This is a genomic window from Mucilaginibacter sp. L3T2-6, assembly GCF_030519355.1.
Lineage (GTDB): Bacteria > Bacteroidota > Bacteroidia > Sphingobacteriales > Sphingobacteriaceae > Mucilaginibacter.
Genome location: NZ_JAUMKC010000001.1, coordinates 1 through 55466, shown reverse-complemented (window position 1 = coordinate 55466; position 55466 = coordinate 1). Strand labels below are relative to the sequence as shown.

General features: G+C 44.3%; 69 protein-coding genes and 1 pseudogene (1 of these 70 running past the window's edge). 13 read left to right on the top strand and 57 right to left on the bottom strand.

Annotated features, from left to right (window positions below; all coding sequences use genetic code 11):
- On the bottom strand, positions 1 to 1111 hold the 5' portion of the coding sequence (gene dnaK / locus Q3W13_RS00350) for a molecular chaperone DnaK (protein WP_302860432.1). Its footprint begins 803 nt before the window's first position; 1111 of the gene's 1914 nt are visible here — the first part of the coding sequence; it begins with the start codon at positions 1109 to 1111; its stop codon lies off the left edge, out of view.
- 393 nt (positions 1112 to 1504) lie between these two features.
- Between dnaK and Q3W13_RS00345 the strand changes: the two genes are divergently transcribed.
- Complete coding sequence (locus tag Q3W13_RS00345) at positions 1505 to 2014, top strand: GNAT family N-acetyltransferase (protein WP_302860431.1); 510 nt, start codon at positions 1505 to 1507, stop codon at positions 2012 to 2014.
- A gap of 66 nt (positions 2015 to 2080) precedes the next feature.
- Here Q3W13_RS00345 and rplQ read toward each other — a convergent pair whose 3' ends face one another.
- From rplQ to Q3W13_RS00175, 34 genes and pseudogenes are all read right to left on the bottom strand, one after another.
- Entirely contained in the window at positions 2081 to 2686 is a 606-nt protein-coding gene (gene rplQ / locus Q3W13_RS00340) for a 50S ribosomal protein L17 (RefSeq protein WP_302860429.1), read from the bottom strand.
- Between the two features lie 190 nt (positions 2687 to 2876).
- The gene (locus Q3W13_RS00335; RefSeq protein WP_302860427.1) at positions 2877 to 3869 is read right to left on the bottom strand and encodes a DNA-directed RNA polymerase subunit alpha; all 993 of its coding nucleotides are present in this window, start codon (positions 3867 to 3869) and stop codon (positions 2877 to 2879) included.
- A 94-nt stretch (positions 3870 to 3963) separates the two neighbouring features.
- Complete coding sequence (gene rpsD / locus Q3W13_RS00330; RefSeq protein WP_302860426.1) at positions 3964 to 4572, bottom strand: 30S ribosomal protein S4; 609 nt, start codon at positions 4570 to 4572, stop codon at positions 3964 to 3966.
- Between the two features lie 67 nt (positions 4573 to 4639).
- Positions 4640 to 5029: a 30S ribosomal protein S11 gene (gene rpsK / locus Q3W13_RS00325; RefSeq protein ID WP_112574505.1), complete on the bottom strand. Its 390-nt coding sequence runs from the start codon at positions 5027 to 5029 to the stop codon at positions 4640 to 4642.
- A gap of 135 nt (positions 5030 to 5164) precedes the next feature.
- The gene (gene rpsM, locus Q3W13_RS00320; RefSeq protein ID WP_302860423.1) at positions 5165 to 5542 is read right to left on the bottom strand and encodes a 30S ribosomal protein S13; all 378 of its coding nucleotides are present in this window, start codon (positions 5540 to 5542) and stop codon (positions 5165 to 5167) included.
- Between the two features lie 74 nt (positions 5543 to 5616).
- Complete coding sequence (ykgO, locus tag Q3W13_RS00315; RefSeq protein ID WP_022833269.1) at positions 5617 to 5733, bottom strand: type B 50S ribosomal protein L36; 117 nt, start codon at positions 5731 to 5733, stop codon at positions 5617 to 5619.
- Positions 5734 to 5741: 8 nt separating this feature from the next.
- Positions 5742 to 5960: a translation initiation factor IF-1 gene (gene infA, locus Q3W13_RS00310; RefSeq protein ID WP_022833270.1), complete on the bottom strand. Its 219-nt coding sequence runs from the start codon at positions 5958 to 5960 to the stop codon at positions 5742 to 5744.
- A 64-nt stretch (positions 5961 to 6024) separates the two neighbouring features.
- Positions 6025 to 6816 (bottom strand): type I methionyl aminopeptidase, encoded by a 792-nt coding sequence (gene map / locus Q3W13_RS00305; RefSeq protein WP_302860414.1) that lies wholly within the window; start codon positions 6814 to 6816, stop codon positions 6025 to 6027.
- A 9-nt stretch (positions 6817 to 6825) separates the two neighbouring features.
- Positions 6826 to 8166: a preprotein translocase subunit SecY gene (secY, locus tag Q3W13_RS00300; RefSeq protein ID WP_302860412.1), complete on the bottom strand. Its 1341-nt coding sequence runs from the start codon at positions 8164 to 8166 to the stop codon at positions 6826 to 6828.
- 6 nt (positions 8167 to 8172) lie between these two features.
- Complete coding sequence (gene rplO / locus Q3W13_RS00295) at positions 8173 to 8619, bottom strand: 50S ribosomal protein L15 (protein ID WP_302860411.1); 447 nt, start codon at positions 8617 to 8619, stop codon at positions 8173 to 8175.
- A 4-nt stretch (positions 8620 to 8623) separates the two neighbouring features.
- A complete protein-coding gene (rpmD, locus tag Q3W13_RS00290) occupies positions 8624 to 8803 on the bottom strand; it encodes a 50S ribosomal protein L30 (RefSeq protein ID WP_294794539.1) in 180 nt (59 codons plus the stop codon).
- A gap of 6 nt (positions 8804 to 8809) precedes the next feature.
- On the bottom strand, positions 8810 to 9328 hold the full coding sequence (gene rpsE / locus Q3W13_RS00285) for a 30S ribosomal protein S5 (protein WP_368077612.1): 519 nt from the start codon (positions 9326 to 9328) through the stop codon (positions 8810 to 8812).
- A gap of 12 nt (positions 9329 to 9340) precedes the next feature.
- Positions 9341 to 9694 (bottom strand): 50S ribosomal protein L18, encoded by a 354-nt coding sequence (gene rplR / locus Q3W13_RS00280; protein WP_302860410.1) that lies wholly within the window; start codon positions 9692 to 9694, stop codon positions 9341 to 9343.
- Between the two features lie 5 nt (positions 9695 to 9699).
- Positions 9700 to 10257, bottom strand: a complete 558-nt coding sequence (rplF, locus tag Q3W13_RS00275) for a 50S ribosomal protein L6 (RefSeq protein ID WP_302860408.1) — start codon at positions 10255 to 10257, stop codon at positions 9700 to 9702.
- Positions 10258 to 10274: 17 nt separating this feature from the next.
- Positions 10275 to 10673 carry a 30S ribosomal protein S8 gene (gene rpsH / locus Q3W13_RS00270; RefSeq protein WP_302860407.1) on the bottom strand — a complete coding sequence of 133 codons (399 nt, stop codon included), beginning with the start codon at positions 10671 to 10673 and terminating at the stop codon, positions 10275 to 10277.
- 158 nt (positions 10674 to 10831) lie between these two features.
- Positions 10832 to 11101 (bottom strand): 30S ribosomal protein S14, encoded by a 270-nt coding sequence (gene rpsN / locus Q3W13_RS00265; RefSeq protein WP_302860406.1) that lies wholly within the window; start codon positions 11099 to 11101, stop codon positions 10832 to 10834.
- The gene (rplE, locus tag Q3W13_RS00260) at positions 11094 to 11654 is read right to left on the bottom strand and encodes a 50S ribosomal protein L5 (protein ID WP_302860405.1); all 561 of its coding nucleotides are present in this window, start codon (positions 11652 to 11654) and stop codon (positions 11094 to 11096) included. Before rplE ends, rpsN begins: the two co-directional genes overlap by 8 nt.
- Positions 11654 to 11965: a 50S ribosomal protein L24 gene (gene rplX, locus Q3W13_RS00255; protein ID WP_302861022.1), complete on the bottom strand. Its 312-nt coding sequence runs from the start codon at positions 11963 to 11965 to the stop codon at positions 11654 to 11656. The genes rplE and rplX overlap by 1 nt, the downstream gene beginning before the upstream one ends.
- 35 nt (positions 11966 to 12000) lie before the next feature.
- A complete protein-coding gene (rplN, locus tag Q3W13_RS00250) occupies positions 12001 to 12369 on the bottom strand; it encodes a 50S ribosomal protein L14 (RefSeq protein WP_090529260.1) in 369 nt (122 codons plus the stop codon).
- A gap of 1 nt (position 12370) precedes the next feature.
- Positions 12371 to 12625 (bottom strand): 30S ribosomal protein S17, encoded by a 255-nt coding sequence (rpsQ, locus tag Q3W13_RS00245; RefSeq protein WP_302860386.1) that lies wholly within the window; start codon positions 12623 to 12625, stop codon positions 12371 to 12373.
- Between the two features lie 18 nt (positions 12626 to 12643).
- Positions 12644 to 12847 (bottom strand): 50S ribosomal protein L29, encoded by a 204-nt coding sequence (gene rpmC / locus Q3W13_RS00240; RefSeq protein WP_302860384.1) that lies wholly within the window; start codon positions 12845 to 12847, stop codon positions 12644 to 12646.
- Between the two features lie 91 nt (positions 12848 to 12938).
- Positions 12939 to 13361: a 50S ribosomal protein L16 gene (gene rplP, locus Q3W13_RS00235; protein ID WP_302860383.1), complete on the bottom strand. Its 423-nt coding sequence runs from the start codon at positions 13359 to 13361 to the stop codon at positions 12939 to 12941.
- 44 nt (positions 13362 to 13405) lie between these two features.
- On the bottom strand, positions 13406 to 14272 hold the full coding sequence (gene rpsC / locus Q3W13_RS00230) for a 30S ribosomal protein S3 (protein WP_302860381.1): 867 nt from the start codon (positions 14270 to 14272) through the stop codon (positions 13406 to 13408).
- A 6-nt stretch (positions 14273 to 14278) separates the two neighbouring features.
- Positions 14279 to 14707, bottom strand: a complete 429-nt coding sequence (gene rplV, locus Q3W13_RS00225) for a 50S ribosomal protein L22 (protein WP_302860379.1) — start codon at positions 14705 to 14707, stop codon at positions 14279 to 14281.
- 3 nt (positions 14708 to 14710) lie between these two features.
- Positions 14711 to 14977, bottom strand: a complete 267-nt coding sequence (gene rpsS, locus Q3W13_RS00220; protein ID WP_302860378.1) for a 30S ribosomal protein S19 — start codon at positions 14975 to 14977, stop codon at positions 14711 to 14713.
- On the bottom strand, positions 14977 to 15804 hold the full coding sequence (rplB, locus tag Q3W13_RS00215) for a 50S ribosomal protein L2 (protein ID WP_302860376.1): 828 nt from the start codon (positions 15802 to 15804) through the stop codon (positions 14977 to 14979). Before rplB ends, rpsS begins: the two co-directional genes overlap by 1 nt.
- Before the next feature lie 8 nt (positions 15805 to 15812).
- On the bottom strand, positions 15813 to 16103 hold the full coding sequence (rplW, locus tag Q3W13_RS00210; RefSeq protein ID WP_302860374.1) for a 50S ribosomal protein L23: 291 nt from the start codon (positions 16101 to 16103) through the stop codon (positions 15813 to 15815).
- A gap of 2 nt (positions 16104 to 16105) precedes the next feature.
- A complete protein-coding gene (gene rplD / locus Q3W13_RS00205; protein ID WP_302860372.1) occupies positions 16106 to 16735 on the bottom strand; it encodes a 50S ribosomal protein L4 in 630 nt (209 codons plus the stop codon).
- Between the two features lies 1 nt (position 16736).
- A complete protein-coding gene (gene rplC, locus Q3W13_RS00200; RefSeq protein WP_302860371.1) occupies positions 16737 to 17354 on the bottom strand; it encodes a 50S ribosomal protein L3 in 618 nt (205 codons plus the stop codon).
- Between the two features lie 359 nt (positions 17355 to 17713).
- Positions 17714 to 17971 (bottom strand): annotated as a pseudogene (locus tag Q3W13_RS00195) (Txe/YoeB family addiction module toxin).
- A 1-nt stretch (position 17972) separates the two neighbouring features.
- Entirely contained in the window at positions 17973 to 18218 is a 246-nt protein-coding gene (locus Q3W13_RS00190) for a type II toxin-antitoxin system Phd/YefM family antitoxin (RefSeq protein ID WP_302860367.1), read from the bottom strand.
- Positions 18219 to 18288: 70 nt separating this feature from the next.
- Complete coding sequence (locus Q3W13_RS00185) at positions 18289 to 19584, bottom strand: retropepsin-like aspartic protease (RefSeq protein ID WP_302860365.1); 1296 nt, start codon at positions 19582 to 19584, stop codon at positions 18289 to 18291.
- A gap of 75 nt (positions 19585 to 19659) precedes the next feature.
- Positions 19660 to 20109: an EVE domain-containing protein gene (locus tag Q3W13_RS00180; RefSeq protein ID WP_302860364.1), complete on the bottom strand. Its 450-nt coding sequence runs from the start codon at positions 20107 to 20109 to the stop codon at positions 19660 to 19662.
- 5 nt (positions 20110 to 20114) lie between these two features.
- On the bottom strand, positions 20115 to 20804 hold the full coding sequence (locus tag Q3W13_RS00175; protein ID WP_302860363.1) for a hypothetical protein: 690 nt from the start codon (positions 20802 to 20804) through the stop codon (positions 20115 to 20117).
- Between the two features lie 130 nt (positions 20805 to 20934).
- Between Q3W13_RS00175 and Q3W13_RS00170 the strand changes: the two genes are divergently transcribed.
- Positions 20935 to 22194, top strand: a complete 1260-nt coding sequence (locus tag Q3W13_RS00170) for a prephenate dehydrogenase (RefSeq protein ID WP_302860362.1) — start codon at positions 20935 to 20937, stop codon at positions 22192 to 22194.
- Positions 22195 to 22280: 86 nt separating this feature from the next.
- A complete protein-coding gene (locus Q3W13_RS00165) occupies positions 22281 to 23051 on the top strand; it encodes a hypothetical protein (protein ID WP_302860361.1) in 771 nt (256 codons plus the stop codon).
- 17 nt (positions 23052 to 23068) lie between these two features.
- Here Q3W13_RS00165 and Q3W13_RS00160 read toward each other — a convergent pair whose 3' ends face one another.
- The 9 genes from Q3W13_RS00160 to Q3W13_RS00120 all read right to left on the bottom strand — a co-directional run bounded on the left by Q3W13_RS00160 (position 23069) and on the right by Q3W13_RS00120 (position 30648).
- Positions 23069 to 24490 carry a C45 family peptidase gene (locus tag Q3W13_RS00160; protein ID WP_302860360.1) on the bottom strand — a complete coding sequence of 474 codons (1422 nt, stop codon included), beginning with the start codon at positions 24488 to 24490 and terminating at the stop codon, positions 23069 to 23071.
- 220 nt (positions 24491 to 24710) lie between these two features.
- Entirely contained in the window at positions 24711 to 24884 is a 174-nt protein-coding gene (locus tag Q3W13_RS00155; protein ID WP_302860359.1) for a hypothetical protein, read from the bottom strand.
- A gap of 182 nt (positions 24885 to 25066) precedes the next feature.
- A complete protein-coding gene (locus tag Q3W13_RS00150; RefSeq protein ID WP_302860358.1) occupies positions 25067 to 25357 on the bottom strand; it encodes a type II toxin-antitoxin system RelE/ParE family toxin in 291 nt (96 codons plus the stop codon).
- On the bottom strand, positions 25357 to 25563 hold the full coding sequence (locus tag Q3W13_RS00145) for a DUF2683 family protein (protein ID WP_302860356.1): 207 nt from the start codon (positions 25561 to 25563) through the stop codon (positions 25357 to 25359). The genes Q3W13_RS00150 and Q3W13_RS00145 overlap by 1 nt, the downstream gene beginning before the upstream one ends.
- 246 nt (positions 25564 to 25809) lie before the next feature.
- A complete protein-coding gene (gene rpsJ, locus Q3W13_RS00140) occupies positions 25810 to 26115 on the bottom strand; it encodes a 30S ribosomal protein S10 (RefSeq protein ID WP_022830652.1) in 306 nt (101 codons plus the stop codon).
- Between the two features lie 115 nt (positions 26116 to 26230).
- Complete coding sequence (fusA, locus tag Q3W13_RS00135) at positions 26231 to 28342, bottom strand: elongation factor G (protein WP_302860327.1); 2112 nt, start codon at positions 28340 to 28342, stop codon at positions 26231 to 26233.
- A 178-nt stretch (positions 28343 to 28520) separates the two neighbouring features.
- Positions 28521 to 28988: a 30S ribosomal protein S7 gene (gene rpsG / locus Q3W13_RS00130; protein ID WP_302860326.1), complete on the bottom strand. Its 468-nt coding sequence runs from the start codon at positions 28986 to 28988 to the stop codon at positions 28521 to 28523.
- Between the two features lie 20 nt (positions 28989 to 29008).
- Positions 29009 to 29425, bottom strand: a complete 417-nt coding sequence (rpsL, locus tag Q3W13_RS00125; protein WP_302860325.1) for a 30S ribosomal protein S12 — start codon at positions 29423 to 29425, stop codon at positions 29009 to 29011.
- Between the two features lie 212 nt (positions 29426 to 29637).
- On the bottom strand, positions 29638 to 30648 hold the full coding sequence (locus Q3W13_RS00120; RefSeq protein WP_302860323.1) for a dipeptide epimerase: 1011 nt from the start codon (positions 30646 to 30648) through the stop codon (positions 29638 to 29640).
- A 53-nt stretch (positions 30649 to 30701) separates the two neighbouring features.
- Here Q3W13_RS00120 and Q3W13_RS00115 point away from each other — a divergent pair, with 53 nt between their 5' ends.
- Positions 30702 to 31691 carry a hypothetical protein gene (locus tag Q3W13_RS00115; protein WP_302860322.1) on the top strand — a complete coding sequence of 330 codons (990 nt, stop codon included), beginning with the start codon at positions 30702 to 30704 and terminating at the stop codon, positions 31689 to 31691.
- Here the strand turns inward: Q3W13_RS00115 and Q3W13_RS00110 are convergent.
- From Q3W13_RS00110 to Q3W13_RS00090, 5 genes are all read right to left on the bottom strand, one after another.
- A complete protein-coding gene (locus tag Q3W13_RS00110) occupies positions 31660 to 32304 on the bottom strand; it encodes a rhomboid family intramembrane serine protease (RefSeq protein WP_302860320.1) in 645 nt (214 codons plus the stop codon). The genes Q3W13_RS00115 and Q3W13_RS00110 overlap by 32 nt on opposite strands.
- Positions 32305 to 34047 carry a M14 family zinc carboxypeptidase gene (locus Q3W13_RS00105; RefSeq protein WP_302860318.1) on the bottom strand — a complete coding sequence of 581 codons (1743 nt, stop codon included), beginning with the start codon at positions 34045 to 34047 and terminating at the stop codon, positions 32305 to 32307.
- 164 nt (positions 34048 to 34211) lie between these two features.
- Complete coding sequence (locus Q3W13_RS00100) at positions 34212 to 34499, bottom strand: GIY-YIG nuclease family protein (RefSeq protein ID WP_302860315.1); 288 nt, start codon at positions 34497 to 34499, stop codon at positions 34212 to 34214.
- A gap of 153 nt (positions 34500 to 34652) precedes the next feature.
- The gene (locus Q3W13_RS00095) at positions 34653 to 35012 is read right to left on the bottom strand and encodes an MmcQ/YjbR family DNA-binding protein (RefSeq protein ID WP_302860314.1); all 360 of its coding nucleotides are present in this window, start codon (positions 35010 to 35012) and stop codon (positions 34653 to 34655) included.
- A 2-nt stretch (positions 35013 to 35014) separates the two neighbouring features.
- On the bottom strand, positions 35015 to 35752 hold the full coding sequence (locus tag Q3W13_RS00090; RefSeq protein ID WP_302860312.1) for a hypothetical protein: 738 nt from the start codon (positions 35750 to 35752) through the stop codon (positions 35015 to 35017).
- Positions 35753 to 36519: 767 nt separating this feature from the next.
- Here Q3W13_RS00090 and Q3W13_RS00085 point away from each other — a divergent pair.
- Both Q3W13_RS00085 and pepT read left to right on the top strand, forming a co-directional pair.
- Positions 36520 to 36771: a hypothetical protein gene (locus Q3W13_RS00085; protein ID WP_302860310.1), complete on the top strand. Its 252-nt coding sequence runs from the start codon at positions 36520 to 36522 to the stop codon at positions 36769 to 36771.
- An 18-nt stretch (positions 36772 to 36789) separates the two neighbouring features.
- Entirely contained in the window at positions 36790 to 38040 is a 1251-nt protein-coding gene (pepT, locus tag Q3W13_RS00080) for a peptidase T (RefSeq protein WP_302860308.1), read from the top strand.
- Between the two features lie 87 nt (positions 38041 to 38127).
- Here pepT and Q3W13_RS00075 read toward each other — a convergent pair whose 3' ends face one another.
- The 3 genes from Q3W13_RS00075 to Q3W13_RS00065 form a co-directional block, all read right to left on the bottom strand.
- The gene (locus Q3W13_RS00075; RefSeq protein ID WP_302860306.1) at positions 38128 to 39372 is read right to left on the bottom strand and encodes a peroxiredoxin; all 1245 of its coding nucleotides are present in this window, start codon (positions 39370 to 39372) and stop codon (positions 38128 to 38130) included.
- A gap of 80 nt (positions 39373 to 39452) precedes the next feature.
- A complete protein-coding gene (locus tag Q3W13_RS00070; protein WP_302860304.1) occupies positions 39453 to 39791 on the bottom strand; it encodes a hypothetical protein in 339 nt (112 codons plus the stop codon).
- A gap of 25 nt (positions 39792 to 39816) precedes the next feature.
- On the bottom strand, positions 39817 to 40956 hold the full coding sequence (locus tag Q3W13_RS00065; RefSeq protein WP_302860303.1) for an acyl-CoA dehydrogenase: 1140 nt from the start codon (positions 40954 to 40956) through the stop codon (positions 39817 to 39819).
- 665 nt (positions 40957 to 41621) lie between these two features.
- On the opposite strand from Q3W13_RS00065, the gene Q3W13_RS00060 reads away from it, so the two are divergent.
- The 6 genes from Q3W13_RS00060 to Q3W13_RS00035 all read left to right on the top strand — a co-directional run bounded on the left by Q3W13_RS00060 (position 41622) and on the right by Q3W13_RS00035 (position 47454).
- Positions 41622 to 43676 carry a M13 family metallopeptidase gene (locus Q3W13_RS00060; RefSeq protein ID WP_302860301.1) on the top strand — a complete coding sequence of 685 codons (2055 nt, stop codon included), beginning with the start codon at positions 41622 to 41624 and terminating at the stop codon, positions 43674 to 43676.
- Between the two features lie 50 nt (positions 43677 to 43726).
- Positions 43727 to 44338: a nicotinamide riboside transporter PnuC gene (gene pnuC, locus Q3W13_RS00055; protein WP_302860299.1), complete on the top strand. Its 612-nt coding sequence runs from the start codon at positions 43727 to 43729 to the stop codon at positions 44336 to 44338.
- A gap of 9 nt (positions 44339 to 44347) precedes the next feature.
- A complete protein-coding gene (locus Q3W13_RS00050; RefSeq protein ID WP_302860297.1) occupies positions 44348 to 44902 on the top strand; it encodes an ATP-binding protein in 555 nt (184 codons plus the stop codon).
- Positions 44903 to 45003: 101 nt separating this feature from the next.
- Positions 45004 to 45582, top strand: coding sequence for an RNA polymerase sigma factor (locus Q3W13_RS00045; RefSeq protein ID WP_302860296.1), 579 nt, complete (start codon positions 45004 to 45006; stop codon positions 45580 to 45582).
- Positions 45579 to 46142, top strand: a complete 564-nt coding sequence (locus Q3W13_RS00040; RefSeq protein ID WP_302860294.1) for a hypothetical protein — start codon at positions 45579 to 45581, stop codon at positions 46140 to 46142. Before Q3W13_RS00045 ends, Q3W13_RS00040 begins: the two co-directional genes overlap by 4 nt.
- Positions 46123 to 47454 carry a hypothetical protein gene (locus Q3W13_RS00035; protein WP_302860292.1) on the top strand — a complete coding sequence of 444 codons (1332 nt, stop codon included), beginning with the start codon at positions 46123 to 46125 and terminating at the stop codon, positions 47452 to 47454. Before Q3W13_RS00040 ends, Q3W13_RS00035 begins: the two co-directional genes overlap by 20 nt.
- A gap of 67 nt (positions 47455 to 47521) precedes the next feature.
- Here the strand turns inward: Q3W13_RS00035 and Q3W13_RS00030 are convergent, their stop codons facing one another.
- The 5 genes from Q3W13_RS00030 to Q3W13_RS00010 all read right to left on the bottom strand — a co-directional run bounded on the left by Q3W13_RS00030 (position 47522) and on the right by Q3W13_RS00010 (position 54456).
- Complete coding sequence (locus tag Q3W13_RS00030) at positions 47522 to 48760, bottom strand: RNA polymerase sigma factor (protein ID WP_302860290.1); 1239 nt, start codon at positions 48758 to 48760, stop codon at positions 47522 to 47524.
- A gap of 138 nt (positions 48761 to 48898) precedes the next feature.
- Complete coding sequence (locus Q3W13_RS00025) at positions 48899 to 49240, bottom strand: YciI family protein (protein WP_302860289.1); 342 nt, start codon at positions 49238 to 49240, stop codon at positions 48899 to 48901.
- A 134-nt stretch (positions 49241 to 49374) separates the two neighbouring features.
- Positions 49375 to 50562, bottom strand: coding sequence for a class I SAM-dependent rRNA methyltransferase (locus Q3W13_RS00020; protein ID WP_302860287.1), 1188 nt, complete (start codon positions 50560 to 50562; stop codon positions 49375 to 49377).
- A gap of 301 nt (positions 50563 to 50863) precedes the next feature.
- A complete protein-coding gene (locus Q3W13_RS00015; RefSeq protein WP_302860284.1) occupies positions 50864 to 52516 on the bottom strand; it encodes a M1 family metallopeptidase in 1653 nt (550 codons plus the stop codon).
- Between the two features lie 65 nt (positions 52517 to 52581).
- The gene (locus tag Q3W13_RS00010) at positions 52582 to 54456 is read right to left on the bottom strand and encodes a CocE/NonD family hydrolase (protein WP_302860282.1); all 1875 of its coding nucleotides are present in this window, start codon (positions 54454 to 54456) and stop codon (positions 52582 to 52584) included.
- Between the two features lie 576 nt (positions 54457 to 55032).
- Between Q3W13_RS00010 and Q3W13_RS00005 the strand changes: the two genes are divergently transcribed.
- Positions 55033 to 55466: 6-phosphogluconolactonase (locus Q3W13_RS00005; protein WP_302860281.1), on the top strand; the 434-nt coding region annotated here is incomplete at its 3' end.

The following is a 55466-nucleotide window of genomic DNA, read 5'->3' as shown; positions in this document are numbered from 1 at the left end:
TAGCAGCACCGATAGCCACCACCTCGTCAGGGTTCACACCTTTTGAAGGCGCTTTACCGAAGAATTTTTCAACAGCTTCCTGAATAGCAGGGATACGTGTTGAACCACCTACCAAGATGATCTCGTCGATATCCGATGTACCGTAACCCGCGTTTTTCAATGCGGTTTTGCAAGGCTCGATAGTACGTTTGATCAAACCGTCGGCCAGTTGCTCAAATTTAGCGCGGGTTAAGGTTTTAACCAGGTGCTTTGGCATGCCGTCGGCAGCTGTAATGTATGGCAGGTTAATTTCAGTCTGCGCAGTGCTTGATAACTCTATTTTAGCTTTTTCAGCTGATTCCTTTAAGCGTTGTAACGCCATTGAGTCTTTACGCAGGTCGATACCTTCATCATTCTTAAACTCATTGGCCAGCCAATCAATAATTACCTGGTCAAAATCGTCACCACCAAGGTGAGTATCGCCATCGGTTGATTTCACTTCGAATACGCCATCGCCTAATTCCAGTACCGAAACGTCATGCGTACCGCCACCGCAATCGAACACAACAATTTTCATGTCCTTGTGCGCTTTGTCCAGGCCATAAGCCAGAGCGGCTGCAGTAGGCTCGTTAATGATACGGCGAACTTTTAAACCTGCAATCTCGCCGGCCTCTTTAGTAGCCTGGCGCTGTGCGTCGTTAAAGTAAGCCGGCACAGTTATAACCGCCTCAGTAACTTCCGTACCCAGAAAATCTTCAGCAGTCTTCTTCATTTTTTGAAGGATCATGGCAGAAATTTCCTGCGGAGTATATTTACGGTCGCCTATTTCAACGCGCGGCGTGTTGTTATCGCCTTTTACCACTTTATAAGGCACTCGGTCGGCCTCTTTGGTAACCTCATTAAACTGGTTACCCATAAAGCGTTTAATAGAATAAATAGTTTTTGTTGGATTGGTGATAGCCTGGCGTTTTGCAGGGTCGCCAACTTTACGTTCGCCGTTGTCCACAAAAGCCACTACAGACGGCGTAGTACGTTTACCCTCGCTGTTCGCAATAACCTGGGGCTCGTTACCTTCCATTACTGCAACGCAGGAGTTTGTTGTTCCTAAGTCGATTCCAATTATTTTAGACATATGATTATATTTTCTTGATTGATGTTTTCTGAATTACTGGTTATTTATCAATGCCTGTGCCAATTTGGGTTTGGCAGAGTTTTTTTGATTAAAGGTTAAAGGTTAAAGGCGAAAGGTATTATTTAGTCATGACGATGTTTAAAAACGGTGACAGGTTGGCAGGAGTTGAGGCGAGAGGGGCGAGACATTAGCATTACAATTATTTTCTGTAAATTGCTCACAAAAAAAACGCCTCTGTTACTCAACACACCAAACAGGCAAACTACAACGCCTGGAATTGTATAACAACAGCCTGATCACCGGCTGAACCTTCAATCAGCAAATTGAAATGAATTTTTATTGTTATACAAATCCAAAATATCCATGTTTTTTATCGAATCAGAACGGTTGAAAATGCAGCCGTTAACACATCAACAACTGCAAATATTACATAATAGCGGGCGGCATGCCCTGGAGGAATCACTTGGTCTTACCCTATCCAACTGGCAGGTGGATGAATTTTATCAAAAGGAAATAGATGACGCCATGATAAATTTCTGGCTGCCAAAAACACTGGCTAATCCTGACCAGTTCATCTGGTACACTGATTGGGAAATCATCCTTAAGGCTGAAAACCTCGCTATCGGCGGCATGGGATTCAACGGAGAACCCAACGACCTGGGCGAGGCGGAAGCCGGCTATATGATTGAGGAAGGACACCAGGGCAAAGGTTATGCTACGGAAGCTCTAAAACTGATGAGCCATTGGGCTTTGGGAAAGGAAGGGATTAATTCGGTGATTGTTCATACATACGAGAGTAATCTGCCTTCTGTGCGGATACTGGAAAAATGCTGCTTTAAACAGTTTAAGAGAACTGATGAGGGATTGTTATCGTTTAGACTGAACAATGATCAGTACCGCTAAAAAAAAGAAGCCTCCCGGCAAGCCAGGAGGCATTTCTTTAATAATTAGATTTATTTGGATTTAAAATTATTCGGCTTTTTCAGCATTTTCCTCGTTTGCTGCCGGCGCCTCAGGGGCCTCGGTTTCAGCTGCAGGAGTTGCTTCAGTTTCAACTGCCGGTGATTCAGCAGAAGCGGCCTCAGCTACAGGAGCTGCTTCAACAACTTCTTCGGTTGCTGGCGCAGCAGCAGGTGCAGCAGTTTTATTACCGCCTTTACCACCACGGCGACGAGTTGATTTCTTTTCAGTTTTAGCAACGTCGGTACCATAAACTGTATTGTAGTCTACCAATTCAATCATCGCCATTTCAGCGTTATCACCTAAACGGTTTTCCATTTTGATGATACGGGTGTAACCGCCCGGACGGCTGGCAATCTTCTCAGCAATTTCGCGGAACAGGATGCTAACTGCATCTTTGTCCTGGAGATAGCTGAATACCACACGACGCGAGTGTGTAGTATCATTTTTCGATTTTGTAAGAAGGGGCTCAACAAATCCGCGTAAAGCCTTCGCTTTTGCTAATGTTGTAGTAATGCGCTTGTGCAGGATAAGCGAAGTGGCCATGTTGCTCAGCATCGCTTTGCGGTGGCTGTCGGTGCGGCCTAAGTGATTAACTTTTTTTCCGTGTCTCATTGTTTTTGTTGTTGTGGCACGTGCATACCGTCGGGCGGCGGCTTTTCGTCAAGCCCTCGGAATTATGCCGGTGTTAGTGATTTGTTGATTAGAGGTTAGAGAATAGTTCACCTGCTTTCTCAAACCCGTGTTTTATAAATGAAAAGAGGTTAGAGACTAATTAACTAATCTCTAACCTCTTTTTATTAATTTATTCTTCGTCTAACTTAAATTTCGACAGGTTCATACCAAAAGATAAGCCTTTTGATTTTACCAGGTCCTGGATCTCAGTTAACGACTTTTTACCAAAGTTTCTGAACTTAAGCATATCAGCCACGTCGTATGATACTAAATCAGCAAGGCTGCGTATATCAGCAGCTTTCAGGCAGTTTAGTGCACGTACTGAAAGGTCAAGGTCAACCAGTTCGGTCTTAAGGATCTTGCGCATATGCAGGATTTCCTCATCAACTTCTTTAGTTTCTTCTTTAGCCTGCGCTTCTAGCATCATGTTCTCATCACTGAACAGCATAAAGTGCTGGATAAGTATCTTAGCCGCTTCTTTAAGTGCATCTTCAGGATGTATTGAACCATCGGTAGTAATGTCCAGTACTAATTTTTCATAGTCGGTTTTTTGTTCTACACGATAGTTCTCAATAGTATATTTAACGTTTTTGATAGGTGTGTAAATCGAGTCGATTGCTATTACACCTACATTAGCGTCAGGATTTTTATTTTCTTCGCTCGGAATGTAACCACGGCCTTTATTAACAGTAAGCTCGATTTCAAGCGTTACCGAACTATCCATATTACATATAACAAACTCAGGGTTCAACACCGTAAAGTTGTTTGAAAACTTGGTGATATCGCCTGCATTGAAAGCATCCTGGCCATTAATAATGACAAATATTTTTTCGCTGTCGCCAGATTCACCGGTTTTTTTGAACCTAACCTGCTTAAGGTTAAGTATAATTTCGGTAACGTCTTCAACAACGCCTTTGATGGTTGAAAACTCATGCATCACTCCCGAAAAACGTACTGAAGTGATCGCATAACCTTCCAGTGAAGAAAGTAAGATACGACGCAGAGCATTACCAATGGTTACACCGAAGCCTGGTTCTAACGGACGAAACTCAAACGTGCCATCAAAATCAGTTGATTTCTGCATGATAACCTTGTCTGGTTTTTGAAATGCTAAAATTGCCATTTATATCCTTTATTTATTGTTTACTAATTGAAATGATTTAAACCACGAAATGATTGACAAAATTTGCCAATCATCGCGTGGATAAGTATCGTTATTACTTCGAGTACAACTCGACGATAAGGTTTTCCTTAATGTTCTCAGGAATCTCATCGCGGTTTGGATAGTTAAGAAACTTGCCTGTTAAATTGGCAGCATCCCACTCCAGCCAGCTGTACTTGTTTATTTTGCGGCCGGCTACCGAATTGGCAACTGCTTCCAGCGATTTTGATTTCTCACGTACCGCTATAACATCACCAGCTTTTAGTGAATATGAAGGGATGTTTACCACCTCACCGTTTACAGTGATATGTTTGTGACCAACCAACTGACGTGCGCCTGAACGGGTTGGGGCTATACCTAAACGGTAAACAGCATTGTCTAAACGGGCCTCCAGAAATTTCAACAGGTTCTCACCGGTGATACCTTCTTTAGCAGAAGCACGGTGAAACAGGTTTTCGAACTGACGTTCCAACACACCGTAAGTGTATTTAACTTTCTGTTTTTCCTGCAACTGGGTTGAGTACTCTGACTGTTTGCCTCTCCTTTTCGACACGCCGTGCATGCCCGGAGGATAATTTTTTCTTTCTAACGCTTTATCCGGACCGAAGATCGGCTCACGGAAACGGCGCGCAATTTTGGATTTTGGTCCTGTATATCTAGCCATTGTTTGTGGTTTTTAAAGTATCAGGCAGCCCGCAGCTGCTGAATCTTAGCTTTAAAAAAATTGTTAATTAAACTCTTCTGCGTTTTGATGGACGGCAACCGTTGTGCGGAAGCGGTGTAATGTCCTTTATAGTAGTTACCTCGATGCCTGCAGTTTGCAAAGTACGGATAGCCGACTCACGACCGGCGCCAGGGCCCTTCACAAATACTTCAACTTTACGAAGACCTAAGTCATACGCAACTTTACCGCAATCAGCAGCAGCCTGACCGGCAGCATAAGGCGTGTTTTTCTTTGAACCTTTGAAACCCATTTTCCCAGCAGACGACCACGAAATAGCCTGGCCGGTTTTGTTGGTAAGGGTGATGATGATGTTGTTAAAAGTAGCATTGATATGTGCTTCACCAACCGGTTCTACAATAACAATACGCTTTTTGGTTACTTTTTTAGCTTTAGCCATTTTTTGATTTTCTTTTTGCCAATGAATTACTGGATTAGCGAATAATCCGGACTCATTAGCGAGTTATATAATCAGGTATTCCTAATGTCAGAAACCACAGGATACTTCTAACCTCTGGTCTCTGATCATTAATCACTATTTAGTAGCTTTCTTCTTGTTAGCAACAGTCTTACGTTTACCTTTACGGGTACGTGAGTTGTTTTTGGTACGCTGACCGCGCAAAGGCAACCCTTTACGGTGACGGGTTCCACGATAGCAACCTATATCCATTAAACGTTTAATGTTCAGCTGAACTTCAGAGCGCAGCGCGCCTTCAACCTTGATCTGATCGTTAATTATACCACGGATAGTAGCTAACTGTTCGTCGTTCCAATCCTGAACTTTAGTATCAAAATCGATACCGGCTTCAGTTAAAATTCTTTGAGCGGTAGCACGGCCAATACCGTAAATGTAGGTTAAACCTATCTCCCCTCTTTTGTTCTTCGGTAAATCTATACCTGAAATCCTTGCCATATTTGTGTTTTGTGTTTTTAAATGATACCGAACGGCGGGCCACCGTTGTACGGGCTATCACAATTTCTTTCTAATTATCCCTGACGCTGCTTAAACTTAGGATTCTTTTTGTTGATAACATAAAGTTTCCCGTTACGGCGAATGATCTTGCAATCAGCGCTGCGTTTTTTAATGGATGCTCTAACTTTCATCTCTGCTGTTATTTATATCTATAGGTTATTCTACCCTTTGTCAAGTCATACGGGCTCATCTCCAGTTTAACCCTGTCGCCAGGTAAAATTTTGATGTAGTGCATCCGCATTTTTCCGGATATGTGAGCAATAATCTCATGACCATTTTCCAGTTCAACCCGGAACATTGCATTTGATAATGCCTCCCGGATGGTTCCGTCTTGTTCAATCGATGATTGTTTAGCCATATTTTACTGATTATTACTTAATTATCCGCCCCAAAACCGGGATGCAAAATTAATAAAAAATATTTTAATTATTATTAATTTCTTTTAAAACATTATCTACATACGAAAAGGTAGACAGGATATCGGGTTGTCCCTTCCTGATAGCTACCGTATGTTCGTAGTGCGCAGATGGTTTGCCATCAACTGTCGACACCGTCCAACCGTCGTCCCAGAACTTCACCCTGGCTTTGCCGGCATTAATCATAGGTTCAATAGCTATCACCATACCTTCTTCAAGTTTGGTACCCGAGCCACGTCTGCCATAATTGGGCACTTCGGGTTTTTCGTGCAGCTGCAGACCAACTCCGTGACCTACCAACTCTTTCACAACACCATAGCCGTGTTTTTCGGCGTGCTCCTGAACTGCGTAACCAATGTCACCTATGCGCATTCCGGCAACTGCTTTTTGCACGCCCAGGTCGAGGCATTCACGGGTAACACGCATAAGGCGCTTAACTTCGTCGCTCACTTCGCCTATTGCAAAAGTAAAAGCCGAGTCACCGATATATTTATTCAGGACTACGCCGCAATCAACCGATACTATATCACCCTCGACAAGCTCGCGCTGGTTGGGAAAACCGTGCACCACCTGGTCGTTGGGCGAAATACATAAAGAGTAAGGAAACCCGTGATAATTTAAAAATGCAGGAACCCCCCCGTTGTCACGGATAAAGGTTTCTGCAAGTTTATTTAATTCTATGGTTTTTATACCAGGGCGTATTACTTTCGCAATTTCCCCTAGTGTTTTGGAAACAAGTAAAGAACTTTCTCTTATCAGCTCTATCTCTTCGACAGACTTATAATGGATCTTTGACATGTTTTATGGTTAGATAACAGGCTGACCGGTATCACCCGATGGGATAGCGGTGCGGCCTTTAATTCTTCCTGTTTTCATCAGACCATCGTAATGGCGCATTAACAGGTGGCTTTCAATCTGCTGTAAGGTATCCAGCACAACACCCACAAGGATGATCAGCGAAGTACCGCCGAAGAAACGTGCGAATGTACTGCTTACACCTACCAGGCTGCCCAAGGCAGGGATGATAGCAATTATAGCTAATGCAATTGAACCAGGTAACGTGATTTTTGAAATTACACCGTCGATAAAGTTACCTGTATCGCGACCAGGTTTAATACCGGGTATAAAGCCGCCGTTCTTCTTCATATCTTCCGACATCTGCTGCGGGTTAACGGTGATAGCAGTATAGAAGTAAGTAAACAGTATGATCAGGATTGCGAATAGCAGGTTATGTCCCCATGAAGTATAGTCAGATAAAGCCATCAATACTTTATTTGACGCCGCATTGGGATAGAACTGTGCAATTGTAGCGGGAATAAACATCAGCGCCTGCGCAAATATAATTGGCATTACACCCGCAGCATTCACCTTTAAGGGAATGTACTGGCGAACGCCGCCATATTGTTTGTTACCCACTATTCGCTTAGCATATTGCACCGCAATTTTGCGTGTGCCCTGCACAATAAGAACAGTAAATGCCACGACAGCAATCAGTGCAACGATCTCGACAATGAACATAATTAAACCACCTGTACCTGTAGTACGTGACAGGAATTCGCTTGATATAGCACCTGGAAGAGCAGCTATAATGCCTACCATGATAATAAGCGATATACCGTTACCGATGCCCTTATCTGTGATTTTTTCACCAAGCCACATTACAAACATAGTACCTGCTGTAAGCACGCACACGTTGATTACTGTAAAGTACGGATTTGCAATCTCCATCTGTGTATCCTGTATCTGCGACCGTAGGTAACCTATAGCCTGCAATGCAGTAATACCAATGGTAAGATAGCGGGTCCACTGGTTAATCTTGTTACGCCCGCTTTCACCTTCTTTTTGCAACTTAGCAAAATAAGGCACCGCGATACCCAACAGCTGCACTACGATGGATGCAGAGATATAAGGCATTACCCCTAATGCAAAAATTGAGGCACGAGAAAACGAACCGCCTGCAAACATGTTCAGTAAGCCGGCAAGTCCCTCAGTACCCTGTTTAGCGGTAAGCGAATTAAAATTAACGCCCGGAAGCACTACGAAAGAGCCCACGCGATATATTAAAAGAAATAAGAGTGTGTTAGTAATACGCACTCTTAAATCATCAATTTTCCAGATATTGGATAATGTGGTGAAAAAATTCTTCATCGAAAATTATAGCTTTACTATGGTACCACCTGCTGCTTCGATAGCTTTTTGCGCTGTAGCAGTAAAGGCGTGGGCTTTAACTTCTAACTTAGCTTTCAGCTCGCCGCGGCCCAATATCTTAATCAGGTCGTTGCGTGATGCCAGGCCATGCGCTTTCAGTGTTTCCAGATCAACCGAAGATAAAGAATATTTTTCAGTTAATGCTTGCAGCACGTCAAGGTTAATGCCATTATACTCAACCCGGTTAGGGTTTTTAAAGCCAACCTTTGGTACACGGCGTTGTAAAGGCATCTGGCCACCTTCAAAACCAACCTTGCTGCTGGTGCCTGAACGCGAACCGGCGCCTTTATGGCCACGTGTTGATGTTCCGCCACGGCCCGAACCGGTACCACGGCCAATTCTTTTTCTATTTTTTGTAGAACCTTCTGCAGGTTTCAGATTGCTTAAATTCATGATATTAAATGTTTTCTACCGCTACCAGGTGATTAACTTTTCTAACCATACCGATGATAGCTGCAGTAGCTTCAACTTCTACACTGTGGTTGATCTTTTTTAAGCCCAGGGCTTCAACCGTACGTTTTTGGCGCTCACTTCTGTCGATCACGCTTTTAATCTGGGTTATTTTGATTTTTGCCATGACAGATTATCCGTTAAATACTTTACCTAAACTAACGCCGCGGTGCTGTGCTACAGTATAAGCATCGCGCAATTGCGCTAATGCAGATACAGTTGCCTTAACCACGTTGTGCGGGTTTGATGAACCTTTTGATTTTGCCAATACGTTGTGTACGCCTGCAGATTCCAGTACTGCGCGCATCGCACCACCGGCAATTACACCTGTACCGTTTGCAGCTGGCTTAATGTAAACAAAACCACCTGAAAACTTACCGATCTGGTCGTGAGGAACTGTACCGTTAATGATAGGCACCTTTACCAGGTTCTTTTTAGCATCATCAATGCCTTTTGCAATGGCTTCGGTAACCTCTTTTGCCTTACCTAAGCCGTAACCTACAACACCATTTTCATCACCTACTACCACAATGGCAGAGAAGCTGAAGGTACGGCCGCCTTTGGTTACTTTGGCTACACGCTGGATGCTTACCAAGCGGTCTTTTAATTCAATCTCGCTTGTTTTTACTCTTTTTATGTTGATTGTTGACATTTCTCTTTTCGATTAAAAGTTTAAACCACCTTCACGTGCACCTTCAGCCAGTGATTTTACACGACCATGGTACAAATAACCGTTCCTGTCGAAAACCACATCTTTAATACCTGCTGCGATAGCTTTAGAAGCAACCAGCTTGCCAACGGCAACTGACTGGTCGATCTTAGTACCTTCTGCCGCCGTAAAATCTTTTGATAATGATGAGGCCGAAACAAGTGTTCTGCCGGTAACATCGTCAATGATCTGTGCGTAAATACCTTTATTACTCCTGTAAACCGACAGACGCGGACGTGCCGAAGAACCTGAAAGACGTTTCCTGATTCCCTTCTTAATTCTGTCTCTTCTTGATAATTTAGCTCCCATGACGATTATTTTTTAGATGCTGATTTACCTGCTTTTCTTCTCAATACTTCGCCTACAAACTTGATACCTTTACCTTTGTATGGCTCTGGTGCACGCAGCGAACGGATTTTTGCCGCTACCTGGCCTATCAGTTGTTTATCAATCGACTCTAAGATGATAGTCGGGTTTTTCCCCTTATCAGCAGTTGTTGAAACTTTTATTTCTTTTGGTAACTCAAATACGTAGTGGTGAGAATAACCCAACACTAAATCTAAGGTATTACCTGTATTTGTTGCACGGTAACCTACACCCACTAATTCCTGCTCAACTTTGTAACCTGTGGTTACACCTACAACCATATTGTTTATTAGCGCACGGTATAAGCCGTGTAATGCTTTGTGGCGTTTTTGGTCTGAAGGACGCTTAACAACAAGGTTTCCTTCTTCCTGCTCAACAGTGATGTCACTGTCTACCGCCTGGTGCAGCTCGCCTTTAGGACCTTTTACAGTAACAACATTATCTGCCGATACCGAAAACGTAACGCCCTGTGGCAGCGCTATAGGTGATTTTCCTACTCTTGACATTGCTTAATTTCCTCCTATTAATATACGTAGCATAAAACCTCACCGCCAACATTCTGTGCTTTAGCTTCTTTATCGGTCATAACACCTTTAGAAGTTGACAGGATGGCGATACCTAAACCATTTAATACTCTTGGCATATTGTCCATGCCTGCGTATTTCCTCAAACCTGGTTTACTGATGCGCTGGATGCTGCGGATAGCAGAAATTTTAGTTATCGGATGGTACTTTAAAGCAACTTTAATGGTGCCTTGCGGACCATTTTCCTCAAACTTAAAATTAGCAATGTAACCTTTGTCGAAAAGCACCTTAGTGATTTCCTTCTTCAGATTTGATGCAGGAATTTCAACAACCCTATGGTTGGCTTTAATAGCATTCCTTACTCGTGTAAGATAATCTGCGATTGGATCTGTATTCATTTTATCGATTTGTGGTAGTGGTTTCCTTCCCGTAACATCCGGGGCGACCTTCTACCGGTTAATTCTTTGTTTTGAGGTGAAAGGCAAAAGGTTAAAGATAAAAGGTTTTATCCTCGTTTCTTTCCTTTCGCCTTTTACCTTTCGGCTTTCGCCTTATATTACCAGCTCGCTTTTTTAACGCCTGGTATCTGGCCTGCTAACGCCATATCACGGAATGTAACACGCGATATGCCGAACTGACGCATATAACCGCGCGGACGACCGGTTAATTTGCAACGGTTGTGCAACTTTACCGGAGAGGCTGCCTTAGGCAATTTGTCCAATGCTGTATAATCGCCGGCTGCTTTAAGGGCCGCTCTTTTCTCAGCGTATTTAGCTACTAATTTAGCACGTTTAAGTTCACGTGCTTTTACACCTTCTTTAGCCATTATTTTGATTTTTGAATGGTAATCCAAATTGTTTAAGTAACTCCAATGCTTCAACATCGTTGGTAGCAGAGGTTACAAAGGTAATATCCATACCCTGGATCTTGTTGATCTTGTCGATGTTGATCTCAGGGAAGATGATCTGTTCAGATATACCTAAAGTATAATTACCGCGGCCATCGAAACCCTTATCATTGATGCCTTTGAAGTCGCGGATACGAGGCAATGCAACAGCGATCAAACGGTCAAGAAACTCGTACATGTTATTGTCGCGCAAAGTTACACGAACGCCGATAGGCATGTTTTTACGCAGCTTGAAGTTCGAAATATCTTTCTTTGATTTCGATGCAACTGCCTGCTGGCCGGTAATGGTAGTCAGCTCGGTAATTGTGCTTTCGATAAGCTTTTTATCAGTAGTGGCGCCGCCAACACCCTGGTTGATAGCGATTTTCTCAAGCTTAGGAACCTGCATTACGCTTTTATACTGAAATTTATCTTTCAGCGCGGTACGAATTTCGTCCTTGTACTTGCTTTTTAATCTTGGTACGTATTCCATTACTTAATTTCCTCTCCTGATATTTTTGCAAACCTTACTAATTTACCGGCATCGTTCTTTCTGCGGCCAACGCGGGTTGGTTTTCCTGATTTTGGATCCACCAGCATTAGGTTTGATATTGCGATTGCAGCTTCCTGTTTCTCGATTCCGCCGTTTGGCTTTGCGGCATTAGGCTTCGTATGTTTCGATACCATATTTGCGCCTTCAACAATTGCTCTGCCTTTATCCAGTATTACTTCTAATACCTTGCCTTGTGAACCTTTCGAATCGCCGGCTATAACCTTAACCAGATCACCTTTTTTGATCTTCAGTTTGGTTGGTTGTGTGTGTTGTTTCTTTTCCATTGTTACAATACCTCCGGTGCTAATGATACAATTTTCATAAATTGCTTTTCACGCAACTCTCTTGCTACCGGGCCAAAAATACGTGTGCCTCTTGGCTCATCCTGGTTGTTTAACAAAACGGCAGCATTGTCATCAAAACGGATGTAAGAACCGTCTTTACGACGAATTTCTTTCTTGGTCCTAACTACTACAGCCTTTGAAACGGTACCTTTTTTAACGTTGCCTGATGGCAGGGCGCTCTTTACGGTAACTACTATCTTATCGCCGATTGAGGCATACCTTTTGCCGGTACCACCCAACACACGGATAACTAAAACTTCTTTAGCACCGCTGTTATCAGCTACGGTTAATCTTGATTCCTGTTGTACCATGTTATTTAGCCCTTTCTATGATTTGAACTAATCTCCAGTTTTTGTTTTTGCTCAGCGGGCGTGTCTCCATAATTTCTACGGTATCGCCTATGCCGGCAGTGTTAGCTTCGTCATGAGCCATAAATTTGGTGGTCTTCTTAACGAATTTACCATAGATAGGGTGCTTCACTTTACGCTCTACAGCAACTACGATAGATTTTTCCATCTTATTGCTAACTACCAGTCCGGTACGTGTTTTTCTTAAATTTCTTTCCATTTTTCCCGATGCTTAAAATTATTCAGAAGCTGCCGCCGACTTGCGCTTTGTCAATTCAGTATTTAAGCGGGCAATATCCTTACGTACTTTAGTAATACGTGTTGGATTTTCAATAGCAGAAACCGCGTGTGCAAATTTCAGTTTGGTAAGCGTAGCTTTCTCCTCGCTGATCCTGGCAACCAATTCTTCAGTTGACAACTCCAAAATTTCTGAGTTCTTCATTTTCTTTAACTGTTTGATATGTTGAAGAGGTTATAAATGTTAGCCGCCGCATTTAACCGTACTGCAACGCATTTATAACGTTCACTTTTATTTATGCTTCTACGTAATCTCTACGTACTATAAATCTTGTTTGCACAGGTAATTTCTGTGCTGCCAGGCGCAACGCTTCTTTGGCAACTTCCAAAGGCACGCCTTCTGCTTCAAAGATGATCCTTCCGGGGCGCACAACTGCAACCCAGTATTCAGGCGCACCTTTACCTTTACCCATACGTACCTCTGCAGGTTTCTTAGTTACTGGCTTATCAGGGAAAATCCTGATCCATACCTGGCCTTCACGTTTCATAAAACGTGTTACAGCAATACGTGCAGCTTCAATCTGGCGGCTGGTTATCCATGCCGGTTCCAGTGATTTTATACCGAAAGATCCGAATGAAAGCTCGGCGCCACGGGTGGCGTTGCCCTTCATCCTGCCTTTTTGCATCTTTCTGAACTTAGTTCTTTTTGGCTGTAGCATTTTCTTAAGCTTTTATATCGTCACGATATATTTTGTAAATATTATTATCTCTTTCCCTGACCGCCCGGACGGTTACCACCGCCACGGTTACCGCCGCCTTGTCCGCCACGGTTGTTACCGCCGCCACGACGGTCGCCACCTGGTTTCCTGTCGCCTCTGCGTTCGCCACCGCGCTCACCGCCTCTTTCACTGCGGCCGCCAAATCCGCGGTCGCTGCCTTCGGTACGTGCACCGCCTTTACCGCTTGCGCTGCTTGCTGCACCAATGTTTGGCGACAGGTCGCGCTTGCCGTAAACTTCGCCTTTGCAAATCCAAACCTTAACACCTATTTTACCATAGGTAGTTAATGCTTCGGCCAATGCATAATCAATATCGGCACGGAAAGTATGCAGAGGAATTCTTCCTTCTTTATATTGTTCAGTACGTGCCATCTCAGCACCACCCAAGCGGCCTGATGTCATTACTTTGATACCTTCGGCGCCCATTCTCATGGTTGACGCGATGGTAGTTTTCATTGCACGACGGAATGAGATACGAGCCTCAAGCTGTTTTGCTATGCCTTCAGCAACTAATTGTGCGTCAAGCTCAGGGCGTTTGATCTCGAATATGTTGATCTGAACTTCCTTTTTGGTAAGCTTCTTTAACTCTTCTTTTATTTTATCAACTTCCTGGCCGCCTTTACCTATAACAATACCCGGACGGGCAGTGTGTATAGTTACGGTGATACGCTTCAAAGTACGCTCGATAACAACTTTAGATACGCCGCCTTTAGAGATACGTGCTGAAAGATATTTGCGGATCTTTTCGTCTTCAACTAATTTGTCGGCATAGTGATTGCCACCGAACCAGTTAGAATCCCAACCTCTGATGATTCCTAATCTGTTACCTATTGGATGTGCTTTCTGTCCCATTTCAAATTAATTGTTAACGTTTTTAGTATCCACAATAAGTGTTACGTGGTTTGAGCGCTTGCGAATGCGATAACCCCTTCCTTGCGGTGCCGGGCGCAATCTTTTTAACTGACGGCCACCGCCTACAGAAACTTCCTTTACAAAAAGGCCGTTTTCTTCAGCACGTTGTCCTTCGTTCTTCGCTTCCCAGTTGGTAATAGCAGACATAAGCAGTTTCTCAACGCGTATAGCCGCTTCCTTATTGGTAAATTTCAGTATGCTTAAAGCTGCGAAAACTTCTTTGCCGCGGATCAGATCTACCACCAAGCGCATTTTGCGGGGCGAGGTAGGGCAGTCGTTCAACTTGGCAACTGCAGGGCCGCCTTGCTGGGCTTTTTGCTCAGTTTTAAGCTGTGCGATACGCACAGATTTTTTTACTTTTTGTGTTGCTTCCATTGTTTATTTTTTCTTTTCTGCGTGACCACGGAATGTACGGGTTGGTGCAAACTCTCCCAGCTTGTGTCCAACCATGTTTTCTGTTACGTACACAGGGATAAATTTATTACCGTTGTGTACTGCGAATGTATGACCAACGAAATCAGGAGAGATCATGGAACGGCGAGACCATGTTTTAACAACCGATTTCTTGTTCGAATCATTCAGCACCGCAACCTTCTTGTCAAGGTTGTGATCGATATAAGGTCCTTTTTTAATTGAACGAGCCATTATTTCTTCCTTCTTTCAATGATGTAACGATCTGATGTTTTCTTCTTGTCACGGGTTTTGTAGCCTTTCGCTAACAAACCTTTACGTGAACGCGGATGACCACCTGAGGCCCTTCCTTCACCACCACCCATAGGGTGATCTACCGGGTTCATGGCTACACCACGAACTCTTGGCCTGCGGCCTAACCAGCGTTTACGACCTGCTTTACCAAGCACGGCATTTGCTCTTTCGCCGTTTGATACGGTTCCGATAGTAGCCAGGCAGGTTGCCAGGATCATCCGGGTTTCGCCTGAAGGCAATTTGATGATAGCATATTTACCATCGCGTGCCGAAAGCTGGGCATAAGTACCTGCGCTGCGTGCAATAGTACCGCCCTGGCCTGGGTTTAACTCGATATTGTGAATGATAGAACCCAACGGAATATTCTTAAGCGGTAATGTATTACCTACTTCAGGAGCCGCCTTTTCGCCTGAAACTACAGTTTGTCCAACTGTTAAGCCTTCAGGGGCTATCATATACCTTTTTTCACCATCAACAAAATGCAGCAGGGCTATACGTGCCGACCGGTTAGGGTCATACTCAATAGTCGCCACCTTTGCTGGGATATCAAATTTATTACGTTTGAAGTCTATTAATCTGTAGGCTTGTTTATGGCCACCGCCTAAATAGCGCATGGTCATTTTACCGCTGTTGTTACGTCCGCCTGATTTTTTGTTTGACGAAACTACCAACGATTTTTCAGGAACGTTTGTAGTGATGTCCGACGTGCTGGTGTCGATGCGGAAGCGGGTACCGGGCGTAACCGGTTTAAATCTTTTAACTGCCATCTCTTTAATTATATACCGCTATAAAAATCTATTACTTCTCCGTCGTTCAACGTAATAACCGCCTTTTTATAAGTGGCAGCACGGCCTACAACCATACCAGCCTTAGTATTGCGGGTTTTAAGTTTCCCAACATATTTCATAGTGTTTACCGCCTTAACGTTAACACCATACATCGCTTCGATAGCGCCTTTTATCTGAATTTTGTTAGCTCTGTGATCAACTTTGAAAGCATAACGGTTAAGCTTCTCAGTTAATTGAGTTACTTTTTCAGTAAGTATTGGTTTTTTAAGGATTTCCATAATTACTTAGCTAATGCTTCCTCCAATGATTTAAGAGCACCTGTGGTCAGCAAAAGCTTGCCGGCATTCAACACGTCATAGGTGTTCAACTGGTCGGCAGTAATAACCTTTGCTTTTTTCAGGTTTCTGCTTGATAAATAAACGTTGTTATTTGCAGCGCCTAACACTAACAATGTTTTCACATCGCCAACGTTCAGGTCTGCGGTAAGCTGCACGTAGTTTTTGGTTTTTACGGTTTCAAAATTGAAATCTTCCAATACTACAATGTTGCTGTCTTTTGCTTTGTATGATAAAGCCGACTTGCGGGCCAGTGATTTAAGCTTTTTGTTCAGTTTAAAGCTATAGTCGCGCGGCTGGGGACCGAATACACGGCCACCACCGTTGAACAAAGGTGATTTGATACCACCTGCGCGGGCGCCACCGGTGCCTTTTTGCTTATATAATTTGCGGGTTGAGCCTGCAATTTCGTTACGCTGTTTTGATTTATGAGTACCCTGACGCTGGTTAGCTAAAAACTGCTTAACGTCAAGATAGATAGCGTGGTCGTTTGGCTCGATACCGAATACGGATTCAGGAAGCTGCACCTTGGCACCTGTTTCTTTACCTGATACATTTAATACTTTAACTTCCATCTTATTTATCCACTATTACGAATGAACCCTTAGCTCCCGGAACGGAACCTTTTACCACTAACAGGTTCTGCTCAGCGAATACCTTCACAACCTGGAGGTTCTGAATTTTCACACGCTCGTTACCCATCTGACCAGCCATGCGCATACCTTTAAATACGCGTGAAGGCCATGAAGAGGCACCCATTGAACCCGGCGCACGCAAGCGGTTGTGCTGACCGTGGGTCTGCATACCTACACCGCCAAAACCGTGGCGCTTTACAACACCCTGAAAGCCTTTACCTTTTGAAGTACCAACTACATCCACAAAATCGCCAATCTCGAAGATATCCACGGTAACAGTGTCACCAAGGTTCTTTTGATCTTCGAAAGTTTTGAATTCAACCAGCTTACGTTTTGGAGTAGTGCCGGCTTTCTGGAAATGGCCTTTTAAAGGAGCGGAGGTGTGTTTTTCTTTTTGCTCACCGTATGCAAGCTGAACAGCTGCATAACCGTCTGTATCTACAGACTTCACCTGTGTTACTACACAAGGGCCAGCTTCGATCACAGTACAAGGGATGTTTTTCCCTGTCTCGTCGAAAATGCTGGTCATTCCTACTTTTTTACCAATAATTCCTGACATTTTCTTTTTTAGTTTGTGTCCATCGAAGCAGTAGGGCTTCGTTCAAGACATATGTTCCCCCCGAAAGGGACGGCAAAGATAGAAATTATAAATTAACTGTCAAATAGTTAATTAGTTATTTTTTAAAATAATTGAATGGTTGGTTGGCGGCTGAACTTGTTGATTAATTGAGGAATAAAAAATGGCCCGGTTTAAGGAAATCCGCTTGATTGAAAAACAACGGGTTTACAGCGTCCGAAAGATTAAAACCGATGTAAAATTTTACAAATTTTCCCAACCGGCGTTAATTCTCTCCCCCCTTATATTTACCAAAAGGAATTATCTTCTAATGTATACATAAATAATTTAGGATCTATTGGTTAATTATGATGATACCTGCACTGTAAAATATGCAATCTATTTTCTTTGACACAGTAAATCAAGCGATGTTCATCCGTTATACGGCGACTCCAATTGCCTGCGAAATTGCCTTTTAGCGGCTCTGGCTTCCCTATTCCCTGAAAAGGTGTGCGAAGAGTTTCTTTAATCAGATCCTTTATTCTTTGCAATACTTTTTTATCAGTTTGCTGCCAGTACAAATAATCTTCCCATGCTTTGGATTGTCAAACCAATTCCATATCAATCCTCTGCCAATTTATGAGTATGATACGCTCCGCTATTCATTTCATCTATCTCGGCCTGCAATCTTTTTCTGTTGGCTTCGCTTTTTGTGATATGCAGGGTTTCAGTTATAGCGTTATATTCCTCCAAATCCATCAAGACCACGTTTTTCCCTTTGCTGCGTGATATTATAACTATCTCCGCATCATTATTTACCTTATCCAAATTTTTGGCCAGGTTCTGACGAAACTCGGTGAAATTCAAAACTTCGATAGCAAGTACTTAATTAAGTACAAAATTGAGAAATAAATAACAGAAGTTGCAACTATTTCTATTACAGCACACCTTTAATATACATAAACTTAAAATTGTATACCAACTCGCTGAACTTGCCTGTAAAATCCTGCCCGATATTGCCGTAAAACTTCTCACCGGGGTAAATGGGTTTGGTAAGAACGCTCACGCTATCTATCACAACGGTCCTACCACCTACGCGCAGGTTAAGTTTTGGCAGTACCCAAACCTCTTTCTTTTGAGTCCCCCCTGCCCCGCCAAAGCCAACGGTCTTTCTGAAACCCGCTTTGAGTACCTCCTGCTTATTTTTCTTGAAATAAGATTCATAAAGCATCGAACTGCTTGCGCCCGAATCAAAATGAAAAGATAAAGTATCTGGGCCAGACTGCAACGCTATAACCGGGTCGAGGCCATTCAGCGCAAAGTTGTGCAGGTTATCTTTTTGAGGTGTAAGCGGGATAGTCATTTTACCATCCTTAAAAATATGCACTTCCTGCAATTGCTCAATCACCGGGAAACCGACTATAATGTTCAGCTGAAATTTGATGGGCGCTATATAAAGGATAGAATCGGGCATCACCTGGAAAACAGCATTTTTCACCAATATATCGCCTATATAAAGGCTGTCGGCAATACCCATACCGGTTTTAAACTGTATCCCGGTTGCACCGCTGCCTTCGTTATAGGTTACATCCAGCATGTGCAGGCCGAGCTTTTTGGCATAGCTTTGTGTTATCGATGAGATATTCGCCCGCGTATCAAAAATGGCATCCACAGTTTGTGCATGTGTAGTAACCGGGATATTAACCAGGCCTATCTTGTCCCTCTTCCAGGAAATAGTGGTATTTGTTTTTATAAGTGTTTGCTGTGCCGGTACGTTTTTAAGCCCCGCCCGAATAATCAGATCATTTTTGATGTCATCCACGACATCTTTTTTGAGGACATGAGAATAATTTTTAAGTATATCGCTGTCGCACCGGGCGGCCTTTGCATATTGAAAAGTTTTAAAATAACTATCGTCCTGCAGGCGCTTTAAGGCCGCTTTTGTTGTGTCGGGAAGCCTGGCAGATAATTGTATGAGTGAATCCACATTTCTAATACAGTCCTCGTTCCGGTTAAATGCATTATCTAAATAAGCCCTGAAATATAACCGGTCGGCATCGCTTAACTTATCAACGGCTGATTTAAACGCTGCATCAAGTTTAAAATATTCATTTTGGCTAAGCAGGCTTTGGAGGTGTTTTAATGTGGCAGCATCAGTTACTTTGGATGATTTCTGGCAGCCGGCAAAAATGCACAGTACGGCAATAAGGATTGGGCAGAATTTTGTTTTCATGATATTTAGAGCGAGCGGCTGCCCGCATTGTTACATCAAACTTCCCCGGTAAACCTGGTAGGGGAAGTTCTACAATCAAAAAAGCTCAACTTTGCCGTTATTCGCCAGAAAATCCAGCCAAACGGCTTCTAATTCTTCAACCAGCTGCGGTTTTATCGATATGCCCGATGCCTGCGGCGTCCAGTTTTGTACGGCAAGATTACCCGTTTTTAAAATATCCAGGCTCAGTATACTTTCCTTTGTGGGATTAAGCAAAACATCGAGCGTAATTTTTATACGGTAATAATGCCGTCCGTCGCGAAAGGCAGGATAGGCTTCAGATGATATAGTTCCCGATGCAAAAATCCCCCTCGGCTCAACACCCAGCCGTACAATGTATGCCCTGTCGCCAGGCCTGATGGCTTTATGGCTAATGACGGCCCAGTTGTCTTCGAGCTGACCGGTAGTCCTGAGTTTTTTAATATCTTCATCCAGCCCCGGCCACTCCCACTTTGTGGGGTTCCATCCAAAAAGATAGGCTTTCATGAAGGTTACGCGCGGCCCATTAGTTCGTCTACTTTATTGCGCTCGGTTTGTAGCTCCCGGGCCAGCTTCTTTTCTTTTTCATTGGCCTTTGCCTTATAGGCCTTAAACTCCTCATCCAGCTCGTTGTAAAGGTCTATCCTGTATTTTGCCTCGCGGCTAAAGCTGCCTGTGCGATAAATCACAATAGCAGCAGTAATTCCCAGTGCTATAACCAACCCCCACATAATCATGTTGTAAAGCGACTTATCGATATAGATGCCTAAAAAATTCACAGAATTAACGCGCGAATTTGACAGCGCCAGTGATTTTTCCTTATCGCTTACGTCCGATTGCAGGTCGCTTGCTGTCTTTACCTGGGCTGCAAGCTTGGCTTCTGTCTGTTTTAATTTTGCTTTAGTGGCCTCAATAGTATCCTTAAGGTTTCGGTAAAAAGCAGCAACCTGAGGTTCCTGGTAGTGGTAAATTTTCGTGAGCAAATATTTATACTGTCCGCTTATCGATTTATCGTTCATCAGCACGGTATCTTCGTGCGTAGGCTTGTGGTATCGCGGAGCTGGCGGTTGCCTGTATTGCGGCGCGGCGGCGGCCGGTGTTTGAGTAGCCGTAGTACTATTGTTGTTTGCAAACGCAGATATAACACCCAGGTTTGCCAACGTTACGATAGTGAATAGTCTTACGATAAAAAGCTTCTTCATAGGGTAAATTTGGTTCAACAATATTAACAAAACAGGTATTTTAAGGTTTTTATTGCCCAAAATATCGGTTTAATAAAAGCGAAAGTAAGGTTTACTGCTGAATTTTGCTACTCATACTTATATTAGCGAAATGAATATAGGTATTATTGGTCTGGGCGATATGGGCCGTTTATATGCCAAGGCGTTTGCCGAAGCAGGCTATTCCGTGTGCGGCTGCGACCTGCCAGAACACCGCCACAGGCTGGAAGAAGAACTTATGCCCCATGGTATAAAAGTTATGGACAGCGGTATGGAAGTATCGCGCATCAGCGATCTGATAATTTATTCCGTTGAAGCTGAAAGGCTGCAGCAAGTGGTTGCAGAATGTGGTCCGTCAACCAAATACGGCGCTATAGTTGCCGGCCAAACTTCGGTAAAAACACCGGAGATTGAAGCTTTTGAGAAATACCTGCCCGCTGACGCACAGATCATCACCTTTCACGGCATGCACGGTCCCGGCTTTAAACCTGCGGGACAAACACTGATACTGATACGCCATAGGTCTGATGACGCAGCTTATCAGCGTATGACCGACCTGTTTAGCGCAATTGGCTCAAACATAGTTGAACTATACGACTACCACGATCATGATAAAATTGTAGCCGACACCCAGGCCGTAACACACGTTGGATTTGAGAGCATGGGCACAGCATGGAAAGAAGCCGGTTTTTTTCCGTGGGAAAATGCTTCGTATATCGGTGGCATTGATAATGTAAAAATATTAACCACCCTGCGCATCTTTAGCTACAAAGCACACGTGTACGGCGGCTTAGCGATATTGAACCCCTACGCCCGGCAACAGGTAAAGGCTTATTCAGTTTCAGAATCGGAGTTATTTAAGCTGATGATAAAAGAGGAGGAAGCAGCATTTCGCATCCGGCTGTATCGCGCCCGCGATTTTGTATTTCACGAAAGCCGCAAGCCCATTATGCTGAACGATTCGGTTATGAGAGAGTTCTCACTGTCGCAAAAGGCCCATCATCCGAAACCAAACTCGCATTTGAGCATCCTGAGCATGGTTGATGCCTGGTATCATCTCGGCGTAAACCCCTATGATAATCTCATCTGCCAAACGCCCCCCTTTCGACTGCGTTTAGGCATCGCCGAATATCTGTTTAAAAATGAAGAACTACTGGAGGAGTCGATCGAAACAGCCCTTTATGATAAAACTATCCGCGGCGATGATCTGGAATTTCATTCCGCTGTGCGGGAATGGTCGGCTATTATCGGTTATGGCGATATGGAAGGCTATAAAAAACACTTTAAGGAAGTGCAGTCGTTTTTCGACGGTAGATTAGAAGAGGGAAATAAACAAAGCGCGGAGTTAATACGACGGTTGATGACTGAATAACCCCCAAGCCTTCGCAACTATTTTGTATAATTGTTTTCAAAAAAAATAACATCTCCCTGCGTTATAGCAGGAATAACTTATCACAAATGAAGCTTTACACCATACTGCTGCTGATAGCATTAGCGGCTGTATCCTGCAAAAAGGACCAAACCGTTATCTTTCCGGGAAAACAATCTTCTTTATCAGGTCCCGACCAACCCTTTAAGCACTTGCCAGACGGAAGACATCCGGAAAAGCACATTGAACTGCATCCGCATTCGGCCTTAAAATTTAAAAATGTGGTTATTCTGGGTAACAGCATAACTTTTACGCCATCGAATCCGAATGGCGAATGGAAAGGAAATTGGGGCATGGCGGCATCGGCAGCAGACTCAGACTATGTACACCGGCTGACTGCTCATTTTACTGCCCTTAATCCCACATGCAGAGTATCGGCCCGCAATATAGCCGAATTTGAAATTGATTATGTGAATTATGATTTTGACGCGAACTTAAAAGATTTACGCGATAGCGTGCCCGACCTTTTGATTCTGCGGATAGGGGAAGACGTGGATGTCCCCACCTATAATGCCAACATCTTTAAAGCGAGATACACAGCGCTTATAGATTATTTTATAAGCAAAAACAGTAAGTTGCTTGTTTTGGGAGCAGGGCCATTGTGGAATGCTTATCTTATGGAACCAATAATGCACGACAACGCGTACGTATCATTAGCACATATTAATGAGGACAGGACGAACACTGCCTACGGATTATTTAATACCCCCGGCCTGCAAGTCCATCCCAGTGACAAAGGCATGCGAGCGATAAGCGATAGTATATGGTCCGGAGTAAAAAGGCTCCCTGCTCCAAGATAGTTATATCTTATGAGCAGTTATTTATGATCAGCGGCACTAAACAGCGTCCATGGGTAGGCCTTCATATCCCTTAAATATTTTCCCTGCGTTTTAAAATACTCAGGATGCGCTTTAAAGAAAGGGCCAGCCAGAAAATCTGCTCCGCCAGGATGACCCATGTGTGCCCATAGCGACATCTTCTTGGCCAGCTCGCTACTGCTCACTTTTCCCTGTACAGCACCCATAGGGTAAAACGGGCCTTCGCTCCATTCCGGTACACCAACCGGGTCCAGCTCAACATGTCCATCTATCACGCAACGGTCCAACGAAGTTTTGCCGCTAAGCGCGTTATAGGTATCGCCCTCTATAGCCTTCCCTGTTTCCGGGTCCAGCTTGCCTTTGCTATCCACTGCTACCAGTTTTTCCATCCGCAGCCGGCGGGCATTGGGCGAGTTGGCTTTATTTTTAACATCAAAGGTTGTTTCTTCCTTTATCAGCGTTGGATCGCTCGGGAAATTAGAGCCGATGATAGCCGTGTCTTTTGAGCGCCAAACTTTGTAATTCTTTAAACCGAGTTCCAGTTTGGCAACTTCGTTAGTTTTGGTATCGCCTATCAGCCAGTCATTGGCATAGCCGCCGTTATTGTCGGTGGTCATAATTTTTACCACGTCGTCAATACTTTTGGCGTATTGAGCTGCTTTGCGTGCCCGTACAAATTCCGGGGTTCGGGTGGTATCGAAACCCTTAAAACCAGTTATGGTAGTTTCTGTAATCAGTATGCCGCTGTTGGTTACTACAAAATCGTCGCCGCTATGGATAAAGCCGGGAGCAACGTCCATCAGCATGTGATTACCTTTTTCCGGCTTAATATCGGCGATTACATTCCAGCGCTCACCCACAATATAGTCCGTCCAGTTATTGTGGCCGATAACTATCTTATGGTCTTTGGTATAGCTGCCCGTAGCAATAAAGGCACTGCAGTTGCCCGGAGCCTTGTTATCTCCGCTGCCCGGTTTAATCCTGTTATTTAATTCAGGCACATAGTACTGTGCCAGCTCGATGTTGGCATTAAGAGCGGCAATATCCAGCGTATCGTATTTAAATCCTTTAGCATGCAGCCCATCAGCAATGCCGCGTATTTCGTCCTGGTATTCCGGGTCGATCTTCTTCCATAAAAAGCGCTTTACGGCGCTGCGGTAAAAATCCCAGCTGCGGCCGCTGGTAGTCGGCAGATAATACTGCATTACTTTTACCAAGGTGTCAATCTCCCTGGCTACTAAAAAACCATGCTGATAACCTACATCCGCGGGCGAGCCTGACAGGTGCACGTATATCCATCCATTTTTATCTTCGCGGGTGGCTTTGCCGAGGCGGTCATGGGTTTCGGCAGCTTTTTGTTTACAGCCGAAAAATATTGCTGCCATCAGCAGCGTAGCGATAAAGGTAATGCGGGGTTTCATATTTTATTGCTCTGGCTTGAGTACTTTACCTTATAAAGATAGTTATTTGCAATTTCAATCCGCAGACTTTGTATCCAGCACATGTTCCCTTTGCCCATCCCACAAACCACGCCATATATTTTTTAGTTTATTATTAATATCTGCAATACTATAAAGCCGGAAATGATGAACAAAAAAGCGATTAGCCAGATTATCAATCTTATAAAAACACGGGGTATCATCAAATGGTTGCACCAGGACAAAATGCATCGGTATAATCCCTGCCGATTTTATTGACGGTACAAAAACGCATATTGATTAATAATGCCTCCCTGGTTTTAACGGGATGCAGTTCAAACGGGCCTATCTGCCGGTAAGCATTAATAAAGGTATGAAACAGAGCAATGCTTTCCATCGGCTTAACTGCCATGGAATCATCTAACGCATAGCCACCGCAGGAGTGCGACTGGGTTTTGTTATAAAATTGATGCTGGCATTGGGGTCAGGTCCACATGGTTAAACCAGTGAGCGGATTAGATATTACACTGTAGTAAATGTAATATTTACTCAAATAAAACGACTTCTTTAGAAATGCTTTTATAAGAACATTGGATCTTGTCTGTTGTCCCAGAAAAATAAAACTTCTATGTGTGTTTCGACCACTTTATAAAACATTGAACAATTCCTGTGAATGAAGGCCTTTCTAACATCTTTTGTTTTATTTGCAGCCTTAAAAATAAGAGGGAATTTGCCGACTATTTCAGTGACTTCATAAACACGTCGCCTGAATTCGTTCTTCTCCTTTTCACCCCACCTACTTTCTATTTGCTGAGCAATGGACTCAAATGTATCCTCTGCTTCAGCAGAAAAAAATACGTCTAAATGCATTAGTCAGCGGGATATTTCTTTTTTATCTCTTCAAAAGTCACAAACCTACCTGCGGCAAAATCAGCCTCGCCACGAGCAATACCGGCTAAAACATGTGGAGGGAGTTCTTGATTATCATCCTTAACAAAAGAAATTTCTAATGCTTCAAGAAATGCTTTCATAAACTTTTCCTGTTCTTTTGTAGGATATATCACATATGCTGCCATAAATCAAATTTAAGAAAAATAATTATTGGATCACATTATAAGTTATAACCTAAATTAGACGATAATATTGTAATTCAAACAATCGCTTTATGATAAAGACGGCTATGACGAACGCGATGACTTTCCATTGATTAAAATAGCAAATATATAACGCAAAAAAGCCATCCGTTTCCGAATGGCTTCTCTTTTATTTTGAATCTTGATTTTTAACGTCCTGATTCTAAAACAGCTGATCTTCCGGTACTCTCACACCTTGATCTCAACTTCAACACCGCTTGGCAATTCAAGCTTCATCAAAGCATCAACAGTTTTTGAGTTCGAGCTGTAGATGTCCAGTAACCTCTTGTAAGAGCATAACTGGAATTGCTCGCGCGCTTTTTTGTTAACGTGCGGTGAACGCAATACTGTAAAGATTTTCTTTTCAGTTGGTAACGGAAGTGGTCCGCTTACTACAGCGCCGGTAGGCTTTACTGTCTTTACGATTTTCTCAGCTGATTTATCAACCAGGTTGTAATCGTACGATTTCAGTTTGATTCTGATTCTTTGGCTCATTTTTGTTTTTGTTATGGCTAATCCTAAGAGCTATTTATTAGAACTAACCGGGTTTTATTTTTATTAAGTTGATTGGCAACTAATCTCTAATCACCAATCAACTATCACTGTAATTTTAGTCTATGGCAACCTGCTTGCGGCCTTTGTTTTTAGCCACAACTTCGTCCTGTACGTTACGAGGTGCTTCAGAGTAATGGTCGAACTCCATGGTTGAAGTTGCACGGCCCGAAGTGATGGTACGTAACTGGGTTACATAGCCAAACATTTCAGAAAGCGGAACCTGTGCCTTAATTACCTGCGAACCTGCGCGGGTGTCCATACCTTGCAGCTGGCCACGACGACGGTTCATGTCACCGATAACGTCGCCCATGTTTTCTTCAGGGGTAAGTATCTCGATCTTCATGATAGGCTCCAGTAATACCGGTTTACATTTTGGCAATGCTTCGCGATAAGCCGAACGGGCAGCGATCTCGAAAGAAAGCGCATCCGAATCGACAGCGTGGAACGAACCGTCAATCAACCGAACCTTTAAGCTGGTAAGCGGGAATCCAGCAAGAACACCGTTATCCATTGCAGCTTTAAAGCCTTTTTCAACAGATGGGATAAACTCGCGCGGAATAGCACCACCAACAATCTCGTTCACAAACTCCAGGCCTTCTTTGCCCTGCTCTCCCGGAGAAATAACCACCTGGATGTCGGCAAATTTACCGCGACCACCAGTTTGTTTCTTATAGGTTTCACGGTGCTGTACAGTACCTGTGATGGCTTCTTTGTAAGCAACTTGCGGAGCGCCCTGGTTAACCTCAACCTTAAACTCGCGTTTCAGGCGGTCCATGATGATGTCAAGGTGAAGCTCACCCATACCGCTGATCACTGTCTGACCGGTATCCTGGTCTGTTTGTACGCGGAAGGTTGGATCCTCTTCAGCCAGTTTACCAAGAGCAATACCTAATTTATCAACGTCAGCCTGTGTTTTAGGCTCAATCGCCAAACCGATAACCGGGTCAGGGAATACCATTGACTCGAGTACGATGTGGTGTTTCTCGTCGCAAAGCGTATCACCGGTCTTGATATCTTTAAAGCCTACTACCGCAGCAATATCACCCGCACCTACGTTAGGGATAGGATTTTGCTTGTTAGCGTGCATCTGGAATATACGGCTGATACGCTCTTTGTTTTCTGAACGCATGTTGTACACGTATGAACCTGCCTCAAGGTTACCTGCATAAACACGGATGAAGCACAAACGGCCTACAAACGGATCGGTAGCAATTTTAAATGCCAAAGCAGCAAAAGGCTCTTTTACGTCTGGTTTTACCAGTACTTCGGCGCCGGTATCAGGGTTATGACCAACCACGCCTTTTGAATCAAGCGGCGAAGGCATCAGCTCCATCACGTAATCCAGCATAGTTTGTACACCTTTGTTCTTGAATGAAGAACCGCAGGTCATCGGAACGATTTTACCGGCCAAAGTAGCCTGGCGTAAAGCGTCTAATACTTCGCGTTCGGTAATAGTAGTCGGATCTTCGAAGAATTTCTCCATCAGGTGATCGTCGAATTCAGCTACTGCTTCCAGTAATTTTTCGCGCCACTCGTTGGCTTCATCCAGCATATCAGCAGGGATTGGCACTTCAGTAAAGGTCATGCCCTTATCGTGCTCATTCCAAACCACACCGCGGAAGTTGATCAAATCAACCACGCCCTTAAACTGGTCTTCAGCACCAATAGGCAGCTGAAGCGGGATAGCAGTGCTGCCCAGCATTTCTTTAACCTGTTTTACCACGTTAAGGAAATCGGCGCCACTACGGTCCATTTTGTTAACAAAACCGATACGTGGCACATTGTAATTGTTAGCCAAACGCCAGTTGGTTTCAGATTGCGGCTCAACACCGTCAACAGCCGAGAATAAAAACACCAGGCCGTCCAGTACACGCAATGAACGGTTTACCTCTACGGTAAAGTCCACGTGGCCCGGGGTATCGATGATGTTAATGTGGTAGTTATGGTTGCGGTACTTCCAGTTAACTGTCGTAGCAGCCGAAGTGATGGTAATACCACGTTCCTGCTCCTGCGCCATCCAGTCCATAGTCGCTGCACCTTCGTGTACCTCACCAATTTTGTGGCTTACACCGGCATAGTAAAGTATACGCTCCGTTGTAGTGGTTTTACCCGCGTCGATGTGAGCGGCAATACCTATGTTTCTTGTATATTTAAGATCTCTTGACATTATTTTTTGTTTTTGATTTCACCGATTTGAGGATGATTTCACCGATTTTTTTGATTTACAGATTCCGGCAAATGTGCTAAATCAATGTAATCTCAATATTTAATCGGTGTTAATCCTTAAAATCCGCAAATCATGCACCTAATCGGTGTAATCTTTTTTTTATCGGTGTAATCCTTTATTAGAAGCGGAAATGCGAGAACGCTTTGTTAGCTTCAGCCATTTTATGCGTGTCTTCTTTCTTCTTCACTGCTGCGCCTTCGCCCTTAGCTGCCGAAATGATTTCGCCGGCCAGTTTCTCCATCATGGTTTTTTCACCACGGCGGCGTGCATAGCTGATGAGCCATTTCATACCTAAAGCCACTTTACGCTCCGGACGAACCTCAGTAGGAACCTGGAAGTTAGCACCACCAACACGGCGGCTTTTTACTTCTACAGAAGGCATAATGTTGTTCAATGCCTTTTTCCATGTATCAAGGCCGCTTTCGTTGGTTTTCTTTTCAACAATTTCAACGGCGTTATAGAAAATGGTGTACGCGGTTGATTTCTTACCGTCATACATCATGTTGTTTACAAACCTGGTTACCAGAACATCATTAAATTTCGGGTCAGGAAGAAGGATTCTCTTTTTTGGTTTTGACTTTCTCATTGTTTACTATCCTCCTTTAATTATTTCTTTTTACCGCCTTTGCCCGCAGGTGCTGCTGCTTGTCCTGGTTTAGGGCGTTTAGTACCATATTTAGAACGACGCTGGTTACGGCCGGCCACACCTGATGTATCCAGTGCACCACGGATAATGTGGTAACGTACACCTGGTAAGTCCTTAACACGACCACCGCGGATTAACACGATAGAGTGCTCCTGTAAGTTGTGACCTTCGCCAGGGATGTAAGCGTTTACTTCTTTTCCGTTGGTAAGGCGCACACGGGCCACTTTACGCATTGCTGAGTTTGGTTTCTTAGGGGTAGTGGTGTACACACGGGTGCACACGCCTCTTCGCTGTGGACAGCTGTCCAACGCTGGCGACTTACTCTTGTCAACCAGAGCTACTCTACCTTTTCTAACTAATTGTTGAATAGTAGGCATTCTTCCTTTTTTTGTTTTTGTTTACCCTTTTTAGCACGCCAACACGGCGGGCAGTTTTTGGGGACTGCAAAAGTACGGAGTTAATTTTTGATTTTCAAGAGGTTGGGTGAAAAAAGTTTATAGGCTAGCGTGGGGTGTTGAAAGCAAATTACAAAAGTGTTGCGGGGCATCAATTTTAAGCAACAAATTGACAGAAACTAATTTCGCCTAAACTATCGTTTCAAGCCTAAGCCTGCGGCATTCCCTAACCCCCATCTCCCATCTGCAAATTCAGGCATCTGGTAAGGGTTATTACTCGTTAAAAAAGGCCCGTCCAAATCAGCCCAATCGCATTGTGGAGCAAGCGCTATTCCGGCAAGCGTGGCGCAGCTGGTTTCGCTCATGCACCCGATCATTAATTTAAGGCCCAATTCGTTTGCTTTATTTATCATCTGCTTTGCCTCGTACATCCCGGCTGATTTCATCAGCTTGATATTGATGCCATGATAAACGCCTTTAGCGCGCTCTACATCAGGCAGGCGCTGCACAGCTTCATCCCCGATTATCGGGATCGGGCTACGTTCGGTTAGCCAGGCATTGCTGCCGGGGTCGGTTTTGAGCATAGGCTGCTCAATCAGTATTACGCCTTGTTCATGCAGCCAGTGCACCAGGTCGAGGCTTTGCTCCAGATCTGTCCATCCCTGGTTGGCATCTACAAACAGTGGCTTATCTGTTACGGTGCGTATAGTTTTTATTAGCTCCCGGTCGCTGTCGCGGCCAAGTTTTACTTTGATAATTTTGCAATCCGGTGCTTCTTTTACTTTTTGAATAATTACCTCCGGCGTATCAATGCCGATGGTGAAGCTTGTAGGTGGCATCTTAGCCGGTTCAGAACCGAGCAATTGCCAGCAGGGCTTGTTTTGCAGCTTACCATCCAAATCGTGCAGCGCAATGTCGATTCCCGCTTTTATGGCAGGATTACCAGGCGCTACATCATCCAGGTAGCCTGTTATCGCCTCAAAATCAAACGGGTATTTAAACTGACTTATCTCAATCTTGTTTAAAAAAGCATTTGCTGTTTCAAAGCTTTCGCCCATGTAAGGCACCATGGATGCTTCGCCGTACCCGGTTTGCCCCCCATGTTCAATTTCAATGAGCATGATGGGCGTGGAAGTCCGCGAAAACTTAGCGATGGTAAACGTATGCTTTAGTAAAAGTTCGAATGGTTGGTAAGTCAGCTTCATGTTAAATTCAAAGCTAAAATTTTCCTGCCGGATTTGAAGCGTATCTTTGCGCCATGAGCCAACAAATTTATTCTCCGTTCGAGTCGTTCAGTTTCGGCAACCAGCGTTGCTTTTTAACCGGACAGGAATTAACCTCGCCCGAGGAACGGATACAGGTGTTCCCGCAATGGCTCATGAGCCGCTACCAGCTGGAAGATAAATCCATCAAAATGCTGGACGAAAGCATGACCACTTATAAGGATATTAAAGTGCCGTGCTCCGCTAAAGTTAACGAGGCCTGTCTTGAACCGCTTGAACAGGAAATTGCAGCAGCGTTTGATAGCGGTTACGAGGCCGTAAAGCAACTTGATGAGCTTAAACTTTTCCAGTGGGCAGGCAAACTGCTGTATGGCATCATTTTTAATGAAGTGCAAAGCGGCATTAAACTACAACATGCACAGGGGGAAGAGTTTAACATCTCGCAATCCATCGTACATAAGTTCAGCCACCTGCATCTGATGCTGCAGAGTTTAACGCTGCCCATTGTGTTTGAAGATTTCACTCCTTTTAGTCTTTTTTTATTTAAGGTAGATAATAACCCGGCTGAATTTGGTTATCGCGATGAGATCAACACCCTTACTTTTTCTTTACGTATCCGCAATTTCGGGTTGATTATCTGCCTGCAGGATAACGGTGCAAATTTTCAATACCACAAGGAGATTTACGATAAGATAAAGGGAGAAGTACTGCACCCCATCCAGTTCGAAGAGTTTTGCGGACGGGTGTTTTATTCGGCTTACCTGTTTAACCGGTTACCGGAATATAACGTTTTACCTGCGGGGGATGAAATATACATTGAGGCAATGCCATTACGCGGCATGAGCAGCAAGCCCTTGTTCGATAACTGGATTGGCAAAGTTTACGGCCAGGTGCTTGAAAGCTTCTGGAAAAACTGGGGCTATGTGCTGTTCGAGATCATCAAAGACCCGGAAAACCCGATGAGCTTTTTGTTCGATGAGGACGGCAACCTGGTTAATGGAACCACGATTGAACTCCCACGCTAACCTTGCCTATAAACTCGTGCACTACGTGCGGGTTTAATATAATGGTAAGCAGCAACCCGCTCAGGGCGCCAAACATGTGCGCATCATGGTTGATGTTATCCGAAGCCCGTTTTGAAGCATAATTGCAATAAAACAAATACATCACACCGTATATAACCGCCGGTATCTGTATGCCCGGTATCAGCATAAAACCTAAGGGAGCCAGCGGGTCATATAAAATGGCGCCGAATACCACCGCACTTACTGCGCCTGATGCGCCAAGACAATAATACCAGTCGTCGTTTTTATGTTTATAGACCGTGGGCAGATCGCTCAATATCAAACTTAAAAAATACAGCACGCCAAACTGCCAGTGCCCCAGGCTGACTTCTAACTGAAAAGCAAAAAAGAAATAGCTTAACATATTGAAGAACAGGTGCATCAAATCAGCGTGTATCAAGCCGCTGGTTATTACGGTATAGCGCTTATAGCCTCTGTATACCCCATAGGGGTGCAATATCATATTGGCATACGCATTATCGCTGCTGAACGCCCACCAGGAGGCGGCCAATGTTATTATAAATATTACCGAGGCTACCGGCGCAGCAGCCCAAATTATTGCTATTTCGTTCATCTACTTCAAATCAAGTTTAGCGTCGGTAACAATGCGGCCGACAGGGTAGCGAAGATATGTTTTTTCGAAATAGATGGAGTTACGGTAAATAAAGTTTAATTGCGCACCTGCGCTGCCGGCCAGTTTAGGGTCTTTTGCTTTGGCATCGTCCAGCTTTTTCTTTAACTCAGGATCGTTCTTCAACATTTCGGCTGCCTTGTCTTCAAATACATAGTTGCTGAAGTATTCCTTTTCGCCTAAAACCGAATCAAAAAAGTTCCATGCGAAGAATGAATCCACACCCTGTGGCTCAAGCGTTTCAACAATATAACGGTTCAGCCATTGGTTGGTATAAACTACATAATCACCTTCGTAAAATTTTACCTTCATTTCGGTCGGTTCCAGTTTCACACCACTGTGCAGGTAATGCCCTTCAAATGGTCTTTGAGCCGTTTTAAAATCGCCAAGGTAATACATCTGGAGATTCAATGTAGTATCGTGCGCTAAGCGGTGCATCATTACGCTGTTCAGCTTAAACAAATCAATAACCTTACCCCATGCCTGCGGAATTACATAGGCGATGGGTTTGGTTGCGCTGTCGGTAACCTTATAGGTGTTATAGTATTTAACAATTTTGGCGTAGGGTTGATTCCGGTCGTAATACAGGCGCTTCAGTCCGCTTACGTCGCTGGGTTTGTACAAGGCTGCATAACCTTTAAAGGTAATGGTATCCACCTTATCCCGGTCCACATCCCAATTCAGGGCAAATACCTTTTGTTTAGCCACCTGCTCGTCTGCTTTACGCTTCAGTTCGCCAATAAGTTTGGCATCGCGCACAAAAATATCCAGCAGGTGTTGCTCAAAATCATACGTTGCATAAACCCTTTTATCAAACGATTTAAGCATATGTGTTTCGGTAATATAACTGATGATATTGCGCTGCGCCGTATAACCGGTGGCAAATCTCGGCGTCTCCAGGAAACTTACGATACCCGAATCCGGCAAGCCCCTTTCGCCGGCGCCATAAGGGATCATCTCGAAGCCTCCCTTTTTCATACGTTTATACAATTCGGGGGTTAACGTTTCAGAGGTATATTTTGAAAGGATTGGGTTTTGCTTATCTTTTTGAGTTTCAATCAGCGTCATCACGTATTGGTAATCGGCGCCATCGCTGGTGTGGTTGTCCAGGAATATTTCAGGGTTCCATGTATTTACTATCCGCTCAAAAGCCAGGGCGTTGCGGCTGTCGGCTTTAATAAAATCCCGGTTCAGGTCCAGGTTGCGGTAATTGCCCCTAAAGCCATAAGCACGCGGGCCATTCTGGCTTACACGGCTCAAGCCACGGTTCATGCTGCCATCAATATTATATAATGCTATCATGCAGATAACAATATCTTTTGGCAGCGCGTTCTTCTTAAGCAGGTCGCGGGCCCACATCATGCTGGCGTCTATACCCTCCGGCTCTCCGGGATGGATGCCATTGTTAATAAGCAGCACTTGCTTTCCCTGTTTCTTTACCAGCAAGGGGTCGAACACCTTATCGCGCGATAATACCACCAATGTAAGCGGTTTGCCAATATCGGTTGTGCCGTAATTGATCAGCTTCATTTGCGGATTTGCGGCCGCCAGTTTTTTATAATAAGTGATGACTTCTGCATAGGTAGCGGTGTAGTTTTTATCCTTGCTTAATTCAAAAGGGGTAAGCTGTGCATGGGCTGTTAAAAAGCTAGCGCACGAAAACAGGGCCAGTAATAGTTTTTTCATGAAAAGGGCTTTCCACAAATATAATTACCGGCCGGAGATTATAGTGTATTTTGTTAGTTACCTGCGGGATATTATGACCCGACTGAAAGCGCCGGCCTGTCATGGTGAGCCTGTCGAACCACGACAAGCGCAGTGGCCCGTACACATGCCTTACCAACAGGCTTTTACATGCGATTTTTTGAAAGTTCGGGTAATAAGTGCCAATCGCCGCGAACTATTGCTTCTTTCTTTTCCCGGCGCCATCCTTTAATTTGTTTTTCAAACAATATCGCCTGGTTTATATTCCGAAACGTCTCCTGGAAAACAAGTTTTAAAGGTCTTCTTTTGAAAGTGTAAGATTTAGGATCTAAACCCATTTCGTGTTCATATAATCTGCGCTCAAGGTTGTTTGTTAGGCCGGTGTAATAGGAGTTATCGCTGCAAAGTAATATGTATACAAAATATTGTTTCATTATACAATCAGGTTCCAATAATATCTGTGTTGCCCCCGCGCATCGTGGTTCGACAGGCTCACCATGACAACCCTCGCTCTTCTTGTTCCAAAAGAGTTTTTTTCCCGCAAGCCTATCTAACTGGCAGACGCAGTCGCTCTTTCAAACATGGTTTTACTGCTCCTCATTTGCCATCTCCTCCCTTACCTTTTTTGGCAGGCCTTTAACCACCTCGTCGTACGAGTGGTCGATCATCCCGTGCAGCTGGCGGGTAGTAAGTGCGCCGTCAAGCGCTACGGTGTTCCACATCTTTTTGTTCATGTGGTAACCGGGTTGTACTTCGGGATATTTTTCTCTTAATTCTATGGCGAGTTCAGGGTCGCATTTTACATTAAAGCTGTTGCCCTGGCTAATGCTGGTGAGCAGGAACATCTTACCGGCAACCTTAAATACAAGCGTATCCTCGCCAAAGGGCAACCCTTCAGTAACTGCAGGTTTTTGCAGGCAATATTCACGCAGTTCTTCAATATTCATAACTAAAATCCGTAATCTCTAACCAGTTTGTTGTATGATACCGTATTGCCGAAGAAATATTTAAAGGTAATGGCAAACTGCCGGTACTGGTTGGTAGCGTTATTTTTAAACTTCGCCGTCGGGTCGTCATAACCATCCAGTCCTTCGCCGAAAACAAGATTGTGAACGTATCCTATGTCTATCGCCCAGCCCGGCTCGTTGTATGAATCGAATATTTTAATTTCATAGCCTACCCGCAACGGCACAGCATAGTTGTAGCTTTTATCCTGCCCCGGAAAAACATAATTCAGCGGACCGTTTGCAGCAATCGTATTGGTACGTTGCACGGTATTGTTGTTTTTCACGACGCCGAAGCCTGAACCAAAATAAAAATTCTTTGCAAAATTTAAGAATTTATCATTTCCGTAATCGATAAAAGAACCCAATTGCACATCAACATGCGCATAAAGCGCCATGAAATTGTTAACGTATTTCCGTCCGTACCTGTCTTTATCCACTGTTATCCCGCCGCCAGACAATTGCCCCTTTTGAATTTCCAGTTCCATGGGCAAATAGGGATTATAATTGTAGATCAGATTAAAGTTATACGCGATATTATTGTTTTGCCTGGGGATATTAGTGTAACCGCGCTCATAGGACAATCCGCCGCCAATCCCAAATTCGTAATAATTAAACCCTGCCTGTGCTTCGGCTTTTATAGCCGCAATTACCGCAACAATAAATAAAATAAACCTTTTCAATGTCAAGCTCCCGGATTTATCATGATGGTTTGTATTTAAACGATAGGTCTGAAATAAATGTTCGGCAAACTTTTTTCATTAACAATCCATTGAACTTTTTACACAGCGGCCCGGCCTTTAAGCATACCAACTGAAAATAGCTGGCATCTTAACAGTTAATCAACCGAAAGCAACTGATTTAAAGCCAGTTGTATCGTTATGCCAACATTATTCAAAATACCACTGCGGCAAATCAAATGTTTATTTCAAATAACAACTGTTAGTTTTTATTAACATAATGTCTATAACTCTATATGCAGCAATGAATTAAAGATTTGAAAGGCTCCGGACCAGCTGTTTTTGATGCAGTAACTCATAAACGATTATTGTAAGCCAAAACGGGCAAACAGCAACCTAAATAAAACGTTCGCTAAAGGCAGCTGACATAACTAATTGTACAAAACCGCCCTGATAAGCACCGCAGGGGCGATATTTACACGTTTCGTCTCGTTGTTTGCCCATTTAACAAGTGTTGATAACTTTCAATTTCACGAGGCGAAAATTTATATAATAAAAAATGTGATGTTTTTAGGTAGTTGAACGCAGATTCTTATATTTGCTACTGATAAATTATTAGTTTTCCACATTTCGGGTACTGTTTTTGGTAATTATGGCTTAAGGCCGCCTATCCGGGGGCCCGATTTGATAAATTAACGAATACCTATATTCCTTAGACATTTGTTTAAGCGCCCTTTTTATGGCGTTTGGGCAGATAAACAATTACTGAGATGAAATGGACCTTTATTATTGCCTTATTACTATTATGCGCATGTAAAAAGTCAACGTCGGATTTGCGGCTATTGCAACCGGGAACCAAAGTGAAAATGAAAAGCAGTGTTAAGCTTCCGGGTTCAACAGCGCCGTTTACGGTAGACAGCGTGTACGTACAATCAAATTACGACATGAATTTTTATTATTGCACAGATGCCGGCAAAGCCCAATGGATCATTCCGGATGACGATTTAGTGGTAATAAATTAAAATCAATACCTTTAGGTGATGATTTTTAATTCACCTTTTGATTTTACCGTTACCAGCCGTTTTCTGCGCTATGTAACTATCGATACCCAGTCTGACCCAAAATCTGAGACCACCCCATCAACAGAAAAACAAAAGGACCTGGGCCGCGTGCTGGTACACGAATTACAGGCTATGGGGGTTACCGATGCACATCTGGACGATTATGGTTACGTTTATGCCACCATCCCGTCAAACTCGCATAAGCAGGTGCCGGTTATTTGTTTCTGCTCGCACATGGACACCGCGCCCGATTGCAGCGGCACAGGCGTAAGGCCCATGGTACATAAAAACTACCAGGGTAATGATATTATTCTTCCTGATGATCCCTCGCAAATAATCAAACTAAACGAGCATCCAGGCCTGAAAAACCAGACCGGCAACGATATTATCACCGCCAGCGGCACTACCTTACTTGGCGCTGACAACAAAGCCGGTGTAGCCGAAATTATGGATGCCTGTTACCAGCTGATGAACCACCCGGAGATTAAGCACGGCGACATCCGGATCTTGTTTACGCCTGACGAAGAGATCGGCCGTGGCGTTGATAAAGCCGACATCAAAAAGCTTGGCGCCTTTGCAGGCTATACAATGGATGGCGAAAGTGCCGGGAATATGGAGAACGAAACCTTTAGCGCCAATGGAGCAAAGCTTACCATACATGGCGTTAGCTCGCACCCCGGCTTTGCAAAAGGCAAGATGGAAAGCGCCATAAAAATTGCTGCCCGGATCATCGCCAGCCTGCCCGCCGGTCTTTCGCCGGAGCATACCGAAGGCATGCAGGGCTTTGTGCACCCCGTGGGTATTGAAGGACATGCAGAAACCGCCGTGGTCGAATTTATTATCCGTGATTTTGAGGATGACAAGCTTATTGAACACGCCAAGGTAATCCGTAAGATAGCTGACGAAGCATTGGCCAGTTTCCCCGGCTCAACCTATACCCTCGATATAAAACAACAGTACCGCAATATGAAAAGCGTGCTGGACAAGCATCCGCAGATTGTTGAATATGGCATGGAAGCCATGCAGCGCGCCGGACTTAAACCCCGGCTATGCAGCATCCGCGGCGGTACAGACGGTTCCCGGTTATCTTTTATGGGCCTGCCCTGCCCAAACATATTTGCCGGCGAACATGCCTTCCACAGCAAACACGAATGGGTATCTGTTCAGGATATGCAGAAGGCGGTGGAAACGATTTTGCACCTGTGTACGATCTGGGAAGAAAAGAGTTAAGGAATATACGTTTCAGGTTAATGAATTACGACTACCCAAACCGCCAATTAATCTAAGATCGTAATTCGCACATCAGAAATCCGCACATCAGCCCTTCTCCGCCAGCAGGTCTTCTGTCAGCTTATCAAACTCAACAATAAATTCGGTGTAATGGTTACCGGTTCCGGGGCCGTTAAAGCCTGTGTGTATTTTGCGTACGTTTCCTTTTTTGTCGATGATGATCGTGGTGGGGAAACCTTTAAAGTCGGCCAGCATGGGCAGGCTTTTCATCGGGTCGCCTTTGGACGGGGTGTAGCCGGTTATCAGCAGCGGGTATGGTATGTTAAAGTGGTTTTTAAGCTGGGCAAGCGTTTTCTGCGACTTTTTAAAATCGGTGGTGCGCTCATAAGCAAGGCCGACGATCTCCACCCCTTTAGGGTGATATTTTTTGTAATAGCCGCCGTTGACAATAAAATTGGTTTCATCCATGCAGTTAGGGCACCACGAGCCGAGCATCTGCACAATTACCACCTTGTTTTTAAAGCGGGCATCGCTCAGCGACACCTTTTTGCCGTCAATATCCGGGAACGTGAAGCTGATTGTTTTATAACCCGGCTTCAATGCAGTTAGCGAATAGGCGTCGGGCAGCTTGGCGTTGGCATTCTTAACGGCCGTCCATTTGGTAAAGGCCGAGTAACCAGAATAATTTTCGCCGTCAACAATGGTGTTTCCGTCTTTAATTTTTGCGGTGAATAAAAAAGCGTGGCAACCATCGAAGCAGGAGAGATACATCCTGTCGCCAGAAACGGAGCCTTCCAGGAAGCGGTAATCGCCGGTGGTACTTAAAAAGGTGCCGGTAAGCTTATTGCCGTCCTGCTTAAATTCGCCTACCAGTTCGTCGCGGCCATCACCCTCTCCAAAAACGGCAGCCCAGCGGCCGCTGATGTCATAAGCCGGTTTTTCAACGTCTTTCAAAAAGCGCCATGGAGTGTTGGCTGTAGCGGTAAACGGCAATGCTGAATCATGGTCGCCCAGGTGGCGTATCCAGTTACCCGAAAGGTGGCCGTCACCCATCTTCAACCTGAATTCCGAATCAAACAAAGGCATTTTTACAAATACCGAGTCGCCATTAGTGGTTACGTCAGGCACCTGGTAATGCTCGGTACCATTAATAATGGTGATCTGCTGCTTGTCACCCACATTGCTCACCTCAAAATTAAAAGGTAATTGATGCTTGCTCTCGTTGGTTAAAATACCGCGCCATGTGCCGGTTTTAAGCCTATTTTGGGCGGAGGCAATGCTTGTAAATGATACGAGGAAAATTAACAGGAGGAGTCGTGCATGGTTCATCATGCCCAAACGTATGAAATCTTAATCTATTATTTTAGTAGAGTTTATTGATATGACAATAGTTTGAAGATAAGAAAGGTTGCTTAAGGTTTTTTAGCGATTTCGTCCAACTTATCCAGGAAGCGCTCGTTGAATTCGTTCTGGCGGTCAAATTGTGCAAGAAAGCGACTATTGAATTCCAGCATCTTTTCATTGAATCCTTCCTGCCTTTCATTGAATCCTTCCTGCCTTTCATTAAAGCGCTCCTGCCTTTCATTGAAGCTATTGTTTCTTTGAAACTCCTGGGTGGATATATCAATAAAATCCGATAATGCATCGCGCGTTTCCTGTAAAATTTGCGTATGCTTTCCTAATATTTCCGACTGCTGGTCTTGCTTGCGCAGCATTTCCGAAATAACAACTAACAAATCTTTATCTGTCATACTCAAAGTTAAAGAATGTATCCGGTTATTTCAACACCTCCCTTGCAATAACGATCCTCTGAATTTCTGATGTTCCCTCGTAAATCTGGGTTATTTTGGCATCGCGCATTAAACGCTCCACGTGGTATTCCTTAACAAAGCCATATCCGCCGTGTATCTGTACGGCCTCAACAGTTGTACGCATAGCTACCTCGCTGGCAAACAGTTTAGCCATCGAGCTTGCTTTGGCATAAGGCAGGCCCTGGTCTTTCAGCCAGGCAGCCTTCAGGCACAATAAACGGGCAGCCTCAATTTCGGTAGCCATATCGGCCAGCTTAAACTGGGTAGCCTGTAAATCAGCAATGGTTTTGCCGAATGCCTTGCGCTCCTTTGCATAAGCCATCGCCAGCTCATAAGCGCCTGACGCAATACCCAATGCCTGTGCAGCAATACCTATACGGCCGCCCTCCAGCGTATTCATGGCAAACTTAAACCCGAAGCCATCCTCGCCTATCCGGTTTTCCTTTGGTACCTTCACATCGTTAAACATGAGGGAATGCGTGTCAGACCCGCGTATACCCAGCTTATTTTCTTTAGGACCAACCTCAAAACCCGGCATGCCTTTTTCAATGATAAGGGTATTTATCCCGTGATGCTTTTTCTCGGGATGGGTTTGCGCCATTACCAGGTAGGTCGATGCCGTTCCGCCATTGGTTATCCAGTTTTTAACGCCATTTACAAGATAATGATCGCCCATATCTACAGCGGTAGTACGCTGCGAGGTAGCGTCAGAGCCCGCTTCGGGTTCCGAAAGACAGAACGCCCCTATCTGCTGACCGCTGGCTAACGGCTTCAAATATTTTTGTTTTTGCTCCTCGGTACCGTATTTTTCCAAACCGTAGCACACCAGGGAGTTATTTACCGAAACCACCACCGATGCCGAGGCGTCGACCTTTGACAGTTCCTCCATAGCCAGCACGTAGGACACGGCATCCATGCCGCTGCCGCCATATTCCGGCGATACCATCATGCCCAAAAAACCAAGCTCGCCAAGCTTTTTTACCTGCTCAGCAGGAAATTTCTGGTGCTCGTCGCGCTCTATTACGCCGGGCTTAAGCTCGTTTTGTGCAAAATCGCGGGCGGCGTCGCGAATCATTTTTTGTTCTTCGGTAAATTCAAAATACATCGGCTGTCAATTGGTGTGGCAAAAGTAAAAATATTATGCATGCATAGCAAAATTTCGGTCAAAAAAAAGAGAGCTCTTTTGAAGCTCCCTTTCCCCTAATTAATTTAAACTATTGATTAAACCCAAAACAAAGAACAAAAAAACCTCAGCTTGGGCGTCTGAGAATTCAAAACAATTTATTTTTCACAGGTAGATGTATCATTTCGTTTTTCACAGATTTCATGCAGGGCTGCCGTTTCAATAACAAATGTCAAGCCACAAAATTATAGTGAGCGTATCGCCAGCTTTTAGTGTCTGCCAAAATAAAATCTTAATGGTTGTGGAAGCGACAATTATTATTAGTTAATTTTTTTAGCTTCGGTTTATACTTGGTTAAGCAAATTAACCCTTGGTTTTAAGCTGGGCGGGGTTTTTAAGCGGTTTAGAACCCGGATATCTAACTTAAAATATTTTACCCGGGCGAGTATGCTATAACCCCGAGAAGTTGGTATTAATGGATAATGGCTGATGAACTAAAGGTGATTTTGACCATAAAATATATTATTATTTAACGTTAATTTGTTACGGGATTGCCTGCCTTGTACATTAAATCCTGTTTTTTAAGTGTACAATTGTATTAAATTTCATACATCGGCTGTATCCTAATAACTACATACAAAGTAAACATGACCAAAAAATTTACCCGCCTGGCAACGTCTGCCTGCGTTATGAGTAGCCTGCTTATCAGCGCCTGCAACAACAAGACAAAAGATTACGCACAGAACGATGTGATATTTAAAAACCTGGATACTACCGTAAAGCCCGGAGACGATTTTTTTAAATATGCTAACGGAGGCTGGTTAAAAAAGAATCCAATCCCTCCGGCTTATGCCAGGTGGGGCATTGGCAACGTGGTAAATGAAGAACTGCGCGACAGGCTGAAGAAAATCAATGAGGATGCGTTGAACGATAAATCCGCCGCAAAGGGCAGCAATACGCAAAAAATCGGCGACTTTTATTTTAGCGGACTGGATACTGTTGATATTGAAAAACAAGGCATCGGCCCGCTGAAAGGCGAGATAGCCAAAATAAATGCAGTAACTGGTATCAAAAGCCTGGTTGATGAATTTGCTCACCTTGCTACTATCGGAGTTGAAACGCCTATAGCTGCCGGTGTGGGTCAGGATGCCAAGAACAGCAGTAAAAATATGCTGCAGCTATACCAGGGCGGCATCGGCCTGCCAAACCGCGATTATTATTTTAATACCGATGCACACAGTGCAGAGATCCGCAACGACTACCAGCAAAAGCACCTGCCTATACTATATAAGCTGTCGGGCCTTACTTCCGACGCTGCCCTGGCAGCAACCAAACAAACTTACGCGCTGGAGAAATTCCTGGCTGATAGCTCGCGTAAGCTGGAAGATTTGCGCGATCCGTACCGCAACTATAACAAAATGCCGGTAGCCGGTTTGGCTAAGCTGACTCCGTTGGTAGACTGGCCCTCAACATTCGAAAAAATGGATTTTAAGAATGCGGATACGGTTATCGTTGGTCAGCCCGAGTATTACAGGGCATTAAACAAGGCTCTTACCGCATATACCATTGCCGATTGGAAAAATTACCTGGTGAAGAATTTGGTTGATGCCTATTCATCATACCTGAGCAAGCCCTTCGACGAAGAGAACTTCAGGTTTTATGGTACCGTACTTTACGGCAGCAAGGAGCAATTGCCCCGCTGGAAGCGCGTACTGGATACCGAGAACGGCTTAATGGGCGAGGTGTTAGGGCAGATATTTGTGAAGGAATACTTCCCCGAAAAAACAAAGGAACGTTATGTAAACCTGGTTGAGGCCATGCGTACCAGCTTTAAGGAGCATATCCAAAAACTGGACTGGATGAGCGAGCCTACCAAACAGAAAGCTTATGACAAGCTGGCGAAGGTTACCCCGAAAGTCGGTTATCCCGATAAATGGAAAGACTTCTCAACCCTAACCATCGACCGCGGGCCCTATGCGCTTAACGTTATGCGGGCCAACAACTTCTGGCACAAATTTAACGCTGATAAACTGGGCAAACCGGTAGACCGTACCGAATGGGATATCACCCCGCAAACCTATAATGCCTATTACAACCCGTCGAACAATGAGATTGTGCTTCCCGCTGCGCAGTTCCTGATACCGGGTGTAAAAGATGAGGATGTTGACGATGCAGTAGTATACGGATATGCAGCCGCATCTACCATCGGCCATGAAATGACGCATGGCTTTGATGATGAAGGACGTCAATTTGATGCCGCCGGTAACCTGAAAGCATGGTGGCAGCCGCAGGATTCGGTAAAATTTACGCAACGCGCCAAAATGCTCATCGACCAATTTAATACCTATAGCATTTACGGCCTGCACGTAAACGGCAAAGCAACACAGGGTGAAAACATTGCCGATTTGGGCGGTATAGTAATTGGCCTGGATGCCTTTAAGAAGACGGATCAATATAAAGAAGGCAAGCCTATCAATGGCCTCACGCCAACCCAGCGCTTCTTTTTGGGCTATGCCCTGGGCTGGCTCGGACAGGAAAGGAAGGAAGCCTTATCGAGCCAGATATTAACCAACGAACATGCACCGGGCTTTATGCGGGTAAACGGTCCGTTTACTGATGTGCCCGAGTTTTACGAAGCCTTTCACATCAAAAAGGGAGATAAAATGTGGCTGGATCCGGACAAACGTGTGAAGATTTGGTAGCAGAATTGCGAAAGTAAAATGTTATTGCCGTGAAGTGTTATATTTAGGCCATGCAAATTATCCATGCATTGCAGGAATGGCTGCGGCACCAAACACCGCTGGAAATTGCAGGTGTAATTACCGGTCTTCTATGCGTTTACCTGGCTGCCCGCAATAATATCTGGAATTGGCCCATAGCCATTATTAGCGTCGGCATTTACATTTTCATTTTCTTCGACAGCCGGTTATTCGCTGATATGGGCTTGCAGTTTTATTTTATGGCGATGAATATTTACGGCTGGTATAACTGGAGCAAACGCCCGGCCGGCGAAGATAAGTCGCCCGTGCTGCTGATCACTAAAAAGGAAATAGTTTACTCAGCCATTGCCATTATAGTTTTCACCTTTATTTTAGGTTCGCTGTTGAAATATACAACAGCATCCTTTCCTTTTTTGGATAGCTTTTGTACGGCCTGCAGCCTGATAGCCCAGGTTTTTCTGGCACGAAAAGTTCTGGAGAACTGGTTAATCTGGATATTTGTGGATGTTATATATGTAGGTGTTTATATTTTTAAAGATCTCGATTTAACCGCAGTGATGTACGCGGTTTATGTTATCATTGCTGCGATAGGTTATTTTGATTGGAAAAAGGATTATAAAAAACAACTTAAAACATCTGCATAGGTTCCCTAAATGGCAAATCCCGAATCATCCATAATAAAGATCGCTGTTGTCGGCCCGGAGTCTACCGGAAAATCAACCATGTCTGCTTACCTGGCCAAACATTACGATACGGTTTGGGTGCCGGAATATGCCCGCGGCTATTGCGAAAAGTTAACCGCCCCCCCTACCTGGCAGGATGAGATTAATATGTTTACCGGGCAAATAGCGTTGGAAGCAGAATTACTGCCTAAGGCCAACAAGCTACTGATTTGCGATACCACGTTTATAACAGTAAAAATCTGGAGCGACCATACCTTCGGTAAATCCCCGCAGGAAGTTTTGGACGAATTGCCCAAACGCCCTTACGATTTATACCTCCTGCTGAACATCGACCTGCCCTGGGAAGACGACCCGCTACGGGATTTCCCCCACCTGCGCGAGCATTTTATGAATGTTTGGTATAAAGAACTGGACGAACTAAATGCTAACTACGTTTTGATAAAAGGCGCCGGGACCGAACGGTACGAACGGGCAGTGGCAGCGGTAGATGAGTTTTGTCTGAACCGAAATTTGCAGAATTATTGAATTAACAGAATTTAAAGCACATTCCGGTAGTTCCTAATTTCCGGTTCAGATAAATTCTTTCCTCCGCATGCAACGTTCTAAAAATCATTGCGTCATTTAACATGCAAGCTGATCAAAAATTGGAAGCCGTATTTATCGACAAACACTATCAACTGGTTTTGGAGTGCAAACAGGGAAGTAAAAAAGCCTGTTATGAGCTTTACAAACTTTATTCTAAAGCGATGTTAAATGTCGCCTTCAGGATAGTGGGAAATATTGCCGAGGCTGAAGATGTGTTGCAGGAAGCATTTGTTGACGCGTTCAGCAAACTCAAGGATTTCAGGCAGGATACTACGTTTGGGTTGTGGCTTAAACAAATTGTGGTAAACCGCTCCATAAACCTGCTGCGCAAACGCCGGCTGGAACTGGTTGACCTGGAAGAAGGCCAATTGGAAAACATTGCGGACGATGAAGTTGAGGATGATGAGGAAATACAATTTCAGGCCGCAAGAATTAAAGAAGCAATGAAGGAACTGCCCGAAGGCTACAGGCTGGTGATATCGCTATACCTGCTGGAAGGGTACGACCACGAAGAAATAGGACAAATTTTAAACATTTCAGAAAATACCTCGCGGACACAGTTCCTGCGCGCAAAAAGAAAACTTCTGGAAATTTTACAAAAAAAAAGAATAACATCATGAGCAAGCGATTAGAGGAATATATGAGGATGAACCGTGAGGAATTTGATGACCTGGAGCCGTCGACTGATTTATGGAGCAGGATTGAAATGCACCTGCCGCCGGAAGGCCATGATTTGATTAAAAAAGAAGCAAAAACATTTTCGCTGGGCTTTGTACTGCGTGTGGCGGCCACTATTATCGTAGTAATGAGCATTGGCTTTGCCCTTTACCTTCGCGGCGAAAAGAAACCTAAAATAGACTTGGCAGCTATTAACCCGGTGTATGCGCAACAGCAGATTCAATATACATCGCTGATTGAAAGCAAACGCACCGAATTGAAATCGATGTCGAAAACCGACCCTGAGCTGTATAAAGAGTTCAGTTCGGAAATAGCTAAAATGGATTCGACCTATAAGAAACTGAACAGCGAGCTGGCTACTACTCCTAACCAGGAGCGTGTTTTACGTGCAATGATCCGGAACCTGCAGGTACAAACACAAGTGCTTAACCAGCAGCTATCCATAATTCAGCAGTTAAACAGAGACAAAAAGATCCAAAACAATGAAATTAAAGATATATAAGCCCGTATTGCTTACCGCAGCCGGATTGCTGATTGCATGTTCCGCGGGCATGGCACAAAAAAAGCACCATAAAGTAAAGGCGAAGCAACCTGCTACTGTAACCATAAATGTTGATAGTAAGGATTTCGAAGCCGGTATAGACGATTTACCGGAAAACTTAACCGCATTAACCAACAATTTGAAAGATCTGGGTAAAAACCTTTCGGCGACGATTACCAACAGCCTCAACTCCAGCTTGAACATCGATGTAAATGATGCAGATGATGAAGCCAATAATGCTGAAGTGAATTTAAATCTGGGCAATCTGTTGAATAATCTGAAAGTCAACATTTCGGCGAACGGAGATAGCGACGGCGATGACGAAATTGAAAGCGCCAATACCGGTAGTGTAAGAGAAAAAAATTACAGCAAAAGCTATCCGCTGGATGCTAATGATAAAATAAGATTGAGCAACCAGTTCGGCAAAATATCGGTTAATACCTGGAACAGGAACGAGATTAAAGTTGATATATCCATAAAAGCCGAAGCCGGCAGCGATGCAGATGCACAACGGTTAATTGATGGGGTATCTATATCCGACGGGAAAAGCGGCGACCAGGTATCATTTAAAACCAATATTACGAGCGAAGATGATGACAATGGTTTTTGGGCGCTGTTCCGTTCAAAAGGAAATAAAAGGCGTAAATTAAGCATCAACTATTCAGTTTATATGCCGTCCAAAACAGACCTTGATGTTAACTCAAGCTACGGCTCTGTCGACCTGCCAGCCTTAGATGGCAAGCTGAGAATGAACGTTTCTAACGGCAGCACGTCGGTAGAAAGCCTTTCAAATCCGGCGAACGAGATTAACGGTAGTTACGGCAGCTTAAAGATTGGCAGCATGAATGGCGGCAAACTATCCTTCTCGTACGGCAGCGTAGATATGGATGAGGTAAACAATCTGAAAGCCGACCTGGATTATGGCTCATTTAAACTAGGCAAATTAAAAGGCAGCGGCGATTTCGACCTGTCATACGAGGGTGGTTTTAAGATTGACAACGTGGAGAGTTCGCTAAAACATTTGAATATAAATACATCCTATTCAGGCGCCTCATTGGGTCTCTCGCCAAACAGCAACTTCGACTTTGACGTTACCGTTAGTTACGGCGGCTTCAATTATAATGATGATAAGGTAGATGTTACCAGTAAAAATCCACCTGATGGCAGCAGGCATATCGGTACCACCCGCAATTATAAAGGGCATGTCGGCAAAGGCAACCCGGATGCAAGGGTAACCATCAACACCAGCTATGGCGGGGTACGTTTTGAGTAGTCATTACTGATGCGGATTTTATACCGGGAGAACCTTACGGGCATCAAAGCTTCGTAAGGTTTCTGTTTTAAAGCCCCTCTGTTATTTTAAGAATGGTCTTTTGCAATGTGGCCTTATCATTATCAGATTTAGCCAGATTCAACGCCATTTTTAAATGACCGATGGCTTTCCCGTTATCCACATCGGTATATAAATGCCCGAGCAATGTATAGTATAGCTGGTTGCCGGTTAGCTGCAACTTCTCAGCCTCCACAATAGCTTCAGGTTTACCATTTGCTTTGGCCAATGCATAGGTACGGTTAAGTGCCGCCATGGGGGAATATTCTATCATCAAGAGCCTGTTATAAAGCTGTAAGATACTTTCCCACTTTTCCGGGGTATCCTCGTAAATGGTATGCCACCATGCAATGCCCGCTTCAACATGATACTTGCTTAGTTCGCCGCCTTCCGCGGCACGGTTCAGATAAAACTTTCCGCGATTGATTAATTCTATATCCCAAAGGCTGGTATCCTGGTCTTCATACAATACCTGTTCTCCATCGGGGTTAGTCCGCGCCTCGAACCGCGATGCATGGAAACACATCAGCGCCAGCAACGCGTTCACAGCCGGTTTGTCGGTGGCTGGATTGATGGTAAGCAGATAAGCCAGACGGATCGCTTCGAGGCAGAGATCCTTGCGAATAGTTGTATTTTGAGACAAGGAATGATATCCCTCATTAAACAGCAAATAAATAGTGGTTAACACCGTTTCCAGGCGCTTGTCAATTTCGGCGTTCGCAGGGAAAGCAATCTCCACATTTTCTTCACGCAGCTTCGCCTTGGCACGCATCAGGCGCTTGTTAATGGTCTCCTTATTGCTTAAAAACGCATTGGCAATTTCCTCGATACCAAACCCGCAAAGTATACGCAATGACAAACCAATTTGTGCCTCGGGAGGAATAGCGGGCTGACAGATGGCAAACATCATTTGGAGCTGGCTGTCAACAATATTGGTATCCGACAAATCAATATCCAGCTCATGAAGCTCTGAGTTACTGTATTGGAGCTGTGGTGTTATTTTTTCGCTGAAAAGCTTATTGCGGCGCAGATAATCTTTCGCTTTATTTTTTGCTACCGTATACAACCATGCCGCCGGGTTTTCGGGAAGCCCTTTGATACTCCAGGTTTCGGAGGCAAGCAAAAATGTATCGCTGGCAATGTCTTCAGCAATCTCAATATGCTCAAAGCCGAAAAGCTTTGCGAGTACAGCGGTAATCTTGCTAAATTCCGTTCGAAATAAATGCGGTATCAGCTCCTGTTGTTTCATTGGGGGGGGGGTAGGTAGGTAGATGGAAGCGGCTATAGTATTAATGAATCGAACACCGGATATCAAATGTCCAACATCGAAGTTTACTACCTTATTATTTCTTATTCAACATTCGGTGTTCGGTATTCACCTGGCAAATTACATAGGATTAATTTCCCTAACCTCAACGTTGCCACCGAAAGGGAAAATCGGGCAGCCTTTAGCCATTTCAACGGCCTCGTCAAACGATTCGGCCTTTACAATTGAATAGCCGCCGATCAGCTCCTTAATTTCGGTGTACGGGCCGTCAGTAACCACATTGTTCGGTTTCACTACCCGGCCGTCATGCGTAAGGCGGTTTCCACGGTCAACCAGTTTGTTTTGAGCAGCAATACCGCCAATCCAATCCATCCATTTTTTAGTGATTGCCTGTAATTCTTCAGGCGAGCCTGTTGGTTGATTTTTGAAATCATTACGGTAAACGAAAAGAAAATCTTTCATGATGTTTAGTTTTTATGTTTATACCTCAATGACGAACAGTGGGCAACCAAACTGGACAACCCCCTGTAAAAAATTTGTATCCTGAAAAAATCCCATCCGAAAACCTTTCGCCTTATAACTTTCAGCTTCGCCTACTAAAAAACCCTGCAAAGTAATCCTTTCAAATACTCTCCTTCCGGAAATGATGACCGCACAGGATGGTCTTCCGGCTGGCAGAACTGGTATATAAACTGCACCTGCTTGCCGGCATCCAGCGCTGCCCAGGCCAGCACCTGTTTGAATGTCTCCATATCCATAGCACCTGAGCAGGAGAACGTTGCCAGCAAGCCGCCTTTATTCAACAGCAGCATTCCAAGCCGGTTAAGATCTTTGTAAGCCCGCGAGGCTTTATCCAATGCTGACCGGGATGGGGCATACTTAGGCGGGTCAAGCACTACAATATCAAATGTTTCACCTTCTTCCCTGAACTTGCGCAGCTGTTTATTTACATCGGAAGTTATAGCAATTGATTTTCTGGTATCGAATTTATTCAGCAGTATGTTTTCTTTTAAGGTATCGATAGCCAGCTGCGAGCTATCGACCGAAGTTACCGAAGCCGCGCCACGATGCAGACTATTGAGTGTAAAACCGCCGGTATAGCTAAAGCAATCCAGAACTTTTTTGCCTTTAACATGTGCGGCAAGTATGCTGCGGTTATCGCGCTGGTCGCAGTAAAAACCAGATTTTTGACCTTCGGCAATATTGATGTTATAGCGGATGCCATTTTCGATCACTTCAACATGTTCCGGCGGATGGTTGCCTGCCAGTACAACATTGCTTGTTGGCAGGCCTTCATGTCCGCGCGAAGAAGCATCGCTTTTATCAAAAATGCTTTCTGGTTTTAACAGGCGCTGCAGTTCATCTATTATGCAAGGCATCATTTTTTCGATGCCGGAGGTTAGCACCTGTACAGCAAGATGATTGGCATATTTATCTACAATCAGGCCCGGCAGGTAATCCGATTCGCTGAATATTAAGCGGCAGGTATTGGTAACGCCCTCCACTAAAATATTGCTCCTGCTCTCTACCGCTGCGGCCACCCTGTCCCGGAACCATTGCTCGTTTATTTCGGAGTTTTCATCCCATTCCAACAAGCGTAAAGCCACCCTCGACTGGTTGTTATAAAATCCATAAGCCAGGAAGGCGCCTTTGGCATCAATCAACCTAACCACATCGCCATTTTCCGGCTTGCCTTTTACACGTTCAATAGCGCCGGAAAACACCCATGGATGGCGGTGCAATACTGCCTTTTCTTTACCTTTTTTTAGTACGACCTCAATCATCCGGCAAAGGTAGGGAAATCAAATTGCAGTTTTAATATGTGCGATCTGCGGGTAAGGGTTCACGACTCCGCGGGGGTCTAATATTGGTAGAAAATAACACAGCCATATTATCCGCGCCGCAGGTGCGTAACACCGCATTTAGCGTCGGATAGGTTGCATACCTACGGCACGCAAGACTGCTTTTTATTTATTCTACCAATATTTTGCACCTGCGGCGCACTGGAAAATCGTCCGAATATTCTCTATAAATACAGAAAGCCCGATGTTAGCGGGCCTTCATACAGTTTTTAAGTTCTAATTTCTAATCCTTCATCACCCCTATATAATAATTAAAGGTGTCCACTTCTATATTATCCTTGTTAGCCCCTTCAATTTCAACCGGCTTGAACCGTGTTGTCGGCGTAATAAACTGGTATTCGCCGCCTTTAACTTTTACACGGACAGGCATTTCGAAATTATGCGCGTCAGCTATCCAGCGGACGTAGAGCTTGCCGCCGGTTTCCATAAAGTTTAAAATCGGGATGCCGCGGTAGTTAAGGTACTGATCGAACACCGGAGAAAGGTTCTTGCCTGATTCCTTATTGATATAACCAACTACATCGTCATAATCCACTGTTTTGTGATAGAAAGTTTTGTTAAGTCCGCGTAATATGCTTCGCCATTTTTCATCGTCGTTGATGATTGTGCGTATTATGTTCAGCATGTTGCCGCCTTTATAATACATATCGCCCGAGCCTTCCTTATTTACATTATAAGGTCCGTGAATCGGCCTGTCATTAACGATGGCAAAGCGGGTACCATGTACATATTCCTGGCCTGCCTGCTTACCATAGCGTTGCTCAATAAAAAGGGATTCAGAATAATTGGTAAAGCTTTCGTGTATCCACATATCGGCCAAATCTTTCGACGTGATGTTGTTGCCGAACCACTCGTGGCCACTTTCGTGTACTACGATAAAATCCCATTTTAAACCCCAACCGGTTCCCGATAAGTCTCGGCCCAGGTAGCCGTTACGATAATGATTACCATAAGCTGTCCCGCTCTGATGCTCCATGCCGAGATGGGGTGCTTCTATCAGTTTGTATCCATCCTCGTAAAACGGATAAGGGCCAAACCAATGCTCAAAGGCTTTTATCATATCTTTCACATTAGCCCCAAACTGTTTGGTAGCTTTTTCAACATTGTAGCTCAGCACCCAATAATCAAGGGTTAGCTTACCCTTTTCGCCCTGGTAGGTATCACTGATGTGCGAATATTTGCCTATGTTAGCCTCGATGTCGTAGTTATTGATCGGGTTAGCTACAAACCAATCGAAGCGGGTGTAGCCATTCTTTAAATCCGTTACCTTGCGCAGACGGCCGTTCGAAGCATCGGTTAAACCTTTAGGCACGCTAATACTGATAAGAGCACTGTCCACCTCGTCGGCCTGGTGGTCTTTATTTGGCCACCAGATGCTGGCGCCGATACCCTGGCAAGCAGTTGCCACCCACGGGTTACCCAGGGAATCTTTGGCGAAAACGATGCCTCCATCCCAGGGCGCACGTTTCGCTATAGTTGGATTGCCCGAATAAAAAACCCTAAACTCGTCCTTGCTGCCTTTCTTTATGGTTTCGGGGAAAGTCACAAACACAGCATTAAACTCACGGGTATAAGGCAACTCTTTACCTTTATAAACCACTTTTTCCACCTTCAGGTTCGAGAACAGGTCAAACTGTAGTTTAGTAAAATCCTGCGTGGCAGTAAACTTAAACAGGTTACTCCCGCTGATGAATTTGTTATCAATATCGAATTTCACATCGAGGTGATAATAGTTGATGTCGTAACAGGTGCGCAGGGGCGTTAAGTTTCCGCGCAGTGAATCGGCCCTGGTGAATTTCTCTTTGTTTTGACCGAGTTGCGCATTAGCGCCAGATGAGATTAATCCCAATGCGCAAATGATTAATAGCTTATTCAATTTCATTTATTTATTTACAATGCAACCTGTGTTCTCACAGGCCACGGGTGGTGTTGTTGGGTGATCTATTCTCCGAGTACGGTTACTTTAATATTGGATTTATGCTGTGCATCATGATAAATTCTTATGGTCGATTTCTGGAAATCAGAATCTTTTGCCTGCGTTATATCCACAAACTTCTGCGGGTTCCTGTCGGCCAATGGGAACCATGAACTTTGTACCTGTATCATAATGCGGTGGCCTTTTCTGAAAGTATGGCCAACATCAGGCAGGTTATATTTTACCTCTGTAACCTTGCCCGGCACAAATGGCTCGGGTGTCTCGAATGAGTTACGGTACTTGCCCCTGAAAATCTCGCCGCGCACCAGCATCTGGTAACCTGCCATGGTCACGCCTTTTGGATTCGGTATCGGGTTGCGATAATTATCGGGGAAAACATCAATCAGCTTAACCACATAATCCGCATCCGTTGTGCTGATAGAAGTCATCAGGTCAGCCACTATCGGACCGGTTAAAGTGATATCATTGCTAAGGGTGTCGGTTTGGTATACCTTAACATCCGGGCGGCGGCTCGCAAAACGCTGATCGTCCAGCATGTATTCACGGGTTCGGCCGCGTTTACCTACACCATCCTGGTAAGGAACCGGCGCGGCAGGGTCGCTTACGTATTCATCATACCCTTCCCCTGCTTTGGGCGCTTCAAACGAAAGCTTGCCGCCGGCATGCAGGTACATCGTTTTGATAGTTGAATTTTCGGGCGGCCATTTGCTGAATTTTTCCCAGTGGTTGCTGCCGCTGATGTAGATGGCGGCTTCCGGCAGGTTCATTTCACCTTCGTCTTTAAGGTAATATTTAAAGAAAGGCAGTTCCAAATTCTCGCGGAACCATTGACTTGTGTTCGAGCCGAAATCCTGGTCGCCAAAGTGCTGGATGTCTTTTGCTTCCCAGCCGCCATGATACCACGGCCCCATAACCAGCATATTTTTATGACTCTGCGGATTTTGTTTTTCCAGCGCCTCGTACACATGCAATGCCCCAAAACAATCTTCGGCATCAAAAAATCCGCCAACGGTCATGGTAGCCGGCGTGATGTTTTTTAAATGCGGACGGATGTTCATATCCTGCCAGAATTTGTCGTAGTTCGGATGCGCCATCATGTCGTTCCAAAACTTCACCGAATCGCCGAAATAGTACTTCTTATAGTTTGGCAGGGCGCCAAGCTTCAGGTAAAACTCATAATTATCATTATATCTGAATTTGATACCGGTTTTAAACTGGGCGGGGGTGATTGGCTTGGGCCTTGGAACACCAAAGCTGGTTATAAATGAAAATGCATCCATCACGAACAATGCACCGTTGTGGTGAAAGTCATCTCCAATAAACCAGTCGGTAACCGGCGCCTGCGGTGAGACAGCTTTTAATGCAGGGTGCGCATTTGGTAAGGTAGCGGTTGAATAAAAGCCCGGATAGGAAATTCCCTCAACCCCTACCTTGCCGTTGTTGTTCGGAATGTTTTTTATCAGCCAGTCTATGGTGTCGTAAGTGTCGGAGCTTTCGTCAACCTGTGTTCCTTTTTTATTATCGATATTGGGCCGTACGTCAACAAAGTCGCCTTCACTCATCCATTTGCCGCGCACATCCTGGTAAACAAAAATAAAACCCTCTTTTTCCAGCAGCGAGTTTTGACCCAGCGTTCTGCGGTAGTTATTTTCTCCGTAAGGCGAAACCGTGTAAGGCGTACGCGTCATCAGGAACGGGTATTTCTTCGACTGGTCTTTAGGCACGTATATCGCGGTGAACAGTTTTTTACCATCGTGCATAGGGATATACCTTTCCATTTTGGTGTAATGTTCCCTAACGTAGCCGGTATCAGGCGTAGCTTGTGCCTGGGCAGATGCGCATAAAAGCACAAATGCAGCTAAGGTGAGCAGTTTTTTCATCTGTATGTTTCGGTCAGTTAATAAGGCTAATTTATGAACATAATTGATAATTAGCCATTCATGTCAATAGTGTTACAATAACAGGGTAAAGTATAGGCTACCTGTGATAAAATATGGAGAAATCCGCACTAACTTAATTGCGTCAGGGCTGCCAAGCTGAGTTTGATATCGGGCGCGAAAAGCAGGGGTTTACAGGTACTTTACAGTTTTTTGCTGCAACCCTGAGTTAAAATACTGATAATAAAATAGTTAAACAGTTACAGGCGCATAAAACTGTAAAGGGCCGGTAATGGGTGCTGCATTCCTCAATTATGGCCGTTAACAGCGGAAACCAGGCCGGTTTAAACAGTAGTCGCAATTTACTTATTAAAAAAATTTAAAAAGTTTTTGATTTTAAAAAATTACTTTATTAAGTTTGTATAGATAATGCACTGCATACTTAAACGGGAACTTTATATCAGCCTTATGTCGGTAAGGGGAATTATAGTTAAATTGGTTTGAAAAATCCTCGCCCAGGCGGGGATTTTCTTTGTAGTGACATTTCTATCGATTACCAAAAACACAACCAACCTACAAATGGCGCGATTAAATTTATTAGAAGAGACCCGTTATGAAAAGCTGCCGGTAACGGTGTATGAGAACCAGCAGGAAGCATCGATTGCGGTAGCACAGCGGATCGCAAAGCTGATCAAAGACAAAACTGCCTCCGGCGAAAAGACGGTGCTGGGCCTGGCCACCGGTGTGACCCCGGTAGGCGTTTATGCCGAGCTGGTAAGATTACACAAAGAAGAAGGTTTATCCTTTAAAAACGTGATCACTTTTAACCTGGACGAGTATTACCCGATGCAGCCCAACGCTGCCCAAAGCTATGTGACCTTTATGAACGAGAATTTGTTCAGTCATGTAGATATCGATAAGGACAATGTCCATATCCCCGATGGTACCTTAGAGCAGGATGCCGTTGCTGCCTTCTGCCTGGACTATGAGAAAAAGATCAGCGCCCTGGGCGG

Bases quoted from the DNA above. Each gene is read 5' to 3' on its own strand.
- rpsC (WP_302860381.1), bottom strand. From the start codon at position 14,272: ATGGGACAGAAAGCACATCCAATAGGTAACAGATTAGGAATCATCAGA.
- Q3W13_RS00025 (WP_302860289.1), bottom strand. From the start codon at position 49,240: ATGAAAGATTTTCTTTTCGTTTACCGTAATGATTTCAAAAATCAACCA.
- infA (WP_022833270.1), bottom strand. From the start codon at position 5,960: ATGGCTAAACAATCATCGATTGAACAAGACGGAACCATCCGGGAGGCA.
- rpsH (WP_302860407.1), bottom strand. From the start codon at position 10,673: ATGAATACAGATCCAATCGCAGATTATCTTACACGAGTAAGGAATGCT.
- Q3W13_RS00120 (WP_302860323.1), bottom strand. From the start codon at position 30,648: ATGAAGCTGACTTACCAACCATTCGAACTTTTACTAAAGCATACGTTT.
- map (WP_302860414.1), bottom strand. From the start codon at position 6,816: ATGTCAAAGATCCATTATAAGTCTGTCGAAGAGATAGAGCTGATAAGA.
- rpsS (WP_302860378.1), bottom strand. From the start codon at position 14,977: ATGGCTCGTTCAATTAAAAAAGGACCTTATATCGATCACAACCTTGAC.
- fusA (WP_302860327.1), bottom strand. From the start codon at position 28,342: ATGTCAAGAGATCTTAAATATACAAGAAACATAGGTATTGCCGCTCAC.
- rpmD (WP_294794539.1), bottom strand. From the start codon at position 8,803: ATGGCAAAAATCAAAATAACCCAGATTAAAAGCGTGATCGACAGAAGT.
- Q3W13_RS00175 (WP_302860363.1), bottom strand. From the start codon at position 20,804: ATGAAGAAGCTTTTTATCGTAAGACTATTCACTATCGTAACGTTGGCA.
- rplE (WP_302860405.1), bottom strand. From the start codon at position 11,654: ATGGAATACGTACCAAGATTAAAAAGCAAGTACAAGGACGAAATTCGT.
- Q3W13_RS00035 (WP_302860292.1), top strand. From the start codon at position 46,123: ATGAAATTAAAGATATATAAGCCCGTATTGCTTACCGCAGCCGGATTG.
- Q3W13_RS00105 (WP_302860318.1), bottom strand. From the start codon at position 34,047: ATGAAAAAACTATTACTGGCCCTGTTTTCGTGCGCTAGCTTTTTAACA.
- rplR (WP_302860410.1), bottom strand. From the start codon at position 9,694: ATGGGAGCTAAATTATCAAGAAGAGACAGAATTAAGAAGGGAATCAGG.
- Q3W13_RS00070 (WP_302860304.1), bottom strand. From the start codon at position 39,791: ATGACAGATAAAGATTTGTTAGTTGTTATTTCGGAAATGCTGCGCAAG.
- Q3W13_RS00185 (WP_302860365.1), bottom strand. From the start codon at position 19,584: ATGAAAACAAAATTCTGCCCAATCCTTATTGCCGTACTGTGCATTTTT.
- rplO (WP_302860411.1), bottom strand. From the start codon at position 8,619: ATGAATTTAAGCAATCTGAAACCTGCAGAAGGTTCTACAAAAAATAGA.
- rplV (WP_302860379.1), bottom strand. From the start codon at position 14,707: ATGGAAGCAACACAAAAAGTAAAAAAATCTGTGCGTATCGCACAGCTT.
- Q3W13_RS00335 (WP_302860427.1), bottom strand. From the start codon at position 3,869: ATGGCAATTTTAGCATTTCAAAAACCAGACAAGGTTATCATGCAGAAA.
- Q3W13_RS00060 (WP_302860301.1), top strand. From the start codon at position 41,622: ATGACCAAAAAATTTACCCGCCTGGCAACGTCTGCCTGCGTTATGAGT.
- rpsN (WP_302860406.1), bottom strand. From the start codon at position 11,101: ATGGCTAAAGAAGGTGTAAAAGCACGTGAACTTAAACGTGCTAAATTA.
- rpsM (WP_302860423.1), bottom strand. From the start codon at position 5,542: ATGGCAAGGATTTCAGGTATAGATTTACCGAAGAACAAAAGAGGGGAG.
- Q3W13_RS00345 (WP_302860431.1), top strand. From the start codon at position 1,505: ATGCAGCCGTTAACACATCAACAACTGCAAATATTACATAATAGCGGG.
- rpsK (WP_112574505.1), bottom strand. From the start codon at position 5,029: ATGGCTAAAGCTAAAAAAGTAACCAAAAAGCGTATTGTTATTGTAGAA.
- rplP (WP_302860383.1), bottom strand. From the start codon at position 13,361: ATGCTACAGCCAAAAAGAACTAAGTTCAGAAAGATGCAAAAAGGCAGG.
- Q3W13_RS00065 (WP_302860303.1), bottom strand. From the start codon at position 40,956: ATGTATTTTGAATTTACCGAAGAACAAAAAATGATTCGCGACGCCGCC.
- rplC (WP_302860371.1), bottom strand. From the start codon at position 17,354: ATGTCAGGAATTATTGGTAAAAAAGTAGGAATGACCAGCATTTTCGAC.
- Q3W13_RS00045 (WP_302860296.1), top strand. From the start codon at position 45,004: ATGCAAGCTGATCAAAAATTGGAAGCCGTATTTATCGACAAACACTAT.
- Q3W13_RS00115 (WP_302860322.1), top strand. From the start codon at position 30,702: ATGAGCCAACAAATTTATTCTCCGTTCGAGTCGTTCAGTTTCGGCAAC.
- Q3W13_RS00155 (WP_302860359.1), bottom strand. From the start codon at position 24,884: ATGGAAAGCATTGCTCTGTTTCATACCTTTATTAATGCTTACCGGCAG.
- Q3W13_RS00030 (WP_302860290.1), bottom strand. From the start codon at position 48,760: ATGAAACAACAGGAGCTGATACCGCATTTATTTCGAACGGAATTTAGC.
- rpsQ (WP_302860386.1), bottom strand. From the start codon at position 12,625: ATGGAAAGAAATTTAAGAAAAACACGTACCGGACTGGTAGTTAGCAAT.
- rpsG (WP_302860326.1), bottom strand. From the start codon at position 28,988: ATGAGAAAGTCAAAACCAAAAAAGAGAATCCTTCTTCCTGACCCGAAA.
- secY (WP_302860412.1), bottom strand. From the start codon at position 8,166: ATGAAGAATTTTTTCACCACATTATCCAATATCTGGAAAATTGATGAT.
- Q3W13_RS00160 (WP_302860360.1), bottom strand. From the start codon at position 24,490: ATGAAACCCCGCATTACCTTTATCGCTACGCTGCTGATGGCAGCAATA.
- rpmC (WP_302860384.1), bottom strand. From the start codon at position 12,847: ATGAAGAACTCAGAAATTTTGGAGTTGTCAACTGAAGAATTGGTTGCC.
- Q3W13_RS00040 (WP_302860294.1), top strand. From the start codon at position 45,579: ATGAGCAAGCGATTAGAGGAATATATGAGGATGAACCGTGAGGAATTT.
- pnuC (WP_302860299.1), top strand. From the start codon at position 43,727: ATGCAAATTATCCATGCATTGCAGGAATGGCTGCGGCACCAAACACCG.
- rplF (WP_302860408.1), bottom strand. From the start codon at position 10,257: ATGTCAAGAGTAGGAAAATCACCTATAGCGCTGCCACAGGGCGTTACG.
- ykgO (WP_022833269.1), bottom strand. From the start codon at position 5,733: ATGAAAGTTAGAGCATCCATTAAAAAACGCAGCGCTGATTGCAAGATC.
- Q3W13_RS00170 (WP_302860362.1), top strand. From the start codon at position 20,935: ATGAATATAGGTATTATTGGTCTGGGCGATATGGGCCGTTTATATGCC.
- Q3W13_RS00180 (WP_302860364.1), bottom strand. From the start codon at position 20,109: ATGAAAGCCTATCTTTTTGGATGGAACCCCACAAAGTGGGAGTGGCCG.
- Q3W13_RS00020 (WP_302860287.1), bottom strand. From the start codon at position 50,562: ATGATTGAGGTCGTACTAAAAAAAGGTAAAGAAAAGGCAGTATTGCAC.
- rpsD (WP_302860426.1), bottom strand. From the start codon at position 4,572: ATGGCTAGATATACAGGACCAAAATCCAAAATTGCGCGCCGTTTCCGT.
- Q3W13_RS00165 (WP_302860361.1), top strand. From the start codon at position 22,281: ATGAAGCTTTACACCATACTGCTGCTGATAGCATTAGCGGCTGTATCC.
- Q3W13_RS00150 (WP_302860358.1), bottom strand. From the start codon at position 25,357: ATGCATTTAGACGTATTTTTTTCTGCTGAAGCAGAGGATACATTTGAG.
- Q3W13_RS00010 (WP_302860282.1), bottom strand. From the start codon at position 54,456: ATGAAAAAACTGCTCACCTTAGCTGCATTTGTGCTTTTATGCGCATCT.
- rpsE (WP_368077612.1), bottom strand. From the start codon at position 9,328: ATGTCAACAATCAACATAAAAAGAGTAAAAACAAGCGAGATTGAATTA.
- pepT (WP_302860308.1), top strand. From the start codon at position 36,790: ATGATTTTTAATTCACCTTTTGATTTTACCGTTACCAGCCGTTTTCTG.
- Q3W13_RS00100 (WP_302860315.1), bottom strand. From the start codon at position 34,499: ATGAAACAATATTTTGTATACATATTACTTTGCAGCGATAACTCCTAT.
- Q3W13_RS00085 (WP_302860310.1), top strand. From the start codon at position 36,520: ATGAAATGGACCTTTATTATTGCCTTATTACTATTATGCGCATGTAAA.
- Q3W13_RS00050 (WP_302860297.1), top strand. From the start codon at position 44,348: ATGGCAAATCCCGAATCATCCATAATAAAGATCGCTGTTGTCGGCCCG.
- Q3W13_RS00145 (WP_302860356.1), bottom strand. From the start codon at position 25,563: ATGGCAGCATATGTGATATATCCTACAAAAGAACAGGAAAAGTTTATG.
- rpsJ (WP_022830652.1), bottom strand. From the start codon at position 26,115: ATGAGCCAAAGAATCAGAATCAAACTGAAATCGTACGATTACAACCTG.
- rplW (WP_302860374.1), bottom strand. From the start codon at position 16,103: ATGGAAATCCTTAAAAAACCAATACTTACTGAAAAAGTAACTCAATTA.
- rpsL (WP_302860325.1), bottom strand. From the start codon at position 29,425: ATGCCTACTATTCAACAATTAGTTAGAAAAGGTAGAGTAGCTCTGGTT.
- rplD (WP_302860372.1), bottom strand. From the start codon at position 16,735: ATGGAAGTTAAAGTATTAAATGTATCAGGTAAAGAAACAGGTGCCAAG.
- rplQ (WP_302860429.1), bottom strand. From the start codon at position 2,686: ATGAGACACGGAAAAAAAGTTAATCACTTAGGCCGCACCGACAGCCAC.
- rplB (WP_302860376.1), bottom strand. From the start codon at position 15,804: ATGGCAGTTAAAAGATTTAAACCGGTTACGCCCGGTACCCGCTTCCGC.
- Q3W13_RS00095 (WP_302860314.1), bottom strand. From the start codon at position 35,012: ATGAATATTGAAGAACTGCGTGAATATTGCCTGCAAAAACCTGCAGTT.
- Q3W13_RS00110 (WP_302860320.1), bottom strand. From the start codon at position 32,304: ATGAACGAAATAGCAATAATTTGGGCTGCTGCGCCGGTAGCCTCGGTA.
- rplN (WP_090529260.1), bottom strand. From the start codon at position 12,369: ATGGTACAACAGGAATCAAGATTAACCGTAGCTGATAACAGCGGTGCT.
- Q3W13_RS00075 (WP_302860306.1), bottom strand. From the start codon at position 39,372: ATGATGAACCATGCACGACTCCTCCTGTTAATTTTCCTCGTATCATTT.